Raw genomic sequence first — 55145 nt, 5'->3', positions numbered from 1 at the left:
TAGATTTTGTTTTCGAATTATGCATGGCACCCAACAAATTTATAGCAATGAGAAAAATAACCTTTTCAAAAAGAATTCGTAGAAACTATCATACGAAGGTTAATAACCTTTTGCTGATGGTTACTTTTTAATGAAAAAAAATAATGCCATAATGCATATTCATAACCTCCCTTCTGCATATTTACGATATAAATTGTCTGGTTTATGGTGTTATAGAGCTCGTATTTCATTTGTTTTGAAGAAAACTTCATGATAAAAAAGCTTCAGGAGAATTGTCTATACCTCTCTTTCTCTCCCATTTTACAAAAGCAATTAGTCCTAATAATACAAATGGGTATATAAGCGTTGCTCTATTGGATTCTCGATGCTCAATTATCATAATACGATCTAATTTCTCGCATTTTTATAAGATTACCCTTGTTATCCTCGTTTAAAACAGCTTAGACTAAGATGATCATAATTACATAAACACAAACAGAAAAAAGGGAGTGAATTATGTTTAATAAACGGAAATTTTATATTAATGGTCTATGGGATGATCCAAGCACTCCTCACGATTTTGACGTCATTAATCCATCAACAGAAGAGGCTTGTGCTGTCATTAGCCTTGGAAGTACAAAAGATGCCGATAAAGCAATTAACGCGGCTAAAGAGGCATTTCAAAAATGGAAAACAACGTCACCAAGTGAGCGTCTTGGGTTCGTTGAAAAAATTCTAAATATCTATGAAAAACGTTCTAAAGACATGGCAAAAACCATTTCAATGGAAATGGGAGCACCGATTGATATGGCGCTTAATGCCCAAACTGCAACTGGCAGTTCCCATATTCGCAATTTTATCGAAGCTTATAAAGAGTTTTCATTCCAAGAAACTTTAATAAAGGGAAATGAGCAAGCAATTCTTCACTACGACCCTATCGGCGTGGTAGGATTAATTACGCCATGGAATTGGCCTATGAATCAAGTAACTCTTAAAGTTATCCCTGCTCTCTTGGCTGGCTGTACCATGGTGTTAAAGCCCTCTGAAATTGCGCCTCTTTCTGCTATGCTTTTTGCTGAATTTTTAGATGAAGCTGCTCTTCCTGCCGGTGTTTTTAATTTAATCAATGGCGATGGTGCAACTGTCGGTTCTTACCTATCAGCACACCCAGATCTAGAAATGATTAGCTTTACTGGTTCAACTAGAGCAGGAAAAGATATTTCTAAAAATGCTAGCGCTACTTTAAAAAGAGTCTGTCTGGAACTTGGGGGAAAAGGAGCGAATATTATCTTTGCTGATGCCGACTCAGATGCTATTCAACGTGGGGCACGACATTGCTTTTATAATAGTGGACAAAGTTGTAATGCACCGACTCGTATGCTTGTGGAACAGAGCATCTATGACAAAGCCGTAAAAATAGCCAAAGATATTGCAGAAACAACAAAAGTAGGACCAAACTGCCAAGAAGGAAATCATATTGGGCCCGTCGTTTCAAAAAAACAATATGATAAAATTCAAGATCTTATCCAATCGGGAATTGATGAAGGCGCAACTCTTGTTGCAGGTGGAACTGGTTTACCAAGAGGAATTGAACGCGGTTATTATGTCCGTCCAACAGTCTTTGCTGATGTAAAACCTCATATGCGTATTTTCAAAGAAGAAATCTTTGGTCCAGTTCTCTCGATTCTTGCTTTTAATACAGAAGAAGAAGCTGTCGCTTTAACGAATGACACTGAGTATGGTCTTACAAACTATATTCAATCACAAGATCGCAACAAATGTCGTCGTATTGCGGCACAAGTACGCTCGGGTATGGTAGAAGTTAACGGACATGGATTACCCAGTGGAAGCTATTTTGGAGGTGTAAAATTTTCTGGACGAGCCCGTGAAGGGGGACATTGGGGAATTAAAGAATTTCTCGATAGTAAAGCAATTTCGTACTGGTAAAATCTTATTAAAAACCTAATGGAATCGTATGGTAATACAAAAAATAACGGATGAAGGTGCTCTTGGGCAACGTCTTGATCAGTGGCTAGCAAAACAATATCATAATGTGTTCTCACGTTCACGTTTGCAAACCCTCATCCGTGAAGGCTATCTTAAAATTGATGGTCAATTCATAAAGGAACCAAACACAAAATTAAGACCTAAGCAAATAATTGAATTGGCAATGCCTAACCTTCGTGATGCAGAACCTAGTGCTGAAGCTATTGCATTGGACATCCTTTTTGAAGATGATCATATCATTGTTATTAACAAACCAGCGGGTCTTGTTGTTCACCCTGGAAATGGCAACTGGACCGGTACGTTGGTGAATGCCCTTATTTATCACTGCGGTAATAGTTTATCTGGTATAGGTGGTGTTAAACGCCCTGGCATTGTCCATCGTCTCGATAAAAATACAAGTGGTGTTATGATTGTTGCAAAAAATGATCTGGCTCATAAAAGGCTCAGTGCTCAATTTTCTGATCATGGACGTACCTGTGCATTAGACAGACGCTATCATGCCCTGATTTGGGGGACACCTCACCGCAATGTTTGGACAATTGATGCATCACTTGGCCGTTCACCCCATAACCGAACAAAGCAAGCTGTTATCCATAACCAAAGCCCTTATGCCCGTCATGCTGTTACACATTTTTCTTTGCTAGAAAAATATGGCTCTCATGCAGACTCAACATCTTTTGCTAGCCTTCTGGAATGTCGCTTGGAAACTGGGCGCACCCATCAAATCCGTGTTCATATGGCTCATATTGGGCATCCACTCATAGGCGATACAGTTTATGGAAACGCTTTTAAAACAAAGTCAAATACACTCAATCCCACTATTAAAAATGCAATCGATCATTTCAATCGACAGGCACTCCATGCCGCAAGTCTCACTTTTGAACACCCTTCTACTGGTAAAGTTATGTCGTTTTCCGTATCACTACCTCAAGATATGGCTAAACTTATTAAGCATTTTAAAAAAATGAATTGAAACTTTTCTCCTTCTCAAGATTTCACAATAAAATATCTTTTTTTGAACAAAATTGAAAAATATGCTAAAGTGAATGTACACGGATATTATTATCTGAAACATAGAATTTGCCTTATCAGGGAATTCAGACAAAAGGAGGGTGCTATTATGGCCCATATGAATTTGTTATCAGTAACCACAGGCGATGGTGGATTAAACCGTTATTTGGAAGAAGTACGTCGTTTTCCAATGCTTGATCCAAAAGAAGAGTATATGTTAGCTCAACGTTACCGTGAGCATAATGATTTAAAAGCGGCGCATAGGCTAGTAACCAGTCATTTGCGTCTCGTAGCTAAAATTGCAATGGGGTATCGCGGCTATGGACTTCCCATTGGGGAAGTCATTTCAGAAGGCAATGTTGGACTTATGCAGGCTGTTAAGCGTTTTGAGCCAGAGCGTGGTTTTCGTCTTGCAACCTACGCAATATGGTGGATTAAAGCGTCAATCCAAGAGTATGTATTGCGGTCTTGGAGTTTGGTGAAGATGGGGACAACAGCTAATCAGAAGCGCTTGTTTTTTAACCTTCGTAAATTAAAAAGTAAACTTCAAGCACTTGATAGCGGTGATCTCAATACAGAACAAGTAAAAGAAATTGCAATCCAGTTGAATGTCTCAGAGGATGAAGTTGTATCAATGAATCGCCGACTTGGTGGCGACACTTCACTCAACGCACCCCTTCGTACAAAAGAAGGAGAAAACAGCGAGTTACAAGATTGGTTGGTGGATGAATCTAACGATCAAGAACAAGTTTTAATTGAAAAAAGTGAATTGGAGAATCGTCGTTCCATGCTTATAAATGCTATGGACAATCTCAATGAACGCGAAAAACGTATATTCAAAGCGCGTCGTTTAAACGATACACCATTAACTTTAGAAGAACTCTCTGGTGAATTTAACATTAGTCGAGAACGAGTAAGACAAATTGAAATGCGTGCATTTGAAAAAGTGCAAAATTCTATTAGAGATTCTGCTTTATCTCAAAGTCAAGTATAAGACTCTAGAATTTAGGTATGAAGCCAATTATTTGCGCATTTTTAAAGTAGAAATGAGAAAAGCATATATTGGCTTTTTCCTTGTAAATTAGCCTGTAGAATCCGTTGAGTTATGATGTATGGTTTTGTTGAGCATGTTTGATATAACTAATAAAAACCGATATCGAAAAATAACCTTTTATTTTATTTGCATCTATGTTTTATTTTTCTGACCAAGAACTGTTAACTTATCTTGTTGTGCAAGCCATTGTCCAATAACTTTATTGAAAATAGACTCACCCGTTGGTCCTTTTGCAAAGGTTAATTCATTTGTACGTCCGTTTTTATCCGTTAACACCAAACGCATCCAATCTAATTCTCGCATCAATTGTAAATTTCGGTCAAGAAATGGATGATTACCACTCAATGCAACAAGAAAAAAATCATCGTTAATTTTTGTAGAAATAGTTCTTATTAAAGTCTGCCCAATAGATTGTTCACTGGCTTTAAAGGTTAATGCTTGAACACTGCTTATAGCTTTACCTGAGAATTTATCAGAAAGAATAAAAATAAGGTCCATAATATATGCAGCAGGAAATGACCGATCGGTATTGCGACGTAAAATTAACCGTAATGATAACCCTTCATCGGGAATTGTTATATCACCTTGTATGGCTGTTTCTTCTGGCCCCCCCTTCACATAAGACTCCTTTATAAGCGTCCAGCGAACACTTCCAGTTGCTATCTTTTCTGCATCATAATTTGTACGTGCTTGATAAAAAACAGCTTCACCTAATTTATCAAGCGATTGCAAATTGCTGGAAACAACTGTTGAGACTCCTTCTTCATTCGAAGAATCTGTCGCTTGTTTTAAAGCAACATCAATTTCACTCCCATCCTCTAATAAACGTTGTGTTAACTTTCTCTTAACCGAAAGTACCTTTGGTACTTCGTGAGAAACTTGAAGATTTTCTCCTAACACCTGATGATCACTTGATACAAATACACGACCACCAATAAAAAAAATACCAATAGTTAAAACAGCAAAACTAACAACAGAAACAGCACTTATCACAATACGCCTTTGCACTAATGATTTATCAGCACGACGTAAAGCCTGAGAAAAAATATGCGAAACAATATGCGGATTATCTTCTTGCGACGAAGAAACCTTTAACGCACAGCTATTAATATGCTGAGAAAACACATCAGCCTCTATATTAACAGGCTCTGCATCTGGTACATCTGATACCCAAGACTCATCAAATAACTTGCTATCCTTTGGACGTGTAACAAAATCCTGCTTTCTTTTTATGTCTACTACTGAGGAATCATTATTCTTTGGTAATATAGTTTTTTTTGTATATTTCTTATCTTCATTTACATTTGTGGGATTCCACCCAATAACTGAAGAAAGCAACTTCTTTTCAACTGCTAAATATTCTTCTTCAACAGTTGCAATAGCAGCATGAAGAATCTTTCTTTGTTCATCTGCTATTGCTTGTGGTATTTTTGCTGTTACAAATTGATATTCTAGTGTTTCAGTAGCCCGTTTATAAATCCGCTTACGCAGTTGTGGTGTAACATTATTTTGTGCATTAATTGCCTTTTTTAAGATTTCAACGAAATCTACCATTTCCTCTATAATCTCTCTTAAACTAAGCAAAGAAATCCTAGCACTCAGGCCAAAACAGCTTTATTTTAGGTTCATAAATTTATTGTCATTTATATTGGTACAACTATCGTCATAGTGTAAAATGAATATGAAAAATAAACAATGTTATTTTACACCTTTCTTTCACGCGCTCTTAAAAACTCTTTTTGTTAAAAGATATAGACATGAACAAAAGATCTATATGGAAACCTAAAAATAATAATCAATTTGCAAAGGGATCTGTAATAAGAATAGTATCTTCGCGTTCCGGACTCGTAGATAATAAAGCCACTTTTGTGTTAATCAGTCCTTCAATATAGCGTATATATTTAACAGCCTGCATTGGTAAATCTTCCCACCTCAATACATGGGCTGTTTTTTCCTTCCAACCCTCTAATGTTTCATAAATAGGCTTCACACGGGCTTGGGCTCCCATAGAAGAAGGTAAATAATCAATTCTTCTACCATCAAGCTCATAACCAATACAAACTTTTATTTCATCCAAACCATCCAAAACATCAAGTTTTGTCAATGCTATACCTTGAACACCGCAAACTACTACCATCTGACGGACTAAGACAGAATCAAACCAACCACATCGACGCTTTCGACCCGTTACAACACCAAATTCATGCCCACGTATTCCCAGAAATTCACCAATATCATTTATCTGCTCTGTCGGAAACGGCCCTTCTCCAACACGTGTGGTATAAGCTTTTGCAATACCCAAAACATAATGAATTGCGCCAGGTCCCATCCCTGACCCTGTACATGCCTGCCCAGCAACTGTATTGGATGATGTCACATAAGGATAAGTTCCAAAATCATTATCGAGTAAAGCACCTTGCGCCCCTTCAAAAAGAATGTGTTTTCCCCTCCGATAACCTTCATCTAAAAGACGCCACGTACAATCCATAAAGGGCAAAATTTTATCCGCGACTTGCATTAATTCATCATAAAGTGCTTGAGAATCAATCTCTGCAACACCCATCCCACGACGCAAAGCATTATGATGTCTCAAAAGCCGCTCAATCTTAGCCATAAGCGTATCTTTTTCTGCTAAATCCATCACTCGGATAGCACGGCGCCCCACCTTATCTTCATAAGCCGGCCCGATACCACGCTTTGTTGTTCCAATCTTTAAATCCGATAAACCACTTTCTCGAATCGCATCAAGATCACGATGCAAAGAAAGAATCAAGGGAGCATTTTCAGCAATCCGTAAAATTTCTGGTGTAATTTTTACACCCTGATCACATAATTTTTTTAATTCTGCAACAAAATGATGAGGATCAACAACAACACCATTGCCAATAATTGATAGCTTTCCACGTACTAAACCAGACGGTAGAAGTGATAATTTATAACTAACTCCATCAATAACCAATGTATGGCCAGCATTATGCCCCCCCTGATATCTCACCACGATATCTGCGCGCTCAGACAACCAATCTACAATTTTACCTTTGCCTTCATCACCCCATTGTGTACCGACAACAACTACATTGGCCATAACTTTCTCCGTCGTGTTTGGTCAAAAAAACCAGCATTCAAAAACAAATACTTCTTTATAACGAAACCTTAGAGCAAGTGCGACTCCTCATTTCAGATTTTTCTCAATTTTCAAATTTATGATAATAAAGACAAGTAAATACCAAAATATTTTAAATCTGTCATTTTTGCTACAATAAAGTAAAAAAATTAGAGATTTTAATTTGTGCGGACCCAACACCTGACAGAGCATTCATTCCCTGTCTTAATCTTTTACAATTCATGTAATATTTAGAAGATGTTTGTCTGATACAAGAATACGAAAGATCATCATAATCTCTCGTATCCTTTTTTGTTTAAAAACGCGTTGTGAAAATTGCCAGTAATTTAAAGCTGTGCTTTTTCAACTTGGAACGCCCATTCAAGCCATTGTGTTAAAATTTCAAGATCGGAAGCCTCAATTGTTATACCTGCCCAAATTCGAAGTCCAGGAGGAGCATCGCGATACGAACCGATATCATAAGCAACCCCTTCCTCATCAAGACGTTTTACAACCGCTTTTATAAAAGATACTCGCTTTTCCGTATCCAAAGCAGTAATCACTGGATCCACAATATCTAAACAAATAGCGGTGTTAGAACGCACTTCAGGATCTTTTGCCAAATATTCTAACCATGGTGTTTTGCGAACAAAAGCATCAAGTACAGAAAAGTTTTTCTCAACCCGTGCTCTTAATGCCGCTGCACCTCCTAGAGACTTTGCCCACTTCAACCCATCAAGAAAATCTTCAACACAAAGCATAGAAGGTGTATTGATTATCTTTCCTTTAAAAATATCTTCGTTCAACTTTCCATTTTTTGTCATACAGAAAAGTTGAGGCATAGGCCAAGCTGGAACATGATTCTCAAGCCTCTCAACAGCACGAGGACTTAAAATCACCATACCATGTGTTGCTTCACCTCCCAAAACTTTTTGCCACGAAAAAGTAACAACATCTAATTTTGAAAAATCAAGATATTGTGCAAAAGCTGCAGATGTTGCATCACAAATGGTCAATCCTGCCCGCTTATCCGGGATAAAATCCGCATTAGGAATACGCACACCAGAAGTTGTCCCATTCCATGTAAAAACAACATCACGATCAAAATCAAGTTGTGTTAAATCTGGTATTTCACCATAAGGGGCTTCAAAACGGCGCACATCAGAAAGCTTTAATTGCTCAACAACATCTTTATTCCACCCAAATCCAAAACTTTCCCACGCCGCCATATCAATGCCCCGCTCACCTAATAAAGACCATAGAGAAGCCTCAACAGCACCGGTATCTGAACCTGGCATAATGCCTATGCGATGATCGGAAGGAACTTCAAGAATCTCACGAGTTAAATTAACAACTTCAGCAAGTTTTAATTCTGCTTCTCTAGATCTATGTGAACGCCCAACTAATGCATTTTTAAGAACATCAAGAGTCCAACCAGGTCGTTTGCTACAAGGACCTGAAGAAAAATTAGTATTATTGGGACGACTGCTTGGTTTTTGTGATATTATCATTATTTCTCCCCTTTTAGATGTTTTTGCTTCCTTTATAAAGAAAAACAAATTATTATAAAGACTAATCAAGCGTCTTTTTAGAAAAAAGTCAAAAATATGTTCTATTATTTCGTAAACTTAAAATTCACAGAAACTTTATAAAAAAATCTTTCTTAATTATACCTCTCAATTGATTCTTTTAATTTTTTTTCGTTTTATCACCACGATAAGATAGCATTCTAATAACAATACACTAACGTGTCCAATATACCTATCAAATTTATTTTATGATAAAGATTCATTGATAACTCTCTAGAATAGGGAGATAAACTTATTAAAAAATCAATTATTTTTCTTTTGATGACTGGACAGAGAAAATTTTAATGTTATAACCGCAAGCGCTTTATATTTTTTATAAAGCATGCCCAGATAGCTCAGTTGGTAGAGCAGCGGACTGAAAATCCGCGTGTCCGTGGTTCGAATCCGCGTCTGGGCACCACTTTTTGTGTTTAATATATTGAAATATATACCATTTTCAGACCACCTTTTAGACCACCTTCTACAGTTTATATAATTCTACCTAATTTGTTCTTATTTGCTCCTTATTTTTCTTTGGAGTGAAGGCTAAGATCTCTTTTTTTCTCCACCTTACGGCTCTCCCTAGCTTATATGGCTCCGGAAATAACCCCTTGAAGCACCCAATTGCGAATCGTGGTTGTCGATACACTAAAAAGCTGTGCACACTCACGTGTCGTTACATATCTATCTCCATATCATCAAATATCATCTCATTACCTTTCTCTTTTTTATGTTAATTAAATGGGTGGGGGGCTGGAAGGCATGTGAAGCACTCCAACTTTTAAAAATATGCAAGTTTATTTTTTAGATGTGTTCAATTTCATATTTCCAATCAGGCAATTGAGTAAGAGCTAATGCGAGTTGTCCTCTATGGCACATGCATACATTGGCTTCAAAACAGGTGATTGCAACGCGCTTTTTGTTTAAAAATATTTGATATAATTTGTTTATTGCACAAGAATTATTCTTGAGAGTTGTATCTTGATAATCTTCAAAAAGGCGGTCATAATCTTTTTGTGTTTTCAAATTTCTTCGTTTTTCAGAAGCAATTCCAAGTTCAGGCATATGCATATATTCAATATCAATATTGCTTACAGCTTTCTCTAATTGTCTTTTTGAAAATCCGTGTTTTCTACTTATTGGATTTTTACGAACATCACATAAAGTTTTGATATTGTTTTCTATGAGACTCTTAAGATAATTCTCAAGGGACTTCCCTTCATAGCCAATGGTAAAAAAACAAAATTCCTCATCTTTAGCAGGCTGTATGATAATATGTTTGATGTTACACACGTTTAATTTCCTTAGTAAATGGGTGGGGGTGCTTAGGAAAGAGGAGAAGGAGAGAGCACCCCCATAGGTTTAAGCGGCTTTTCTCAAAATCTTTTGCATCTCTTATTCTATTTCCCCTAAAAAGATTTCGACCGCTTTATTGATCTCTTCAATGTGTTTCTCATCACGATTGATGCGTTTGATTTTCATTCTCAAACCAGTAGATTTGCCTACAAAGTTTGGATTATAGCTAATGAAATGACACCATTTGCGTCCTGTACATGCCCATTTGGAATTGCATCTGCGCGAGATATTCAGGCTTGATTTCGTCATACATAAAAAAACGAAGATGGGTTGTTGATTGTGGACATTTGACTTCGATTAAACCGTCCTCTCCAATGAACCCATCAGGACTTGCACCAGCCATTGCCATTTTGGGGTGTGGGATAAACCCGCATCTTGTGACTTCTGTGTCATAAATGAATTCATATTCTCTCAAAGCATTCTCTTCATGTTCAATGCCCCATTGCATAGCAGGTGTTGTATAAGATTGGCTTATTTCCCCTGTTAAACGTTCTGTCATGAGTTTCATTTTGTAATCTTCATATTTGCTTGTAGGCAAACCTTTTGCTGTCTTACTGAGTACGTTGTAAACATTAGATGCCGTGACTTTTCCTAGCCGCGCTTGAAACCATTCTGCTGTTCGTTGCTCCATCTCACACCCGCCGTTTGTTGTTCTTTATTTATTTGCGAGCGTTGCTTTTTTTCAAAGAAAACAAAGCGGTTTAGGCTTGTTTATAAGACATATCTGTGAATTTTTTTACTCCTATGAAAGAGAGAAGTTTGCTTTCTTCAGACTGTGTCTGTTCCATTAATTCTCTGATCTCATTCATTATTAAGCGATTAAGAAGCATGCCTAAGAGATATCTACGTGCGTAGGTGAGAGTAGAACCAACCGATTGTATGTTGTTTTTGCTCCCTGTAGCGTCAAAAGGAAATGTTCCTTCTGTTGAGATTTTATTCCCAGACGGATGTGTCAAAGTCATTTCTATAATTATATTGTCTGAACTCTGTTCTTTGATACGAGAAAACAAAGCAAAACGGTGTTTTGCAAGAGGCTTCTTTACAGCATCAATGTACTGGTCAAGGGGTGCATATTGGCTGTTTGTATGGGTGTTTGTAGAGTTTTTTTGTATTTTTTGATATTCTATTTGCATATTCGAAAGATCAGTGGCAAATCTTTCGTAGTTTTGTCGTTCTATTTCTTTTTCTCGTAAGGCAATGAGACGCTCGAGACGGTCCATATCGATATCATTTTCTAAGGCTCTGTTTAAAATGCGTTCCATAGCAGTTTGTTCGACGGCTAAGTGATGTGTTTTTTCAACTTCTGTTAGGTTAGTGTTTTGTTCACTCATCTTGATTTCCTCCATTGGAGCGCAATTCACCCGTGGCGTGAATCACGCTGGTGTTAAAAGGCTGGTTGGTTGTTAAATTTTTATGTCTTGAGGAATTCTCGTGTTTCCGCGAATATTAGCTAATCCACGAATTTTGGCATTTCTAAAAATCTTGACTGCGTCATAAATGCGAGCACTATCATAAACTTTTTCATCTCCAAAAATCTCAACATTTCCATAATTAACATCATTTCCATACGTGAAATTGGAGCATGATATAATGACATCACCATAAACTTTAGCATTGTTATAAATGAGAGCAGGACCACAAATTATTGCGTTCCCATATACACGAGCATTGTCGTAAATGTTGGCACTATTCTTTATTCGTGCATTCTCAAAAACTGCTGCGTCACCATAAATGAGTACGTCATTGTAAACTTCTGCATCACCGTAAACACGAGATTTGTCGCGAACAACAGCATCACCAAAAACATGTGCACTACCAGAAACTTCGGCATTACCAAAAACAACAGCACGACTGTAAACTTGTGCATCAGAATAAACTGAAGCATTTCCACTAATACAGGCGCCATCAAATATCTTGGCATTATGAAAAATGGTAGCGCTTTCAAGCACCTTGGCATCATCATACACCCAGCAATTGCCATCATGACCTAAGTTATATTCCTTTTCAATAAAGCCACCAAGATCTCCTTTTTTGACGTCTCCAAAACTTCTTAATGCTTTAATTCGGTGAAAGGTTTTGCCATCAACCTCTGTTGTTTCATCAGTCAATTCGTATTTTTTTCCATGGTTTATTGCCTCTACCTTAAGATAGCATCACTTCCATAAAATGCTGTTTTGCCAGCTACTATGGCATTACCACCAACTTTTGCGTTATTATAAACTTTGGCATCATCATAAACCTTAGCATTTTCATAAACTTTGGCATTTTCATAAACCCATGCCTCAGCACCAACCCAGCAATTGTCATCATGGCTAAGATTTCTTTCACTCTCTACCCAGCCACCAAGATCACCTTTTTTAACATCTCCAAAGTCTTTTAATGCACGGATACGGTAAAGCGTTATTCTATCAACTTTAATTGTTTCATCAGTAAGTTCATATTTTTTTTCCATTATTGCGTCCCTCAATTAATGCATGCTTTGTCCTTTAAGCTCTTGAGACAGCACACCAATGCCTTTTACTGTGATTTTTGCTGAAGGAATGACTTTTTCTGTTCCATTTGCGGTTTGAAGTGTGATGGTTGGACAATCCATGAGTTGCTTTTGGATTTTGTCTTGATAAGGAAGCAAATTTTCACCTGCTGCACGCCGGTAAACCCAACCTTTTTTCTGTAAGAAGAGAATGAACTGTTTTGGTTGCATCTCGAGTATTTTAGCGGCTTCTGTAAGACCAAAGAGTCCATTATGACGCTGTAAGCTTTCAAGAGCAGCTGCTTGTGGTTTAAGGGTACTCACTTCACTTTTTAAAGTCTCTAATTGTGTGACGCTTTCTAAAAGCAGTTTTTTACAAAGAGAGGGTCTTCTAACGCGTTTGCAAAGTCTAAAGGTTTCTTTGCACGCCGTTCACATTCAATAAAATATTGACGGGCTTGTTTACCTTTTTCATTACGCTCCACCATGGAAAGTTCTTTTGCCATTTCCAAAGTGAGATGGTAATTAATTGCGATAACAGCTCTAGATTTTGCGCTCGCCAAATTTGGTGACCGCAAATCTTGTGTTTTTATAAAATCTTGTCCTTCTATAAAATTGTATCTGGTAATACGGTCCTTAATCCAATTGGAAAAGTCACGTTTTGCCTCTAAGAATGCATGCAGATCACGTGCATTTACTGTCTGAACAATTTCCTTATCAATGGCTTGTTTTTTAATCTCTATGAGAGTATTCATGATGAACTCCTAAAGTTTTGCATCATCACTGTCTTAATTAACAAAAACACAAGGTTTGATATAATATTCTGCCATAGTTTCTATGACGTTCTGCTTGAGCAATTTTCCTTGCTGCGTGAATTTTGAAATAATGATTATCGGTTTTATCTGTTTCTATTTCAGATTTTGGACAAATCTTCTGTCTGTTCCATTCTTGTTTTGTAAAAACAACGGTATAATAAAACTCTTCAATATCAACACTCCGTTTTGCCATTGATCATCAACAATTTGTTAAAGCCTTTACATTAGTAGAAGAAAGCAAACAGTATAAAACACTCATTGAAGAAGCAAAACAGGTTTTAACAAAATCTGTCGTAAAAGCTGCTTAGATTTAAGTAAGAACATCCCCTTCCCCATCTTCAAAGGTGGGGAAGACGTTTCAAGCCGCGTTTTTGATTGTAATAACGACTTGCTTACCAAGAACACTTAGTGCTTGCTCTAGTGTTTGAAGCTTAGTTGGATAATTTGGATCAAGAATGCGTCTTGCTTCTGTTTCTTTTTTACCCAAACGATTAGCCAATTCTGTTTTTGTGATATTCGCTTCATTAAAAGCTTCTACCACTGCAAGTTTAAGAGCATTCCACGCATCTACCGTAACCTCTACAAGGTCTTTATACTGTTGTGGCATTGGTAAAGGCAGACCACGTATAGGATAGCTCCGTAATGCCAACCCTAAAGCTTCAACAGCATTCTCTAATGCCTCAGTTCTATTTTCTCCAGCTGTTATTGCTTCTGGTACATCTGGAAAGGTTACAATAAAACCACCATCTGGATCAGATTCCAGTTTTGCTTGATAAGTATATTCCATGTTTAGGTTTCCTCGCCATGATCAAAATGTTTTTGAAACGAAAAATTAAAGCCGTTGCAGAGAGTAACTCATACCCCCAACTGCTTTTTTATTATTTTCATGTAGAGTGGGGTCAATTCACCAGATTTTATAACGGTTGTCTTGTCTCCAAAAGTTACTAAATAATGTGACCCTTTGCCTGCATCAGGAGCTTCACTGTAATGAATGCCTCTTTTTCTAGCTTCTTTACACAATTCCCTAAGCAGTGCTTCTCTTTTCATTTAGCCTCCCCCTTCTTCAATAAAATGAATATCGCACAAAAAGGTTCGATATTCAACAATAAATCGAACAAAAAAGTTTGATACAGACTCTTAATGAAAGGATATTTATTGAAAAGTTAAGAGCAGAAATAAGAAAGCCGTGCCATTTGTGTGACATGTCTTTTTTCTTAAATAATTTGTCAAATAATATTATAATGTAATACATTAAAAACTGTTATTAATAAATTATAATGTAATGCTTTAAAAAACTGTTATTAATAAACTGAAACAATTCAAAGGCGAGTTGTATTTGCTTGATGCCAAAAAAGATCAATCGGCATCCCCTACCCCTTCACCTATTACTTCTCAAAGTTATGCTGTTGCTTCAGGGGCTGCTGATCATAGCATATCTCTTAATGATGCTATTCCATTTTGATTGAAAAAATATGACAAAAAGAAAAAAACGTGCAAAACGCGGACGTCCTCGGATTAAGGATGTATCAGAGAACCAAATGGACGCATTTCACGAGCAAAAACACCGCATGAAGCCATGGATAAATTGGCAATTGAAATGCGTGCCAAACGCTTCTGTTTGACCATAGAAGAGGCTAAAAATCCGCTTTCCGGTACCTATATCGGGCGGCTTTATTTGCAAGGCAAAATCAATCAAGACCAATATGATGCTGCACAAAAATATCTTGAAGTGAAAAACAATTACCTATGTGCAAAAGGATTGCCTAATGCTGTTTATGATGACTTTACTCCTTCATCAAATGAGGAGGCACAAAAACGGTGGATTGAAAGAGCAACTCATTGTTATGAAGTGACGAAAGAGGCTATCAAAGAAACACAACACCTCTATAGACAGTATAATCTTTATGCTGCATTACAATATCTTGTTATAGAAGATCAATCGCTAACACATCTTGTTAGTTCTTTGCGTATTGTTCTTAATGTGCTTCATAAGCACTTTAGCCGTTAAAAAAGAATTGACATCAGATGAAAAATCACTAAAATGTGTATATATTTACACATTATGAGTTTAGGGAATGGAACAAGATAGCCGAAAAATCATTGCAAAATTAAAGCGTGATGGCTTTGAACTTGTCAAAGTAAAAGGCTCTCATCATAAATTAAAAAAAGATGGTAAGGTTGTTATTGTTCCACATCTTAAAAAAAATCTTCCGATTGGTACAGCACGTTCTATCGCACAACAAGCAGGTTGGTTAAAAAAAGGAGAAGAAAAATGAAAAGATTTTTTGCCCTTGTTCATAAAGATGAAGATTCTGCTTTTGGTGTTCAGTTTCCTGATTTTGAGGGGCTTTTTTCTGCTGCTGATGAGGAAGAAAATTTAATCGCAAACGCAACAGAAGCACTTCAACTTTATTGTGAAGATATAGATATAGTGCCTATTCCTTCAAAATTTGAGGAAGTCATACAACGGGAATCTGTCAAAATAGCTTTGTCAGAAGGAGCTTTTTTAATACAAGTCCCCTTTATTGAAAATGATGCAGAAGTGGTACGTACGAATATATCTATTGAAAGAGGACTCTTACGTGCAATTGATGATTGTGCACAAGAAAGAGGTTTAACAAGATCTGCTTTTTTGGCAACAGCAGCGCGTCACGAGCTTAATATTTAGATTTTCTTCTTTTTTAGCTGTGTCAATACGTACCTTTTTGTTTCTAAAAACACCATATTTAGGTAAAAAAATAAAAAAAATACAAGATCATGATTTTTTTGTTGACATGATGTAAAAAATCGTATTTAATGATGGCACTGCACTGGTCGTATTGTGCCTAAAATTCAAAAATATCCCCTAAAAATTCAGTAAAATGTGAACTTGAAACGTGGCTAGAAAGCCCTGTTTTCTGGGGAATTCTGACTAATCTATTTTGCAAATAGCAAAAGCTATTAAATGACATTTATTGACTAATGATGTCATTAATTATGACTCAAAAGGAGCAATGATGAAAGTAATCATCACTAAGCCAATGTGTGTTGTTGGAGACAATAAAAGCACTGTTCGCTTTGAACCATCAACACCCAATAATCCATTTGTTGAAGTTTCTAATCAAGTCTACGCCCGACTGAAACGAGCAAACGCTGCAAAACCTTTTGTTGACGTCAAGACAACAGCAAAACCTGACAAGGCAATTGAACAAATTAAGCAGATAGAACAAGAAGCCGTACAAACATCGTCTGAACCAATGACAGAGAAAACCTCACTCGAACAGCCAAAGGCATCTAAAGCTTCCAAATCACCTACCCCCAAAAAGGCTTAGAAGTTGAAGTTAATCATCCACCAAAAATGGTATCTTCAACAGGTAAAGGATACCTTCACCAGTCTTCAAGCACCACGCCTTAATTGGGCTTTGCGTAATGCTCTAAACACCTCTGCAAAACAAGTCGAACGCTTTGCAGAAAAACAAATTGCTGATGTTACATCAGCCAAATCAAAGCGTGTCAAAAAAGGCGTTTATATTAAAGGAAAGGCTACAGCAAAGCTTCTCGAGACAGATATCATTGGTTCTGGAACACCGATACCTCTTAAATTTTTTCAAGCAAAAGAAACAAAACGCGGCGTAACATACAAAATGTTCGGAAAAAAAGAAATCTTACCCCATGCTTTTATCAAAGGTGGGAGTTTTCCAAAGCGTGTTGAATTAAAAAAGCTAAATGGTAATGTGTTTCAAAGAGCGGATGGAGATCAATTCCCTATTGCAAAACAAGAAGGACCCTCAATTGCTGGGGTGATGTCCAAGCCAGAAATTGCAAGTGCTATCGCACAATATGCCAATGAACGATTAACCAAAAATATACAGTACCAACTTGCTCGTCAAGAATATGCAGCCAATAAGAAAGCTAAATAATGTTCTTAAGCTATATCAACACACTACTCACTTTAATTGTAATTTTTAAAGCAGATTATCACTTGCGCTTTGTTTTTTTCCAGAAAAAATACAATAAAATCAATGCAAAAGGTACTTCCCAGCGGGTTGGGTCTGTTGCGGGGCAGGCTAGCGCGAACTATCGCTAGCGACAGAATTTTCAAATTGACTGTACATTGTACACTTAACTCATTGATAAATAACAATTTCAATATGTACACTGTACAGTATGTGAAACGTTTTCTTAGCAAAAAGTAATTTTTGTTACTTGACAATTCTATAGTAATAGGTATTTTCGAATCAGGTGCCTCAAAAACACCTTAAACGAACAGCGGATAGATTGCCGACACAATTTTTCTTCCGCACATTAAAGGCTTTGACTCATTGTATGTTACACGCATATAATGGCATTGTCGGGTGTAGTTGCGCTATACAATACCCTTATGGGAAAAGCATAACGGCGGACTTGCTACCGTGTTTCTTAACACCCGACACTCTTGTAGAGTGTTATTAAGAAACATCTAAGTAGCAAGGAGTTCTTTATGAACAGTCTTATAGAAATTAAAGAACAGGTTTATTGATCAGGAAACTGTTCAAACTGTTAACGCTCGTGATTTGCATGCGTTTTTAGAAATAAGTAAAGATTTCTCTACTTGGATTAAATATCGCATCAACAAATATAATTTATTAGAAAATCAGGATTATTTAGTTTTCACCAATTTTGGGGAAAACCTCCAAGGTGGTCGTCCCTCTAAAGATTATCATCTAACTTTAAGTGTAGCAAAAGAGCTTTCTATGCTTGAGAACAATAAGAAAGGTAGAGAAGCGCGTTTATACTTCATTGAATGCGAAAAGCTTGCAAAACAAGCAGCTACCCCACAGATAGCAGCACCACAAGTTGATTATTCCAAACCGGAAGCATTGCTTGGTGTTTTGAATCACTTACAAAGCCAAATAGAGCAGAAAGATCATGTTATTTCTGAATTAGCACCAAAAGCAAAAGCTTTGGATGGCTTAAAGCGTTCTGATGGTTTGTTCGGTTTGATAGAAGCAGCAAAAATGCTTGAAGTACGACCTAAGGACTTAACTGATTACTTGCGTAAACATGATTGGGTCTATCGACGGGCTCCAGGGGCGCCACTGTTACCTTATCAGGACAAGATCAAGAAAGGCTTTATGGATTGCCCTGCTATCACCATTCAAAGACTGGATGGTACAGAGAAGGTACTACCTTCAACGAAAATCACATCCAGAGGATTAGCATGTTTGAGAGAAAAAATCTTTGGGGGTGTGCAATGAAGGTAGATACCAACTTCTTATGCAATTTATGGATGGCGTTGTATCAGTTTTCTAGACATGAAAATATGAGCAACAAAGATTGTACCGCTCTGGTTGACACTATGAGTGTAGTGGAAAAAGCTTTGATTTTAAAACTTCAAGATGATCGGTTGATGCCAAGTATTCTTAAAATCTTAACAGTTCTTACAGATTTTGGAGATTCAGAATTACCGCATAGCATGGATTCTTTGTTGCGAGCTTACGAACCAAATTTGGAGAGCCCTCTTGTGAAAGCGGCTTAGATTTAAAAATATGCCCCTTCCCCCCCTTCAAAAGTGGGGAAGTGGTAGTATACTCAATCATTCGCATATAAATCATCAAATAGTTCATCTACAGAATTAAATTTTTTTAAGCTACCTTTATCTATTTTGGCAAATTCACCTGCTTTTTCAGTTTGTAATACACTAACGTCATAAGCAGCTTGCATGTTGAGCCAAAACTCAGCTGTAGTATCAAAAAAGTAAGCTAATCTGAGAGCCGTATCAGGAGTTATTGGACTGTTTTCTGCAACAATACGTTCTATTCTCGTGCGTGGAACATTTAATGCTTTTGCAATGGCATAAGCAGAGAGAGCATATTCTTTTAAATATTCCTCTCGTAAAATTTCTCCAGGATGAATAGCAATATAATTTTTCATCTCAACCTCTTATAAATCAATGATAATCCACTATTTCAACTTTATAGGCACCATTAAAACACTACTCAAAACAAATACCAAAATAACTTTTAATGCTACCTTGGCTTTTTTACAGCTCTTTGATTTAACAACCACTTGCTTTTTTTAAGACTTCACCCATACGTGTTCGCCAGTCTTTTCCTTGTTTTTTAAAAGAAGCAATAACGTTTGGGTCAAGGCGTAGAGTAACCGCTTGTTTGGGAGATTCAACTGGTGGACGCCCACGTTTACGGCGTTCTTCTGTTACATATTTAAAAAAGGAGGGTGGTAAAACATCTTTAGCTGGCTTTAAGCCTGCAAGTTCTTCATCTGTTAGTGGTGGAGAATCCACAGCGTCCCAATCTTCTTTTGTATAGCCACATCCTGTTTCAAAGGTTTTTTTGATAGTCATTGAAAACCTCTCTTTCTTTTTTATTCGCTTGACGAAAACTGATAATGGATATCGCTTCATTGCCAAGCTTTGCAAAAACAACAACTGTTGTACCATCAGCAAAATGTCCAATAGCCTTCATGCGGTTTGAATGGGTTGCATCAATAAAAGCATGTTCCCAGTCAAAGTAAATAACATCAGCAAAATCAAGCTTATGTTTAACAATGTTTACAGCTCTTTTTGGTTCATCCCACACTATCTTCATATATTTTATGTACACGAAAAATATAATCGCATCAATAATTAAAGTGTACAATAATTCATATACCTACTTCAAAATGGAGCAACTATGAATAAGAAGCATCGGGAGGGGATATCGCTTCGTGCCTTTGCCAAAAAGATGGGTGTTTCACATAATGCGGTGGTTTCTCGGATAAAGACAGGTAAATTTGATGCAGCTCTTTTTGAAGATGGTTCTGTCAATGAAACTCTAGCAACAGCTATCTGGAATGAGAATCAAATAAAGCGCCCTGCTTCCCTTTTAGCGCCTGATGGAAAGGTGCGGACAAAGATCAAACAAGCCTCCACAGATGGAGCCAATGAATACAAGATAAAACTGGAGCGAATGCAAGTTGCGCTAGCAAAAGAAAAGATTGCTCTGGAAAAGTTACGCGAAACAACCGTTGACCGTGAAGAAGTAAAGAGAGCAGCTCGTGAGTTTGGAAGAGCACACCGTGATGCTATGTTGAATTTTCCTCATCGTTTTGGTGCAAGCATTGCTGCACAAGTTGGATGTGATGCAGCTAGCCTTATCGGTGCTATCGATTATTACATGAGAACCGCTTTGCTTGAGGCGGTTAATATTCCAGTGCCTTTTCATGATCCTCATTCTCCAGAGTTAGAGAACTTGCAAGAAACGAATAATGGATGACAATGCAGTCGAAGAATTCTTTGCCAATGCCAATGACGCACGACAACCAGACCCACCGTACACGGTTTCGCAATGGGCGGATAAGAATAGGTACCTTAGCACCGTAGCAAGTGCTGAACCTGGGCTTTGGAGAACAAAACGCACCCCCTATTTGCGCGAAATCATGGATAATCTTTCCTCTCACAAACCTATTGAAACAACAATTGTCATGAAAGGGGCGCAGGTTGGTATGTCTGAAGCAGGACTGAACTTTTGTGGTTATGCCATTCATTATAGTCCGGGACCTGCCCTTTATGTGATGCCGACAGTTGAGACAGCGAAGAAATTATCAAAAACCCGTCTTGACCCAATGATTATGGCAAGCCCTGCTTTAAGCGAACGCATTGCCCCAGCACGGGCACGCGACAGTGGTAATACAATGTTTTCGAAAGAGTTTGATGGTGGTGCATTGATGCTGACAGGAGCAAACAGTGCAGCTGGTCTGCGTTCTATGCCTATTCGTTATCTGATTTTGGATGAGGTGGATGCTTATCCTCTCAGTGTGGATAACGAAGGTGATCCGGTGATGATTGCCGAAAAGCGGACCTCAACCTTTGTGCAGAGAAAGATTTTTAAATTGTCTACACCAACCCACCGTGACACAAGCCGTATCGCCAAAGATTTCGTGCTAGGAGACCAGCGATATTACAATGTCCCTTGTGATGCATGTGGTGTTCTACAGCCCATTGTTTGGTCACAAATTAAGTGGCCAAAAGGTGCCCCCGAAAAAGCTGTTTTTGTTTGTGCGCATTGTGGTCATGAACATGCCGAGCACAGAAAAACAGATCTTATGAGTGAGGAAAGAGGTGCGTGCTGGGTGCCTACGAGTGAATCAAGTAGACCGAATTTGCGTTCTTACCATATTTCGGCACTCTATTCACCTTGGCTTACTTGGGGGGAATGCGCAAGAGAGTTTTTAGATGCCAAGGATGATCCAGCGCTTTTGCAGCCTTTTGTCAACACAGTGCTTGGAGAGCCGTGGGAAGACAGAACAGGTGAAGTTGTTGACCCTGATAGCCTCTATGCAAAACGTGAAGATTATCCCCTTGCACCAGAACAAGCCGTGTTGTTAACAGCGGGCATTGATGTGCAAAATGACCGCTTAGAACTTGAAGTGGTGGGATGGGGACGCAGTGAAGAAAGCTGGCATATTGATTATCACGTCATTCCTGGTGATCCCTCTTCTTTTGAAGTATGGGACCAATTGGATGAATATCTTACAAGACGCTGGCCACATCTAGGTTACAAAGACGGCATCAAGATAACGGCGGCTTGTATTGATACCGGTGGTGGACACACACAGGCGGTTTATAATTATGTGCGCCCGCGTGAGGGACGACGTATCTGGGGGATTAAGGGGCAAGCGGGATGGCGTCCAGTATGGCCGCGCCGCCCAAGCAGAAACAACAAAGGACAGATCAATCTCTATATTGTTGGTGTTGATGCAGCAAAAGATATTATCACGGCACGGTTTAAAAAATCTGGTCCTGAAGCATCGGGGGCTGGTGCAACACACTTTCACAAAAACCTTGATCGAGAATATTTTGACCAGCTAACCGCTGAAAGAAAAGTCATCAAATATTTTAAAGGCTTTAAGCGCATTGAATGGCAAAAAAGCGAAAAGGCAAGAAATGAAGCCTTGGACTGTAGGGTCTATGCTTATGCTGCTTTACAAGGTCTGATTTCGGCAGGAATAAACCTTAATCGAGAAGTCGATATCTTAGAAGAGCGTTTGGAAAAATTTAAAATTGAGGGCTCTTTAGAGCAGCCAACATCAGAACATGTGCCCTCTCCTTCTCCAAGAAGATCTCAGATAGCACAACCTCAAAGGAAACAATCCAGAACGGTGATGAATCCTTATATGCAAGGGGATTGGAGGTAATTTATGGGTACAGACTTGAACCAAGTAAACAGCAAAACTGACAGACTGGAAAGTTTAAAAAGGCGGCGTGAACAAATTGAAGAGGCTCTTTATTCGGGAGCACAATCGGTGCGCCATGGCGATAAGCAAGTCAGCAACCGTTCTGTTGAGGAACTGCGCAGAGCGCTTGAGATGCTGAACACACAAATAGCGGACCTTGAAGGACGCAAGCGTTCACGCGTTTTCTATTTTAATATATCACGAGGCTATTAATGGCTGGCTTTATCAATAAACTCACAGGCTTTTTTACAATTTCTCGTCAACACAATCCCCATTTTGAAGCGGCAAGCAAAAGCCGCCGTATGGGTGGTTTTGACCCCGCCAAAAAACATATCAATAAAGCCATTGAGGAATGCGGTGATACCATTGTTGCCCGTTCAAGATGGCTTTATGACAATGAAGCTCTTTATGGGTCTGCAACGGAGGAATGGGTCTCTGCGGCTGTCAGTGATGGGATTAAACCTTATCCTCGTATTGAAGGTTTTCAAGAAGAAAAGAAAAAGCTTTTAGACTTATGGTGGCAATGGGTTGATGAAGCCGATTATGATGAAGATACCAGCTTTTATGGACTTCAAGCAACCATTGCACGAGAGGTCTTTTTAACCGGAGAGTGCTTTGTAAGATTGCATTATGTTGATCTCTACGGGCGCTCTGGTGTGCCTCTTCAATTGCAAGTTTATCCCACCGAAATGTTGGACCTTTCCTACAATGGACCGGCTGAGATTGAAGGCAATTACATTCGTATGGGGATTGAATTTAACGCCAGTGGTAAGCGTGTTGCTTATCATTTCTGGGAACATCACCCCTATGATGATTGCCCTGCAAACAGTGCATTTAAGAGCCAAGAGCGCGTGCGTGTTCCTGCTGAAATGGTCCTTCATATCAAAGAGCGCCGTATTGCCGGACAATTGCGCGGTTCTCCCAAAATAACGCGCTGTATGACAAAAATCTTTCAACTCGAATCCTATGATGACGCAGAACTCGATAGAAAAAGGACGGCGGCTCTTTTCGCGGCGTTTGTCAAGGACAATTCACCAAACGTCGAAAAATTATCCGATAATCGTGATAAAAACAACGTTGAAGAAGAATACAAAGCGCCTGTCATTGCGCCCGGTGCATCTCTTTATTTAGGAGAGAATAAAGAGGTTACATTCTCAAATCCTGTTGAGGTTGGTGGTTCTTATGAAGCTTTTCAATTTCGCAATATCTTGAAAATTTGTGCAGCACTTAATATGCCTTATGCCGTTGTGACTGGAGACGTTACGCGCGGGAATTTTTCAAATGTGCGCACCTCCATCATTCAGTTTAGACGTCATGTTAAACAATGGCGTGAACATATCATTGCCTTTCAGTTTAATCGCATTATATGGGAGCGTTTTGTTGAAATGGCAGTGCTTGTCAAATGCGTCAATTTGCCAGGGTGGGAAGAAAATCCCTTGCCATGGCTTCAATGTGAAAGCTTTGCGCCCCCACTTGAAATGATTGATCCAAACAAGGATATCTCAGCGGAAAAAGAAGAAATCCGTGCAGGCTTGAAAACACGACGCATGGCACTTGCCGAGCGCGGCTTTGATATCGACAGCATTCATGCCGAAATGCAAGAAGAACACACAGATGCTCGTGCGCGCGGCTTATCTTTTGACACCGATATGGCGGCACCGGCTGGTAGCAATCAAGTAATTGATACCGCAATTTCAGACCCTTCTGAGACTTATGAAAGCAACCAAGGCAGTGAGGCACATGCAAATGGTGAATAATCTTGATATGCCGTTTTTGGCATCACGGCTTTTTGGTGTTCCCCTCATGCTTGCCTCCACAAAGCTTGATATCATTTTGAATGCTCTTGCACCACGGCTTTTTGCAGGAGAAAAGTTTCCCCTTAAGGCTTTTGCGCAAGGGGATACGGAAGCTTTAAGACCCCCTGAAACTTATGTAGTACAAAACAATATTGCTATACTACCAGTTCATGGCACGCTTGTGCGCCGTGGTGCATGGCTTGGGGCTCTCTCAGGATTAACCTCTTATGAAGGTTTAAGGGCTTCTTTTCGTGAAGCCATTGCACAACCTGATGTTCGCGCTGTTTTACTGGATATTGACAGCGGCGGTGGAGAAGCCGGCGGTGTGTTTGATTTAGTTGAAGAGTTTCAAACACTCTCAAAACAATACGACAAGCCCATTTGGGCGCATGCTAATGAATTTGCCTGTTCTGCAGCTTATGCCATTGCCTGTTCTGCTTCTCAAATATGGGTTGCTCGTACAGGGGTTGTGGGCTCGATTGGGGTTGTTTGCGCCCATCTTGACCAATCCCGTGCAGATGAAAAACACGGGCATAAATGGACCTTTGTCTTTGAAGGTGATCACAAAGTTCATGGCAATCCTCACGAGCCCTTGGCTGATACAGCACAGATAAAAATGCAAGCAGATTGCGCCCTGCTCTACGAGATGTTTGTCGATTTGGTGGCGCAAAACAGACGCTTAAATGCTGATGCAATTCGTGACACGAAGGCAGAAACTTTTATAGGCAGCCAAGCTATCAAACTTGGATTAGCAGATGCGCAAGGGACCCTTGCGCAAGCTTTGGAATCCTTAACGGATTCCATATCACAAAACCCAACAGCAACAACAAAAGAAGGACAAAACACATGGCACGTACACAATACCGCGCTGAAGAAGATGATGATGAAAAAATTGTCGACATCATCAATGACGAGGAAGAGGACGAAGACGATAGTGACGTCGACAAAAACGCCGAAATCTTTGACGAAGAAGAAGACGAAGAGGACGAAGACAATGAGGACCATGAAAACAAGCGCGAAGATATGAAAGCCGTGCTTGAAAAAGAAAGAAAGCGCGCCAAAGCACTGACCAACCTTGAAAGGCAAGCAAAGCACTTAGGCGTTTCTTTTGACGCAGCAAAAGCTATTCAAAACGGTATGAGTCTCGAGAAAGCACGCCAGTGTGTGTTGACGGCTGCTAGCTCTCAAAGCGCGTCTTTAAAAGTCTCGCCTTATGCTCCTCATAGTGATGGGACGAGCAAGGCAAAGATTCACGCAAAATGGGAAGCAGCTTGGAGGGCAGTGAAATGACGAATATTATTTATGACGACGTACGCAATGGGGCTTATCTTGGACCCTATGACCCTGATATGTCAAACGAGGAAGTGGTTTTTGCATCAGGAGCATTCATTGAAGCGGGAACTGTCATGGGGAAAATTACAGCATCAGAAAAATACATCCCCCTTAATCCAGCAGCATCAGATGGCAGTCAAACACCGGCAGGGATTTCTTTTGCCACTGTTGACGCAACAGGCGCCGATCAACGCGCTGTGATTACAGCACGCTTATGCACAGTGAAAGCTTCTGAACTGCTATGGCCAGATGCCATCACAGATGAGCAAAAGAACGCGGCCATTCAGTCTTTAGAAGACAATAACCAAAATTATGTTACAATGCGATAGGAGATTATACGTATGGATATGAATTTTTTTAAACATGATGCTTTCTCAAGCATCACAATGATGAAAGCCATTGAAAACTATGAGTTTAAACCTGGTATTATCGGTTCTCTCGATCTTTTTGAAGAAATCGAGACGAGTACAGAAATCGTTGGCATTAAAAGGAGTGACATATCACTTATTCAAACCAGTGAACGCGGTATGTCTTTTGCAAATGATGACAAAACTGATTGCCCTCAATTTTATCAAACAACACGGATTGCCAAAAGTGATACCGTAAAATCAGAGGAAATCCAGAACCGGCGTGAATTTGGCACAAAAAATCAACTCGAGACAGCAATGAAATATATTGCCAGAAAACAAAAGAAACTGATTTCTGAAATCGAATTGACATGGGAAAATATGCAGCTTGGCGCTGTTCAAGGCGTTGTCCTTGATGCCGATGGCTCTGTCATTGTTGACTGGTACAAGGAATGGGAAATTACACCACCAAAGCCCATTGACTTTAAACTGAATGTTGAGACAACCAATGTTGCTGACAATGTTGATCAAGTCATTATGAGGATGATTGAAGCTTCAAACGGGGCGTTTTCTGATCGTTCACGCATTATTGGGCTTTGTGGGAATGAATTCTTTTCCAAATTGAAAAACCATAAAACAATTCGTGAAACCTATTTAAACACAGCTTTAGCACAGACCCTCAATAGCGCCGGAGGTGTTGCAACACCAAGTGCAATTGGTTCTGGAAGTTTTGGCAGTTTTGACTTTGCAGGTGTCACTTTCATTAATTACCGGAGTATTCACAACTATAATGTGAGTGCGAAGGCTGGAACAAAGCGCGCCATAGGAATTAAGCCTGATGAATGTCAATTCTTTCCTGTTGATGCGCCTGGTGTATTCCTGAAAGCTTTTGCACCAGCAGAAACCGAGAATTTTTCTCATACGATTGGAAAACCTCTCTACACCATTCTTATTCCAGATCCTGATTACAATACATGGGCCGAACTTGTGGTGTACAGCTATCCGCTTTACATCTGTACACGCCCTGAAATGCTGTTTAAAGCCGTGATTGGAGCGAAATAACATGCGATGGCACGGGCTGCTAAATCAAATGGTTAAAGATGTACGCAATACCTTTGGGCAGCCCATCATCTACACGCGAAAGGACAATCAACAATCGTTTCAGATCACAGCGATTTACACCATTAAACATTCAGAATCGGAGGCCGGTGGCAGAATCCCTACCACAATTGCAAGAAAAGAACTTGATCTTTGTATCAATGATATCGGCGGCTTACCACCAAACCCTCAAGATAATGTTGTAATCATTTCCCCTGAAGACAGCAAAGCCCCTCTTCTCAAGAGCACTTCGTGATCACAGATGTCCAAGCCTCTGAATCCGGTATGTATAAGCTTATCTTGCGAGAGATAAAGTAAGGGAGGTTTATATGGTATACCTTTAAAATCAATAAGCTTTTCCAAGAGCTCTAACCACTGCTGCAAATCTTGGACTTGGAATCGTACTAAATTGGTAATTCCATGGTGCCCCGGTACGGTGACTGATGCGACATCGTTGGTATGTTATAGCTACTGATGCAATTCGTGTCCAAGTAGTCCTTTCATTATCTTCAGGGCTTTCAAATACAATAGCTTGATTTGTTACTAAAAGACGTCCTAAAATTGGAGTCTTTTCGCCAATATCGAAGGTAACGTGCTCTTGAACTCCCAATAGTTTTTCATTACGCGCTAAACGATAATCATATTCACTTGCGTCAAGTTCTTGAAACATTTTACATGCTTCCTCAAAATTAGAGGGAGGAATATCTGATTGCCACAGAGCAACTTCTTCTTCAAAGCGTTTTTCCTTTTTACTTGCAATATAGGCAGAGATAATCAAAGGTAAAACGATAAGTATTGGCACTAATAACCATAGTGTAATACTTATTATTACGACAATACCTCCAATCAGTAAAGCACAAAGAAGAAAGATCTGTACCCTCTTTTCTAACCGTTTTTTTTCAAGTTCCGGCGACATTTTATTAACAACTGATAAATCAGAGGAAGGATGGATATGGGGAGGAGGCATTAAAACCTGCTCTGAAACTTTTTCTTCAGAAAGTTTTTTGCGTTTATCTTGCCAATGAACAAAAATAGACAATGCAATAAATACAAAGAAAATTAACCAAAACCAGCTCCAAAAGCCTAGCCCATCATTTTCGTCTGATTTTTTGTCTTGAACATGGATACTGTGCTTATCAGTATTCTCAGGTAGTGCCCGTGTTACGCTTTCATTTTGAGTCACAACATTTATTAATAAAGTCGAAGATGAGGAAAAAATTTCATTATTGTACGCAACTTGATCTGGATCGATTTTGTGAAAAAAAAAAGCACCTAATATTGCAGAGCTGAGAAATAATAAAACTCCAATGCCAAGGGTTTTCAATCCATTTTTACGCCATTTTTTTATACACACTAAAACAAGTCCGACAACCATTACCGGTAACGACAATAAACATACGATCACCGCAATTGTATCAAGTATGTCGAGCATTATTTTCCCCTCCACTATAAATAAAAAAGAAAGCTAATAGATCTGAAGTGAGTCGATAAATAAAGTAAAGATACGCTTATTTATTTTTAAAAAAAAGTGATATTACTGTTTGACATTGTGACAGGAGTATGAATAATCGAATCAGGTGCCTAAGAAACACCTTAAAACAACTAGCGGATTGGTTGCCGAAATAATTAGTCTTCCGCACATTGTAAAGACTTTGACTCATTATATGCTACATGCATATAATGATCGTGTCGGGTGTGGTTATGCCATAAAATACCTTCACGGGGAAAGCGTAACGACGGGCTAGTTGCCGTGTTTCTTAGCGCCCGGCGCTCTTTTAGAGTGTCATTAAGAAACCTCTAACAACTAGGAGTTCATTATGAACACACTTATAGAAATATCAGAACAGGTTATTGATCAGGAAACTGTTCAAACTGTTAATGCGCGTGAGTTGCACGCATTTTTGGAAATTACATCAAAGTTTGCAGACTGGATTAAAAATCGCATTAAAGAATGTAAATTTCTGGAAAATATAAACTTTATAACGCTTTCTAAAAATTTAGAAAACGGTGGAAAGGTAAAAGAATGCCACATTACATTAGACATGGCTAAACATCTTTCGATGATAGAGCGTAATGATAAAGGGCATGAAGCACGTCAATACTTTATCAAATGTGAACGACTTTTGAAACAAGTCACAACACTATAAATAGATTACTCAAGTCCTCAAGCAATGATAGGTTTCTTGAATCATCTACAAAGCCAAATCGAGCAGAAAGATCATACTATTGCTGAATTGACACCAAAAGCAAAAGCTTTGGATGGCTTAAAACGCTCTGATGGTTTGTTTGGTTTGATAGAAGCAGCAAAGATGCTTGAAGTACGACCTAAGGATTTAATAGATTACTTGCGTAAACATGATTGGGTGTATCGACGTGCTCCAGGGGCGCCTCTGTTACCTTATCAGGATAAGATCAAGAAAGGATTCATGGATTGTCCCGCTATTACCATCCAAAGACTGGATGGTACAGAAAAGATGCTGCCTTCAACAAAAATCACATCCAGAGGATTGGCATGTTTAAGAGAACAAATCCATGGAGGTGTGCAATGAATAGCAGTGTCGATTTTTTGTGCGATTTATGGATGGCATTGTTTAAGCTTTCCAATCATCAAAGCGTTGGAGATGAGGACTGCAATGCTATAGTTGAGGTAATGGAATCGGTCGTAGATGCTCTGGTTTTAAAGCTTCAAGATGACGTGCCCAATATTACAAAAATCTTAGCAATTTTGACAGATTTTGGAGCTTCAGAACTTCCACATCGTATGGATTCTTTGTTGCGAGCCTATGCTCCTACTTTGGAGTGCCCTGTTGTAAAAGCTGCTTAACTTTAAAAACATAATTTTATCTCCCCGTTCTCAAAAATGGGGAGGTGGTTAAGAGGCTTCTTTAGGTAAAAATTCGAAATGAACAGGCTTAAAACCCGTTAAGTCATAATCTGTAAGATCAGCAGTATCAACAAAGTTTTCTGCTTCTTTATCCGTCTTAAAAACGGGCATTTGTTTTAATTTAGAGGTTTTCATAAGAATTAATTTTCTTTTAGTACGTATAGACTTTTAAAAGATTCAAAGTTTAGAAGAAATGTATCTGTTTAAACTCACACCATTTTCAGCGGCTTGTATTGCGAGTTTTCTATGGAGCTCTGGTGGTATTCTTAATTGAAACTTACCACTGTATTTACCATGTGACAAAGGTACAGGAACTTCTTCTCCATTATGTTGCATGTCCTCAACAACTTCTGAAACAAGGTCCATAATGCCTTTTAAAGCTTTCTCTGCTTGAGAATCTAACCATGAAAGGGATGGGAATTCTGCACACAATCCGACATATTCCTCATCTTCTTGCGACCACAAAACACGATATGTATAATGATTATTGTTCATGTTTCATCCTTTCTATCGCTTGTAAGACTTGTTTGACTTGATAAGCTTTTGCTTTGTTACCAGAATCTTTTTGAATATTCACACGGGGGTCACCAAGCCACGGGGTTTTAAAAACAAAGTGGCTTGTACCATTGTTCCGCGGTTCTCCAAAAAAATGTACACACACAGCCAACAAATCTGAAAACTTAATGTTCTTTGGTGATGCTTTCATCAAGCTGATTGTTTTTTCAACTTTATTACTCATAACCAATAATAGTATCATTATTAATCCTAGTCAATCATTTTATACACTTAATTGGACAGGAGCCCCCATGCATCCGAGAGAGACGATAAGAGAAACATTTGTTACGTTGATCAAAGCAGCAAAGACGGCAGCTGGTGACAATGTTTTCAATATGCGTGATTTCAACTTTTCCGTTGAGAAAATGCCTGCAATTAATATCTCAACACAAAGCGAAACAATTGAAGATGGCTACGATTATGGAGTAAGGCGGCGCGTTTTAACGCTAGATGTTGAATGTTATGCGACATGTGAAGATGGAGCGCGTTTTGTTGACCAATTAGCATGGGAAGTTGAGGAGGTTTTCTACGCTAATCCTAATCTCAACAACACAGTTGAGACATGCCGCCTGCAAAATATTGCTTTTGCCTTTGGCGATAATGGCGCCCTAGCACTCCATGGTGCAATTTTAACCTTTGAAGTCATTTATGTGACAAATATCCCCAACATAGATGAAGAAGAAGGCGGTGTAACAGCAAGAATCGTTGAACCTTTCTTAAGCTTTGAACCAGAAACAGGCGTGGGAAACGAGGACAAATACCATAAAATTGAAGGTGGACATGTTAGAGCGGCGCGATAAAGAAATCACAGATCTAAAGAGACGTGTGGCCAATATGGTTGTGGTGGGTAAAATTAGCCATGTCGACCATAAAAATGCACGCTATCGGGTAAAAAGTGGCAATCTTGTCAGTGACTGGATTCCAGACACCCAAGCCCGCGCCGGTAAAACACGCTCTTATGAAGGGCGTGATATTGGAGAGCAAGTGATTGTTATCGCGTCATCTGGAGATTTATCACAAGGGGTGATTGTTGGTTCACTTCATACCGATGCTAATCAAGCCGCCGATAAGGGCAGCATTCACCGAACGATATACCCTGATGGAACCAGCCTTGAATATGATGATGAACAAAACACTTATGGAATTCACATCAAATCCGGTGGAAAATTTATCCTGACAATCGCTGATGGTGTGTCACTAAAAGGTGATGGTGGCAAGCTAGAGCTTACAGCACCGGAAGGTATAAAGATTGTTTCAGAAAGCGATATAAATTTAAACGCAAAAGGCGGCATCTCTTTGAAGGCTGGTGATGGCATTTCACTGAATTCGAATGATAGTCTCTCTCTTCATTCTGGGAGTAATGTTTCCATTCACTCAAGTGGATTAAGACATAACGGCACCAATGTAGGAGCAACACATGTTCATGGCGGTGTTTTCCCTGGTGGCTCGATGACAGGAGGTCCCAATTGAACAGTGGAATGGACCGTACAACAGGAAAGCCATTAACCGGAATTGATCATTTGCGCCAATCAATCCTTGACATTTTGTCAACGCGGATTGGTTCGCGTGTCATGCGGCGTGATTATGGTTCACGCGTTGCAGAACTCATTGATGCTCCAGTGAATAATGCTTTTGCTGTTGCTCTTTATGCCGCTGTTGCTGAGGCTTTAGACAAGTGGGAACCGCGTTTTAAACTGAAAAAAATTGATTTTAAAATGGTTGAGGCTGGACAAGTTTCTTTGTCCTTTGAAGGCATTTATTTGCCATCAGGCAAGCCCATTACCATGGAAGGATTACTGATAAAATGAATGGAGTGCTTGCAAAACCGGAAATCATCACAGAACTTTCTTTTGAGGAAATACGCGCTGCTGCTCTTGCCCATTTAAAAGAGCTTTTGCCTGAATATACCATTCTTGAAAGTGATCCGGCTGTAAAAGTCATTGAGGCTTTTAGCTATCGAGAGTTGCTTTTAAGACAGCGTATTAACGAAGCGGCACGCAACAACATTCTTGATTTTGCAACCGGTGAATCTCTTGACGCTTTGGGAAACTGGCATGGTCTTGCCCGCATGGAGGGTGAAAGTGACGAGAGATATCGTGAACGCATAGAGCTTCATGCCCGTGGTGGCAATGGTAGCGGGACAGAGCCCTATTACAAGCTTATAGCCTTAACAGCCGATAGTCGTGTTAAGGATGCGATTGTTTATCGGAAAGGCAAAGACCCAACCATCTATGTTGCTCTTTTTGGCAACAATGAAGAAGGAACGGCCTCTGAAGATCTCATACAAACAGTTTCAGAAGCTCTTCACAGAAAAAATATCATCATGACCAATGATACAATCATTGTTCACGCTGCTGTTAAAAAAGTGCTGGATTTAGAAGCAGATGTTTGGCTGTTACCAGAAACATCTTTGAAAATTCTCACAACAATGGAAACAAATTTAAGAGCAGCATGGCAACAAGAACAAGCCATTGGTCGTGAATTAAGTTTGTCGTGGTGGATTTCAAAACTCATGATTGCTGGTGTCCAAAAAGTGATCGCCATTACCCCAACAAGGGACAGTACGGTTTGTGATGAAGAAGTTTTATCGATTGGAAAAATCACCTTAAACTTTAAAGGGCGTGCGCGCTAATGGTTGGTTCCCTTCTTCCCACAAACGCAACAGAATTTGAAAAGCGCCTTGCCGATGCTTGCGATTTTCATCAAGATATTGATGGTTCTGTTTTGGGGATTTCACGCGCAAAACTAATCACACGCCCTCCCCGCTTCTTGCCATGGTTGATTGAAGAATACGGGCTTGGAGAGCTTACGCCTTATGTTCCAAACCTCTATGATTTAATTGATCAGGGTCTTGCATGGCAGAGGATACGTGGCTCTGTAGCCGCCGTCGATATGGGGCTTGAATGGCTTGGACTTTCTGCACAATTCACGCCCGCATGGCCAGAGCGTGCTTGGTGGAATTCCTTTCAACTTGAATTTGATCAGTTGCCTGAACAAACACAGCTTGAAGCCATTGAAGCCATCACTGACCTTTCCAAAAGTTTGCGCTCTGATTTTCGCCGTGGGACCTATGGTTATGATGTGCAAGCCTTGGAAGGCAATATGTCACGCCTTGATGACAGCATGTTGGAGTATGAAAGCGGTGTTCGCTTAACAGCTGGGAATACTTTGTTTTCCTTTGGGCGCACAACAGAGATAGAGTGCGTTCTCACAAAAGAAGAAGGCAAACTCATTGGCAATTGGATAGATGATGGGGATGAAGAATTAAGCTGGGACCAAATCGATTACCCATGGGACATGGCAAATTTTCCGTGGTGTTCGGTCAAAAAACATGAACGCGATATATTGATGGCAGAATGGTTTCATGGTCGCACGCTTTATCTCGTGTTAAGAGACAGCCAAGATGGCGTGATTGGGTATCGCAGATGCTCTGCTGTAGCGCCTGTCGAACAGGCTTTGGAGGGTGTGTACAGCCATTGTGGTAACAGATTTAACCCTTCCACAACAGGCACTCTGTTGTTTCTTGCTGCCCGTACAGATTTTCATGATGTTGACGGGAAACAAGCAGCCTTTGTTTCCATTCTCGTTCACGGCATTCCAAAACAAGATATCCCTCTTGATATCCCTTTGGGCAAGCTTTGGTGTGACGCCAATGAACTAAATGGTGGTGTGGAGATACTCAAAACGCCCATTAATATTCCTTTGCGTGCCGATGTTCGCGAACAATTCAAGATTTTATTGAGGTTTTAACATGAAGCATGAAAGTGGTTTACCCTTTGCAATTGACAGATCTCGCGGCAAAGAGGAACAACAAAGCGTTGTCTTCTATGGCATGCGTCCCTTTATTCAAGCGGGTGAACTGAATGAGGTTCAAACCATTATAAGGGGACGGCATGACCGCTTGGGGCGCCTTGTTGCACAAGAAGGAGACCGCGTTGAACGCGCCGATGCTTTTGTCAACAAAGAGACGAAGACCGTCACATTAACGGATGGCAAGATTTATATCGCAGGTGATATTTTCCCCGTTGCACCCGCTGTACTCAACAATGTTTCCATGATTGGGCGCTTGGAAATTGGTGTGAAGCTGCAAAAAAAATGGGTAACCCATGAGGATGATCCAGAGCTGTTGGGGCAAGTCCCTGGCACCTTGGCAGAAGGAGAGCCTGGTGCTGCACGCGAAACAGCAAAGCTTGTTTGGGCCCTGAAAGAGGATGCGCAAAGTGGCACTTTCTTTCCCGTTTATATTTTACAAGATGGTGTTCTGATTGATCAAAAATCCCCCTCACTGCTTGAACCCGCCATGCAAGCCATTGCGACTTATGACAGAGCCCATGGACATTATATCGTGAGGGGCTGCCGTGTGAGCGCATTGGGAGCCAATAACGGTTGCCAAGTGTTTAGCATTCAAGAAGGGGAAGCCAATATCAATGGCTTTAAACGTAAGCGCTTAGCCGCCTTGCGCCATGAAGAGCGCGAGGATTTTGCTAGCGGTTTGGTGCCTAGCGAAACACATATTTTTGCGCCTCCAAAAGGGAAAACAAGTTTTACCTTTAAACCCTATTATTTTCCTATTGCCGATATTCAGTCTCTTTTGTTGACAAAAGAGAAAACCGTTAATGTCACCCGTGGTGCGGTTGCTTCTGGGCGTGATGGTGTTCCTGATAAAAGCATCACCGCGTTTATCAAAGTTGTTCAAGGAAGCAAGGAATTTAAAGAAGGTACAGATTTTAAAAAAACCGGAGACACCATTGATTGGGCGCCCGTAGGAGACGAACCTTTAGCAGGGAGCAGCTATAAGGTGACTTACCGTTACCGCGCAAAAATCACAGCTGATAAAGTAACAGCGCAGGAAATCACTGTCTCAGGTGGGGCGCAAGGTGGTGATATTATCGTCAGTTACACTTATAAATTGCCCCGCATTGACCGTATAGGACTGAACACAGGAGGCAATGTGGTTTACATCAAAGGTATCTCAGCAGATCACCCCATGGCACCCAGTGTCCCTGATGATGTGTTGTCCCTTGCAACGATCACCAACAATTGGCTTGAAACACCACTTGTGGTCAATGATGGCACACGTGTTGCCCCCTATGATGAGATGTGGCGCTATTTTCAACGGGTGCTCTCCCTTGACCGTCTCATGCAATTAGAGCGCATTAAAAGCAATGTGGACTCTAAAGAACCTGTTGCCAAAAAAGGTATGTTTGCTGATCCCTTTCTTGATGATAGTTACAGAGATGAAGGCTTTCAACAAACCGGCGCAGTTGGCAATGGCATTTTGCAACTTGCCATTGACCCAACATTCTACACTGCTCCTTTAAAAGCGCCTGTTACGCTTGACTGGACAAATGAAGTGATCATTGCGCAAGAGTTGACAACGGCTTGCGAAAAAATCAATCCTTATCAAAATTTTGCACCCCTGCCTGGTACAGTAACCCTTACCCCCGCGACAGACTTTTGGCATGAACAGCGCACCGATTGGCTCTCTGGTGTCACCAATCAGATTATCATGGGCAGGAACCGTGGCAGAACTATCCGTAACACAGAAGTGCATGATGACTTGGTCAATGAGACTCAAGAGCAAATCGATTTCTTAAGACAAATTACCCTTCACTTTAAAATTGAAGGTTTTGGCAGTAGCGAAATCTCGGAAAGTCTTACCTTTGATGGTGTGAATATCTTGCCAAAGAACCAGCTTGTTGCCGATAGACAAGGCACCGTTGAGGGCACTTTTAAGATTCCACAAAACATCACTGCTGGCACAAAAAATGTTGTGGCACGGGGGAAAGGTGGAACCATTGCAACGGGGCTTTTTACTGGTCAAGGTGTGATTGATGTGAAAGTGATGCGGCGCACCACCACGGTGAAGATATGGACGCAATTTGACCCACAAGCGCAAGTTTTTACCCCCGATGAAACACGGCAAATCACAGGAATTGACTTTCATCTTTGCAAAATCGGTAATCAAAACCATGATCTGGTGATTGATTTGGTAACCACAGAAAATGGCTATCCGACCGCCGATATTCAAGCACAAAGCTTTTATTCCATGAAGGGCGCAAAGGGAGGTTGGGCAGAAGCACGCTATGATGTACCACTCCTTGTCCCCGATGACCGCTTAACGGCTTTTGTCATTAAAACCGATGATGCTGATCATTCTGTCTCACTGGCAAAGCTTGGGGATTTTGATGCAGAACACCAGAGATACGTCTCAAGCCACCCTTACGTGACCGGTCCACGCTTTTCTTCTGTCAATGCGCAGAGCTGGACAGCGCACCAAGATGAGGCCTTAGCCTTTCGAGTGTTAGCCGCACGTTATACACAAACAGAAAAAACCATTGATCTTGGCACTTATGATCTTGTTGATTGTTCTGATTTGCAAGTGCGTGCAGCGATTGAATTGCCTTCAAGCGATTGTTCTGTCATCTTTGAGATTGAACGAAACAATGGCACAATTTATCAACTGCTTCCCTTTCAATTACTCAGTCTTACTGAATATATCAGTGAAAAGATAAAACTTCGTGCCATTCTCAAAGGGACAGAGAAGCTCTCACCTGTTTTGTTTGCACCTGTGCAATTGATTGCGGGAAAGATTCATAAGGAAGCTACTTATGTTACCCGTGCTTTTGCCTTTGGGGAAAAGGCAAGGTTAACGAGTTATATCAAAACCTTTTTACCAGGTGGCGCAACCTTCTCACTCGAGATGCAGCTGGATGATGGTGCTTTTGTTCCTCTCACATTAGACGAAACAGAACAACTCGCTGAACCACTTTGGACAGAACGCAAATTTGTGAGTGGTGACAAAGGCGCCAAACAAGCACGCTTGAAATTGACCCTTACCGGTGGACCGGCGGCGCGCTCCATGGTGAGTGATTTTGGCGCCGGCATATTATGAGGGAAAATGAGAGATGACAAAAACCAAAAAACTCGACATGGAATTGCCTAAAGAAGGACGCTTTATCAGTTCTGAATTTCCAATCTTGCGCGATAATCTCAATAAACTTGATCAAGCTCTTATAACGGTTGAGGAAAAGGTAGAGGGAAAAGCACCTTCAAAACACATGCATACAATAAGTGATGTTGCAGATCTTGAAGCAGCCCTTAAGTCCAAAATGGCAGCCGATAAAACCTTCACTTTTGCCGATTTAAGCGATATCGAGGGCGCTAAGGACGCCGCCAACAATTATGTTCTCTATAAATCAAGCAATAATAACTTCACCTTTGGCAGTGCTATCTCCCTATTAGGCGCACACCAACATAAAACCGAAGATATTGTGGGGCTTGATGATTTTAGAGCTAAGATCAATGAAGATCTCACAAGCTATGGTCGTTTAGCCAGCCCCAATGAATGGCAAAGTTATAACAAATTTACCAGTAAAGTCACTATGGGTGGTGATTTGGAACTGTTAGGTAATTCGTCGTTTAATCTTATCCATAACAACAAAGTCGTTAGCAGTCTAAGCACAAGTGGCAGCATGTTGAAAGGACCGCTTAAAGTCGATGGTGATATTGTTTATACCAAATCACAAGTGGATGCAGCTATACTGGCACAAATAAAGAATCTTAAAAAAGATTTGACTGATAAAATCACCAATTGGCCGGCCCTTGCTGATGCTGAATTGCTCTATACACAGGATGGGAAAATTCAGTGGCCCGTCTGGGTCACTGATAAAACTAAAGTTGAGATCCAAGCTTGGGGTGGTGGGGGTAGTGGTGGTAGAGCGTTTGGGATAGGATTAGGAGAGGAGGAGGAGGTGGTGGTGGTTGTTCCGTCTGGTATGGCTATAAAGTCAGTTTAAACGGTCACGAGGATATCATCATTGGTAAAGGAGGGGCTTCTATTGCAAAGAATTTTGTAAGCGGTAAGCCTGGAGGAACAACAGTTGTTGGAAAGAATTTTATTACCGCTACAGGAGGAAAAGGTGGTGGGGGAGCTGACGCCCGTATCTCTCACTCGATTACTGGGAGTACGACTTCCTTCTATTCAGGCTCTGGTGGTGCTGGAGGCGTGGGAGGAAATTTTGGTTTAGCAACAAACGAACATCCAGGACTTGCTAAAGGTGGAAATGGTTGTGCTGGAACGAGTGGAAACAATGGAAAAACAAGCGGTAATGGCGGTGATGCTGGGGGTGATACATCAAGGGGGGGCTCTGGAGGAACGGGACAAGGCTCATATAGTTCAGGAAAAGCGGGGCGTGGCTTTGGGGGTGGTGGAGCAGGTTCTCATGGGACTGATTGTTCAAGTGGTGCTGGGGCTGATGGTGCTGTTTTTATAAGATTATGGAAAGAATGAATACAAAACCAAAGAGAGCGCAAGTCAAATGGATAGCTGTTCTATAAGCAGGCTTTATATGTTTTTAAAGTCTTTTTATCGCTCTTTCAAAGCTCTTTTAAAGGGCTTTTTTTGACTGACAGTGTCAGGCTTATGGAGCATGGTGATGCTTGTTATTGTCTCTCCATTGATTTGGAGAGCAAAATGGCAATAGAATTTAATCATGGTATTCGCATTGTAGAGGCTGGTGAGGATTCCCGTCCTTTAGCAACATTTGATCAAACCGCCATTGGGGCGGTTGTTACAGCCCCTGATGCGGATGCAGAGATCTATCCCCTCAACGAGCCTGTTCTTCTCTTTACGCATGAGGTGGAGAAATAGGATAATGTTCTGTTTCATAAGCTTCAATTAACAAAACAAGAGTTTTCATTCTATCAAATTCTGGAGTATTCTCTTTAGGTTGATTGTCAAACATTGCAGACACAATTTCTAAAGCTTCTTGATAATCTCTTTCAGTGCGAAGTGGTTTGATATTCATTTCTTATAGTTCTACAGTATTCCATTAACAATATTTAACTGTAACATTTTTGTTGACAATTGTCACTTAATACATTACATTTTACTTAAAATAAAGTTGTTGAGTTTGCTATGATCAAAACATTTAAAAATAAAGACCTACAATCTCTCTGGGAAACAGGAAAAAGTAAGATTGATAGCAGGCTTCAACAGCGTATTATTCGCCGTCTTGATACTCTTGACGCAGCTTCTCAAGTTAGTGATATCAATGTACCAGGTTATAATTTTCATATGCTTAAAGGCTTTACTCCAACTCGCTACACAATTCATATCAACGGTCCTTGGTGTATCACTTTTGAATTTAAAGACAGACACGTTTACCATGTTGATCTAGAGCAATACCATTGAAGGTTTTAAGATTAATTGTAAAGGAAACTATCCATGACTACACGCAATCCTAATCGTTGTCCTTCTCATCCAGGAGAAATTTTAGCCGAATCCTTAGAACATTTAAATGTAAGCAAAACCGAAATTGCTCGGATTCTTCAAATATCACGCCAGCACTTGCACGGCATCCTTAAAGGAGAACGTCCAGTCACAGCCGTAACAGCGGCTCGCATTGGTAAATTGTTAGGAAATGGACCAGCTCTCTGGCTACAGCTTCAAGCCAATTATGATACATGGCATGCCTTAAGAGACATTGATGTCTCTTCTATTCCAACACTAGAAGTTAATAAAAAAGTGGATATACAAATGGAACAGAGCCATTAACCACCTCCCCGCCTAAAAGACGAGGAGATAAATCGTGTCTTTAACTTAAGCTACTTTTGCAACAGGGCACTCCAAAGTAGGAGCATAGGCTCGCAACAAAGACTCTATAATCGGAGGTGGCCTTAAAGTTCCAAAATTTGTAATCATTGCTAGAATCCTGAGTGCATTTGGCGATTCATCTTGAAGTTTTAAAATCAAAGCTTTTTCTATTGCATCCATGGTTTCAATCAGAGCATTAAAAGCTTTATCTTCAACATCATCACGATCAGAAAATTGAAACAATGCCACCCACAAATCACATAAAAAGTCTATACTGGTATTCATTTATAAAAACATTACATTGCCACTTGACAATGTAGCGACAATATGAATAATCGAATCAGGTGCCTAACAAACACCTTAGAACCATAAGCGGATTGGTTGCCGAAATAATCAGTCTTCTATACATTAAAGACTTTGACTCATTATATGCTACATGCGTATAATAATATCTGTCGGGTGTGGTTACGCTATACAATACCCTTGCGGGGAAAGTGTAACGACGGACTTATGGCCGTGTTTGTTAGCGCCCGGCACTCTTTTTGAGTGTCATTAACAAACGTCTAACCATAAGGAATTCATTATGAATACTCTTATAGAAATTAGAGAACAGGTTATTGATCAGGAAACTGTTCAAACTGTTAACGCTCGTGATTTGCATGCGTTTTTAGAAGTAGGTAAAGATTTCTCTACTTGGATTAAATATCGCATCAACAAATATAATTTATTAGAAAATCAGGATTATTTAGTTTTCACCAACTTTGGGGAAAACCTCCAAGGAGGTCGTCCCTCTAAAGATTATCATCTAACTTTAAGCGTAGCTAAAGAACTTTCTATGCTTGAGAATAATAAGAAAGGTAGAGAAGCGCGTTTATACTTTATCAAATGTGAACGGCTTTTGAAACAAGTAGCAACCCCACAGATAGCAACACCACAAGTTGACTACTCTAAACCCGAAGCCTTACTTGGTGTCTTAAATCACTTACAAAGCCAAATAGAGCAGAAAGATCATGTTATTGCTGAATTAGCACCAAAAGCAGAAGCACTTGATGGTTTAAAACGCTCTGATGGTTTGTTTGGTTTGATAGAAGCAGCAAAAATGCTTGAAGTACGACCAAAAGATTTAACGGATTACTTGCGAAAACATGATTGGGTGTATCGACGTGCTCCAGGAGCGCCTCTGTTACCTTATCAAGATAAAATAAAGAAAGGCTTTATGGATTGCCCTGCTATTACTATTCAAAGACCGGACGGAACAGAAAAGGTGCTGCCTTCAACAAAAATTACCTCCAGAGGTTTGGCATGTTTAAGAGAACAAATCCATGGAGGTGTACAATGAATAGCAGTGCCGACTTTTTATGTGATTTGTGGATAGCATTATCTCAATTTTCTAGACATGAAAATATGAGTGACAAAGATTGTACCGCTCTGGTTGACACTATGAGTGTCATAGAAAAAGCTTTGATTTTAAAACTTCAAGATGAGGTGCCTAATATACTTAAAATCTTAACAGTTCTAACAGATTTTGGAGATTCAGAACTACCACATAGCATGAATCCGTTATTGCAAGCTTATGCTCCTACTTTGGAGAGCCCTATTAAAAAGGTTGCTTAAGTATCTCCCTTCCCCATCTTTAAAGGTGGGGAGTGGACACTAAAGTTACACGTGTGAAACTGGTCGTTCAAGAGGCTGTACAGCCAAACGAAACCCCATGGTACGCAATAAAGCATTCAAGCTGCGGAACTCTGGATTACCTTTTTCTGAAAGTGTACGGTAAAGTTGTGTTGGATTCAGGTTGGCTGCTTTGGCTACAGCTTGAACACCACCATAAGCTTTGGCCATTTGGCGTAGAGTTACAAGCAGTTCACCCTGATCACCATCTGCTAGGATTGCATCAAGGGTAGCCGCTGCCAACTCAGGGTCATCACGGAATATTTCTGCCATTGCATCATCATGGTTACGGTCTTTCATTTTTGCACTCCTTTAATCTTCACGGTTTTGCCAATCACGCCAGCAAGCACATGCACGAGTGATATCAGTCTCTTGTGTTTTTTTGCTGCCACCGCATAATAGCAACAATACGGTCTTTCCAGATTGGACATAATAAACTCGGTAGCCAGGACCAACATTAATACGCAATTCATGAACACCCTCACGAAGCGGCTTGAAATCGCCAAAGTTTCCCTGCTCTAAACGATTAAGGCGGCGAATAATTGCAGTTTTAGCCTGCATATCACGGAGCTTTCGCAGCCAATCAGCTATCAAGTCTTTGCCATCAGAAGTAAGGTAGTGACGTATTTCAAACATGACGTATATTCGTTTATAAACGAATATTTGTCAAGAGGGAGAAGGTCAAGATGCTTCTTCTAAAGCCGCTTGTTCCTTACAATTATTTTGGATAGGCGCTAAACTAATCTGCAAATTTAAAGCACTCAAAACACTGAGAAAAGTAGAAAGTCGTGGGTCACCTTTATCACTTAAAGAACGATAAAGAGATTCGCGATTTAAACCTGTCTCTTGGGAAACAGCTGTCATTCCCTGTTTACGTGCAATGATACCTAATACATGTGCAATATAACCACTATTTTTAGTTTCTAAAGCATCATCTAATAAAATCTTAAAGTCTTCAGGCGTGTTAAAATATTCACTTACATCAAATTTAGTAATTTCCATGTTTTATTTCCTTTACTAATTGAAGGGCTTTTTCGATATCCTTTTGTTGTGTAGATTTATCACCAGCATTCAGTAATAAGATAATCTCTTGCCCTTGTTTTACAAAATAAATCCTATAGCCTGGTCCATAATTTATCTTTAATTCACCAATACCACGAAAATATTTCACGTCTCCTAGAAGCCCATATTCAAGGCGGAAAATACGTGCAGCAACCTTCTTTTGCGCTTGTTTGTCTTTTAATGAGTCTAACCACTCTGTAAAATATAGTGTTTTTTTAACAATAAACATCTGTAGTTTATATGCTACAAAGTTGATAATGTCAAATACATTATTTTGTTCCAATGAAAAAGCTACATAAGTTTTAACAAGCTATCTTTTCGAATGGGAAAGATGTCAATTTTTTAATCCAGCTCTGCTTTTTGCGGGGCTTTTTTTATGGAGCAACATATGCGAAAAATATCATCAGAAGGACTAGCACTTATCAAACAATGGGAAGGTTTGCGTTTGAACGCCTACAAAGATGCCATTGGGGTGTGGACAATAGGCTATGGACATACAAACAGTGCTGGAAAACCTTTTGTTCACAAAGGCATGACAATCACTGAAAAGCAAGCAGAAGAACTTCTTTGCCAAGATTTAAGACAATTTGAAAATGCCGTTGAACGCGCTGTTACAGTTTCATTAACGGATGAACAATTCGCGGCGTTAGTATCTTTTTGCTATAATGTAGGAACAGGAGCCTTTTGTAATTCGACACTGTTAAAAAAGCTTAATCAAGGTGAATATGAAGCTGTCCCTGCAGAGCTACAGAAATGGACCAAAGCAGGCGGGAGGCGTTTGCAAGGTCTAGCACACCGACGTGCGGCAGAAACAGGCTTATGGGCAAAAGGGGCTTATGTTTCCTCCAATTATCAAACAGTCGAAACGCAAGCACCAACGGGGGTTTTCAAAGCAGAAGCCCTTGCACCGATTATTGGCTCTTTTTCAGGTCTTGGTGGTTTGTTAGCAGGAAATGGACCAATCCAATGGGCATTGGCGACTATTATGCTTTTAGCCGCATGTGCTGGTATTTTCTTTGTTGCTAAACGCTTTCAGGAGCATCGTCTATGATCTTATGGGTGAAAAGAAATCTGATGATAACAGGTGCGGCTTTAGCCGCTTTTTTTATTGCATTAGCAAGAGCATTTACTCTTGGTAAAAAGAGTGAACAGCAAAAGCAAACAGAAAAAGCTTTAAAAGCAGCCACAACACGTCTGGAGGTGGAAAGTGAAGTTAATCAAAAAAGTGATGCTGATGTGCAGGCTGCTCTCTCTGACTGGTTGCGCGACAAATAAATATGTTTCTTCTTGTGTTGGCTGGTTGCCAATTTATTTAGACAAGAAAGATCTGAACGCCATCAGTTCCAATTTAGCAAGAGAGATCTTAAAGCATAACAAGCAGGGTCAACGCTTGTGTGGGTGGAAACATGGCTAGAAAAAAACACAAGACGATATAGAGCTTACAGAAGCAGAAAAAGAAATCCTTCAAGAAATCATCATGACCTATAAAAGTGTAAAAGTGATGTCGCGTTATACGAAATGGATTGTACTCATTATACTCTTATTAGCACTTGATTTTTCACGTATTATGGATGCATTAGTAAGTATTTTTACACAAAAACCAAATATCCGACTCTAAACATACTCTGAGACGCGCGAAACTCTTTAGAAAATGGATCCTTAATTTTGCTCGTCTCATGGAGGCTATCAATAATAGCTTTACACATTTAAAACAGTGGATTTCAAAGAATTAAAAATTTGTTCTATAATAATAACAAATTGTTAATATACGTGCGTTTAATAGGTATATTTCGTAATATTATCGGCTAAAAAGGTGGGAATAATTATGGAAAACGTCGCAGTTCAAAAACAAGAAAAGAATAAAACTGAAAAGTTTTCTATGAAAGAAAATCTTGCTGGAAGAGTTCGTCGTTTTCCTAAACCGTCCACTGAAATGGAAGCTTTGCAGCCTGTTTTTGAAGCGGTAAGCAACGCTATTCACGCGCTTGAAGATTCTAAGCAAGAAGATTACAAAAGCGCGGGTAACATAGATATAGAAATCAAAGATATAGATAAAAATGAAACACTTGAAGTTATAGTTAAAGACAATGGTGTAGGATTGGATGATGAGCACTTTCAAGCTTTTTGCACTGTAGATACTAATTTTAAATTAGAAAAAGAAGGAAAAGGAGTTGGGCGGCTGCTATGGTTGGATGCCTTTAAGAAAATACGAGTTAAAAGTATATTCCTTGAAGAAGATCAGCTTTACCAGAGAAGCTTTACATTTTGTTTGGAAGAGGAAAATCAGATTCTTGATCATTCAAAAATACCTCTTATTAATCAAGAAGTAACCGGAACAGAAATTATTTTTACCGGTTTAAGAGATGTAGCGTACCAAAAACATTTTCCACGCGAAACTGAAGCAATTATCGATCATATTGGGGCACATTTTTTTTCAGATTTAATTTTAGAACAACTTCCTCAAATAACTTTTCGTGATGATCAGATGTCTGTCAATTTAGCGCAGAAAGTTAAAAAATATTTAGTAGAAAATAGGGGAGAGATTACACTTGAAACCGCAGATTTTGGTTTATTAAAAATTCGTAATTTTATTTGTATGGCGGATGCTAACCTTAACTTTAAAGGGAAGAACCACTATCTACATCTTTTCGCACATGATCGTACTGTGACTACTGAAAGCATCGATAACCTTATTGGTTTCGGAAAATTTGGAGACCAAGGGCTAGTGTATCATGGTTGCATAAGTGGTCAGTATTTAGATGATAGAGTTAATCAAGAAAGAACGCATTTTTCTTTTAAGAATAAAATATTGAAAAATATTTTACGTTCCGTTGCTAACAATATTGTAGATAGCGTTCTTGCTCCAGAAAATGAAGAATACGAAGAAAAACGTTTAAATAAATTAAAAGAATTTTGTAGAACACATCCTTCCTATTGTTTTGATAGTTATGAAAAACTATTAGAAAAACTTCCTAAATCTGCAAAGGATACAGAAGACTTTGTTAAGACACTGGCTATTCATAAGCTTCGAAGAGAAAAAAAGCAAAATTTGAGAATTGAAAACATATACCGTGAAATTACTAAAGGGAATACTAATACATACAGCTTTTCCCAAAAAATTTCTGAACTTGCAAAAGAAGTTAAAGATGAAGAAACAAGACAGTTAGCAGAGTATGTTATACGTCGTAAAGTTATACTTGATATTTTAGGAGAATTAATAATAGAGGTTAAGAAAAATGTTAATGGTCAAGAAGTCCCGCATCTAGAGAAAACATTGCATGAACTTATTTGTCCAATGCGTGTTCGGGGCGATGATCCTGAATCTCAGGAAAATTTAACGCATGATTTATGGATTATTGATGAGCGATTAACATTTACAAAATACTTCGCTTCGGATGTGTCTATCAAAAAAATCGCGAAGAATAGTACAAAAAGAATTCGTCCTGATTTATTATGTTATGATAAATTGCATGCTCTAGGACTTGAAGGTCGTCTTGATGCAGATCTGGACAAGTTAATGTTGGTGGAGTTTAAAAGACCAGGTCAGAAAACATATAAAACGGGTTACACCCCCATGGAACAAATAAACATATACCTTAATGAACTTAAAGGAAAAAGTATAAAGACATTTGATAATAAGAAAATAAAGATTTCAGAGCAGTGTGTTTTTTATTGTTATATTATTGCCGATATAGAAGGTGAACTTAAAACGCAAACGTCGACATGGCAGAAAACAGCTAATGGGCGAGGGAGAACTACTCTTCTACAAGGTGATTTTCGAGGATCCGTTGAAATAATAGAATGGAATGATTTATTGCAGGATGCAAAATTAAGGAATGAAGCATTTATTTCTAGATTAAAGGTTTAATTTTTAGATGCGATAGACAATATCTTCGCACATTTAAAACAGTGGCTAACCAAAAACTGAAAGCTTTATCCCCTCCCCGTTTTTGAAACGGGGAGATGAATCGTGTTTTAAACTAAGCGGCTTTCATAACAGATTTTTCTAAAACCTGTTTTGCTTCTTTAATGAGAGCTTTGTATTTTCTGTTCTCTTCATCTACTCTGAAGGCATCAAGAAGACGCATATGAATAGGACCTAAAAGATATAAAACTTTTTCGCCAGCGTTCATACCTTCCCAATAGCTTGGCAAATCAAAGCGTGTATCATTATCATAATCAACAGCTTGGTTTCTCAGTTTCTTTTCACACTCAATAAAATAACGGCGTGCTTGACGTCCTTTCTCGTTACGTTCAACCATGGAAAGTTCTTTCGCCATGTCTAAGGTGAGGTGATATTCTTTGCTGATAACATTTTTACGTTTCCCAATTTTGGGAAGCGTTAAAATATAGTCTTTTCCCTCTTCAAATTCATACTGATTAATGCGGTTCGTAATCCAAGTAGCAAAACGTTTTCCTATTGCCAAAAACGTATGCAATTCACGTGCATTGACCGTTTGAACAATTTCCTGATCAATTGTTAGTTCTTTAATTTCTATGAGAGTGTTCATAATGAACTCCTAGTTGTTAGAGGTTTCTTAATGACACTCTAAAAGAGTGCCGGGCTCTAAGAAACACGGCAACTAGCCCGTCGTTATGCTTTCCCCCGAAAGGGTATTATATGGCATAACCACACCCGACAATATCCATTATATGCATGTAGCATACAATGAGTCAAAGCTTTTAAATTGCGGAAAACGAGTTATTTCGGCAACCAATCCGCTAGTTGTTTTAAGGTGTTTCTTAGGCACCTGATTCGAAAATACACATTACATAAATAATGTCAAGCCTTTCCTGATATAAAAGACGCCCACTGCTCTAAAAGAACATGTCGCTGTTCTAAAAAATCCGTTCGCATATAAGCTTTTGTCACTGAACTCCCAACGGAATGCGCAAGAACAGTTTCGGCAATCTCAAACGGTGTTGACGTTGTCTCTGCTATCCAATCCCGTAAGCTTGAACGAAAACCATGGGGACGATAAGTCAAACCACAAACTGTCATATATTTTGCCATGGTGGCATCAGAAATGGGGTTGCCTCTAAGACCAGCAAATAAAAAACCATTCTTTTCAAAGGGGAGAGTTTTTTCAATAACTCTCAAAGCTTCATGACTTAATGGCACGCGAAAATCTGAAACTTTTCCCACAATACCCTTCATATTTTCTTTTGGTATTGTCCATATATTTTTATCTATTTGTTCAAGACGCAAATATCGCAATGGATATGATCGTGCTCCCGTCAAAATAAGGAGCTTTAGTGCTAAATTGGAAAGGATCTTATCATCCAAGCTCTGAAAAAAACCGGCACTTCTTGCCATGGCATAGCAGGAATACTTGTTGATGTCGCACGTGGTTTTCCTAAAAGCGCGCGTGCCTTCATACAAGCCTGTAGATCAACATCTAAACCAAGAGCCGCTGCATATTTCAAACAAATATTGATACGGTTAAGTGCTTTTCGCGCTGTGTCTGCTTTTTCATGCCAAAGGGATGCGAGAACATTGCGAATGATATTGACTGTTAATTTTTCTATAGGTAAATTACCTATGTGTGGAATCACGTGCAACTCTAGTGGAGAAAACCAGCGGCCGTTTTTACCTTCATTTTTCAACTCTGCTTTTTTGCTTTCAAAAGCTGCCTGCGCAATTTCTTTAAACATATTGCTTTGCTGTTTTAAGACGGTCTGTTCTCGAAAGACAATAGGATCATTGCCTTCTTTGAGAATATCACTATAGTATCTTGCAAGCTCGCGCGCCTCTTTTAAAGAGAGTTTCGTAACAGGACCAAGCCCCATTTCACGGCGCTTATTGTGGTGCGTATAGCGAAAAAACCAAGAGCGGATATTGTCTTTTCGAACATTTAACCCTAGCCCTGCCCCGTCACAATATTTTCCTTGTGGAGAGGACTTTACAAGTAATGCTGATAACCGATGAATAGCCCTCACTTAACGTCCCCTCTCGTCCACCTTTTCAAGCATTGCTCGTCCACCTTTTTTGGTCCACCTTTTAGACCAACTTTAATTTCTGATTTGAGATTTTTTCTTTAATTCTTAATTCTTTTATTGGAACATAAAAGATTATAGACATCAATATGCTCTTACACATCTTGATACAAATTGATTCTTGTTGCTAAGCCCCTGCTTGCAGCGTCTGAGCACCACACTCTATCTTTACTACATGCAACTTATTTTTTTTATTGATTTTTTAAAGATGGGGGAATGTTTTTTTAACATTCCTCTACAACAGTAGCATTTTTCTTTCTTTTCGCTTCATGCATTGCTTCTAATATTTCTTTGAATTTTTCTAAATCATTATCCTTTTGTGAAAAGAGATCTAAAAGTCTAACAAACGTGCCAACAGCTTCACGACTTAACGGATCGGAGCTCTTGATCGTAAAACTTTTGCGACAAGCATCCGACTCTCTTCTCAAAATTTCTGCTGCCTCTTGATCTAAAGAGTGAGTTCAATGATCTTTTCTTCCATTCCTACTGGTACAAGCTTTTTTCCAATCTTTGTACCCACAAAGTCATATTTATGATTTTCCAAGTTTACGTAATCCTGCTTTCCATCACTTAAGATATATAACGTATCTGCCATGTTTTGAGTATTATAAGCTGGTCCAAAGAAATTAATCGTTGTTTCCTTTGCTATACCATGAACACCATGCTTTTCTAAATCATGCGATCCATTGCCCGCTGTCATACTGCCGCGGCTATGCGCATCAACATGCAATCCTATATTGCCAAGGCTATACAACAGATTCTGGTACTTCTTCGTCGAATTGGTCAGAGCACCCAACTTACCTTCTAGAAAATACTGATACCCTGCAATGAACCCCTCTACCAAGAGCGAATCGCTATGGGGAAACATCAGAAAATAGTGTGGATCATTCTTGTTATCAGCCAACTGAACCGCATTATGGGCTGCTTCATCTGGTGTTGTAAAAATACCATTGAGAAAAACATGAACCTTGCCATCAGAACCTTTTTGTAAATTCTGTTGTTCTTCAGGCGTTAAATAATGATATTGCGGCTGTGGATTTCCATGACTGTCTTTTATATATTTCCCATTTTCATCTTTTGCATAGATCACATTGCCATTTTCATCGTGATCCACGGTAGCCAGATAATGCTTTTTGATAAACATGTTTATAAAGCTCTGTTCAAAGGTATTAAATCCTTCATCCGATAAATCATTGATCATATCCACGCGATTATGCACTGCTCCCTCAAGCGGTGCGACATCTAGCTGTCCTACTGCCTGGTGGGCTGTAGCGGTGTTGCGGTTGAGAGAGCCAATGATTTGTCCAGCGTCTTGCCCCATCGCCCTCTGTCCAGTTGTATCGGTTAGGATGATACTCCCATCACTGATAGCAGATTTGGTTTCCCCTTCTGCTCCATCCTTGGCTTTTCCATGACTTAAAGCATTTTTAGCAATATTTTTTATCATATCATTCCCAGAAAGGCTAACCCCTTGACTGCTGGCTTTAGCATGCGTACTGTTGGTGATATCACTGGTGCTAATGCTTCCTGTGGTCAGGCTGTTTTTTCCTGCCGGCGCGGTGCTTTCAATAATACCTCCGGCCAGAGTTGTTTTGTCTTTAACGTTGATCTTAAAGCCGCCATCACCCGCTTTAATGCCTGATTGTTCCACAACACTGTGATAATCGCTAGAGGATTTATCCTTGTTCAAGGATATATTGGTTGTGGCTGCATCATCCTTTTTTCCACCATTAAAGCCAATGGAAAGAGAATTTTGTTTGCTAGAACTTTGTCCCGTATCACTCTGGCTTTTTATGGTCAAGCTTCCTCCCACATCCACTTTGACTTGATTTCCAGAAACCACAGCGCCTGCCAATGTGGTGTTTCCTCCACTGTTGGTATGAACCGTTCCGGTGCCTATAATATGGCTGTTTTTGTGATGCACTTCCTCACTGGAACCCTTGCCTTTACCAAAGGAAGCATTCCCCATCCACCCTGTACCACCGGTACCATAACTATACCCAACATTCATTGAAGCGTTTTCACTGCTGTTTTGAGTGCTTTGCGTGTTTTGCGCACTTTCAAAGGTGATATGTTGTCTTGCATCCAAGGTGATATTCCCGCTCTGCTCATCATTTGCATAGACTGGATTGGTACCAGCGATAATATCAGCGCCAATACTATGGATGCTGCCTTTGTGGGCATGCATGTCTTCTGGCGTTCAATAGGAAGACTGAGGGAACAATCGCGCCATTCCAAGCGAAGGCAAGGATGGCGGATTGTTGATCATCACAAACAGTAAGACTTAAGGCTGGCATTTGCGAGTATTTTTATACTTTTTACAAAACGGGCTGTTCAAGCGCTTCTTGACACTGCGCCTCGGGATCACAGCGCCCGGACGACATATGGGCAAATTTTCGGCTCTAAAAGTATAACACCAGCCACCCTCATGTTCATTTTCATAATGGAAACCTGATTGAACCATACACGCATGAATTGTTGCCCATGCATTGATACTAAGCTTTCTGCTTTCTGGATCGGTATAATAAGGTGTTGGCATTCCACATTCTAACAAGGCTTTTCCTACCTCTGTAAAATCTGCTCCTGGTTTCTTCCACGCTGCCACCTCTCCTAGAGGAGGTTTGTTAAATTGACATCCGACTATACTGAACAAAGTTACAGCACCTAATAGCTTTAAAGTTTGTTTCATTTTTTACTCCGTGATTTACTTAAAGGAAATTGTTCACGATGAGATAAACCATAATCATATCTACATTGTGGACTCGCATTTCCAAGACAGGTGTGGGAGCTTATGGGATTTGTAGCCACTTTCCACCATTCTTTCCACCAGTTACTGCCAGCAGGGAGTGTCTCGTAGGTATAATCATTGCCACCAATAACTCTGCTTACAAAGTCATATCTATGCCCATCAAAGCCTATCGTGGTTTGTTTGCCATCACTCACATAACCTAACAGACCGGATGCAACTAAAACATTAAAGGCGGGTCCATAGAAATTGATATTCGTGTTGTCGGCTATACCGTGCACACCTTCTTGTTTGAAAGAATTCAGCATATTCCCCAATGTCATCGTCCCACGGCTATGGCCGTAAAGTTCTAACCCTGTAATACCATGGCTATACACCAAATCTTTTGCTTCTTGTGTGGAATTGGTCAAACCCCAAAAGTTATTTTCCATAAACTTCTGATAACCCGCGACCAGTAGTTCTGAGATAGCAGAATCGGCTTTGGGGAACACAACAAAATAAAGCGGTTCATTTTTATCCTTCGCATGTTGCTCTGCATAAACAGCCGCCTCATAGGGGGGTGTAAAAATGCCATTGAGGGACACATGCACCTTGCCATCAGAGCCGGCTTGCAAATGCTGCTTTTCCTCATCCGTTAAATAATGAAAGTGAGGAAACAATCCCGCCATTCCAAGCGAAGGCAAGGATGGCGGATTGTTGATCAGCACAAACAGTAAAACTTAAGGTTTGCATTCAGGTGCGTTTTTATATTTTTTACAAAAAGGGCTGTTCAAGCGCTTCTTGACACTGCGCCTCGGGATCACAGCACCCGGACGACATATGGGCAAATTTTCGGCTCTAAAAGTATAACACCATCCCCCCTCCCTTTCTTTATAGCGGAAACCTGATTGAACCATACAAGCATGAATTGTTGCCCATGCATTGTTGCTTAAATTTCTGCTTTCTGGATCCTTATCATAAGGGGTTGGCATTCCACATTCTAACAAGGCTTTGCCTACCTCAGTGAAGTCTGCTCCAGACTTTTCCCACATCGCCAAAGATGATGTGGGAGTTTTATTAAACTGACATCCAGCTATATTCAGCAAAGTTACAACACCTAATAGTTTTAAAATTTGTTTCATTTTTTACTCCTTAAAGGGAATTGTACTAGATTGGATGAGCCATAAACATATCGACATGCTGAGCTCGCATTTCCAAGGCAAGTATGAGGATTTATGGGATCTGAGAACATTTTCCATGTTTCTTTCCACCAGTTACTACCAGCAGGGAGTGTCTCATAGGTATAATCATTGCCACCAATAACTCTGCTTACAAAGTCATATCTATGCCCATCAAAGCCTATCGTGGTTTGTTTGCCATCACTCACATAACCTAACAGACCGGATGCAACTAAAACATTAAAGGCGGGTCCATAGAAATTGATATTCGTGTTGTCGGCTATACCGTGAACACCTTCTTGTTTGAAAGAATTCAGCATATTCCCCAATGTCATCGTCCCACGGCTATGGCCGTAAAGTTCTAACCCTGTAATACCATGGCTATACACCAAATCTTTTGCTTCTTGTGTGGAATTGGTCAAACCCCAAAAGTTATTTTCCATAAACTTCTGATAACCCGCGACCAGTAGTTCTGAGATAGCAGAATCGGCTTTGGGGAACACAACAAAATAAAGCGGTTCATTTTTATCCTTCGCATGTTGCTCTGCATAAACAGCCGCCTCATAGGGGGGTGTAAAAATGCCATTGAGGGACACATGCACCTTGCCATCAGAGCCGGCTTGCAAATGCTGCTTTTCCTCATCCGTTAAATAATGAAACTTAGGGATAGGTTGTCCACGAGCGTCTCTTATAGGTACTCCATTTGCATCTATTTCATAGAGTATATTACCCTTTTCATCACGGTCGACCACAGCGATGGGGTGCTCTTTGATAAACATGGTTTTATAGGATTCATCGCTGTATTTAAACCCTTCTTCTAAGAGTTGGGTTGCCATTTCACGGTTTTCATGGACGATTTGCTCCAGCTTGCCTACATCAAGCGGTTGTACACCCTGATGGGCGGTGGCGGTATCACGATTAAGAGAGGCTATGGCTTGCTCGACATCTTGCCCTGTCAATACCTTCTGCCCTGCTTCATCGGTCAAGACGATGGTGCCATCGCTAATGGCAGATTTTGTGTATCCTTCCTCTGAATCTTTAGCTTTTGAATGATCTAAGACATTTTTAGCGATGTTTTTCCCGACACCATATTTGCCTTGATACATCGGACCACCCGCAGAAAGGCTTAAACCTTGGCTGCTGGCTTTAGCATGCGCACTGTTGTTGATGTCACTGGTGCTAATGCTTCCTGTGGTCAGGCTGTTTTTTCCTGCCGGCGCGGTACTTTCAATAATACCTCCGGCCAGGGTTGTTTTGTCTTTAACGTTGATCTTAAAGCCGCCATCACCCGCTTTAATGCCTGATTGTTCCACAACACTGTGATAATCGCTAGAGGATTTATCCTTGTTCAAGGAAATATTGGTTGTGGCTGCATCATCCTTTTTTCCACCATTAAAGCCAATGGAAAGAGAATTTTGTTTGCTAGAACTTTGTCCCGTATCACTCTGGCTTTTTATGGTCAAGCTTCCTCCCACATCCACTTTGACCTGATTTCCAGAAACCACAGCGCCTGCCAATGTGGTGTTTCCTCCACTGTTGGTATGAACCGTTCCGGTGCCTATAATATGGCTGTTTTTGTGATGCACTTCCTCACTGGAACCCTTGCCTTTACCAAAGGAAGCATTCCCCATCCACCCTGTACCACCGGTACCATAACTATACCCAACATTCATTGAAGCGTTTTCACTGCTGTTTTGAGTGCTTTGCGTGTTTTGCGCACTTTCAAAGGTGATATGTTGTCTTGCATCCAAGGTGATATTCCCGCTCTGTTCATCGTTGATCAAAGGATTTGTGCTGGCAATAATATCAGTTCCAACACCATGAATGCTGCCTTTGTGGGCATGCATGTCTTCTGGCGTTCAATAGTGATACAAAGAGAACAATCGCGCCATTCCAAGCGAAGGCAAGGATGGCGGATTGTTGATCATCACAAACAGCAAGACTTAAGGCTGGCATTTGCGACTATTTTTATACTTTTTACAAAACGGGCTGTTCAAGCGCTTCGTGACACTACGCTGTGGGATGACAGCACCTGGACGACAAATGGGAAGGTTTTCGGCTTTATGATTTACACACCAAGTCCCCCCCCCCACTTTATCACGGAAACCTGATTGGAGCATACAAGCTTCTATGGTTGCTATTGCATTGTAGCTAAGCTTTCTGCTTTCTGGATCCTTATCATAAGGGGTTGGCATGCCACATTCTAACAAGGCTTTTCCTATCTCAGTAAAATCAGTAACACCATTTTTCTCCCACGTAGCCATCTCTCCTGGAGGAGGTTTATCGATATTACATCCAGTTATAATTAACAAAGTTACAGTGCTTAATAATTTTAGAGTTTGTTTCA

General features: G+C 39.9%; 59 protein-coding genes, 1 tRNA gene and 16 pseudogenes (3 of these 76 running past the window's edge). 39 read left to right on the top strand and 37 right to left on the bottom strand.

All coding sequences use genetic code 11. The features are described 5' to 3' along the window. On the bottom strand, positions 1 to 25 hold the start of the coding sequence (locus QHG57_RS03870) for a DNA translocase FtsK (RefSeq protein WP_330169510.1). The gene continues 2567 nt to the left of window position 1, outside the view; 25 of the gene's 2592 nt are visible here — the first part of the coding sequence; the start codon lies at positions 23 to 25; its stop codon lies off the left edge, out of view. Positions 26 to 495: 470 nt separating this feature from the next. Between QHG57_RS03870 and QHG57_RS03865 the strand changes: the two genes are divergently transcribed. From QHG57_RS03865 to rpoH, 3 genes are all read left to right on the top strand, one after another. After that, the gene (locus tag QHG57_RS03865) at positions 496 to 1926 is read left to right on the top strand and encodes an aldehyde dehydrogenase family protein (RefSeq protein ID WP_330168732.1); all 1431 of its coding nucleotides are present in this window, start codon (positions 496 to 498) and stop codon (positions 1924 to 1926) included. Positions 1927 to 1954: 28 nt separating this feature from the next. Then, on the top strand, positions 1955 to 2959 hold the full coding sequence (locus tag QHG57_RS03860) for an RluA family pseudouridine synthase (protein WP_330168731.1): 1005 nt from the start codon (positions 1955 to 1957) through the stop codon (positions 2957 to 2959). Between the two features lie 147 nt (positions 2960 to 3106). Beyond that, the gene (gene rpoH / locus QHG57_RS03855; RefSeq protein WP_330168730.1) at positions 3107 to 3991 is read left to right on the top strand and encodes an RNA polymerase sigma factor RpoH; all 885 of its coding nucleotides are present in this window, start codon (positions 3107 to 3109) and stop codon (positions 3989 to 3991) included. A gap of 192 nt (positions 3992 to 4183) precedes the next feature. Here rpoH and QHG57_RS03850 read toward each other — a convergent pair whose 3' ends face one another. The 3 genes from QHG57_RS03850 to QHG57_RS03840 all read right to left on the bottom strand — a co-directional run bounded on the left by QHG57_RS03850 (position 4184) and on the right by QHG57_RS03840 (position 8665). Beyond that, complete coding sequence (locus QHG57_RS03850) at positions 4184 to 5605, bottom strand: hypothetical protein (RefSeq protein WP_330168729.1); 1422 nt, start codon at positions 5603 to 5605, stop codon at positions 4184 to 4186. Positions 5606 to 5846: 241 nt separating this feature from the next. Beyond that, a complete protein-coding gene (locus QHG57_RS03845; RefSeq protein WP_330168728.1) occupies positions 5847 to 7136 on the bottom strand; it encodes an adenylosuccinate synthase in 1290 nt (429 codons plus the stop codon). 365 nt (positions 7137 to 7501) lie between these two features. Continuing rightward, positions 7502 to 8665, bottom strand: coding sequence for a phosphoserine transaminase (locus QHG57_RS03840; RefSeq protein ID WP_330168727.1), 1164 nt, complete (start codon positions 8663 to 8665; stop codon positions 7502 to 7504). Between the two features lie 402 nt (positions 8666 to 9067). Here QHG57_RS03840 and QHG57_RS03835 point away from each other — a divergent pair. Beyond that, positions 9068 to 9143 (top strand) — tRNA-Phe (locus QHG57_RS03835). Positions 9144 to 9224: 81 nt separating this feature from the next. Here QHG57_RS03835 and QHG57_RS03830 read toward each other — a convergent pair. The 10 genes and pseudogenes from QHG57_RS03830 to QHG57_RS03780 all read right to left on the bottom strand — a co-directional run bounded on the left by QHG57_RS03830 (position 9225) and on the right by QHG57_RS03780 (position 14410). Continuing rightward, positions 9225 to 9431: pseudogene (locus QHG57_RS03830) on the bottom strand (helix-turn-helix transcriptional regulator). Positions 9432 to 9526: 95 nt separating this feature from the next. Then, positions 9527 to 10015, bottom strand: a complete 489-nt coding sequence (locus tag QHG57_RS03825) for a DUF488 domain-containing protein (protein ID WP_330168881.1) — start codon at positions 10013 to 10015, stop codon at positions 9527 to 9529. A gap of 102 nt (positions 10016 to 10117) precedes the next feature. Further along, positions 10118 to 10709: pseudogene (locus QHG57_RS03820) on the bottom strand (lambda exonuclease family protein). Beyond that, positions 10670 to 11409, bottom strand: a pseudogene (locus tag QHG57_RS03815) (ERF family protein). The pseudogenes QHG57_RS03820 and QHG57_RS03815 overlap by 40 nt, the downstream one beginning before the upstream one ends. A gap of 72 nt (positions 11410 to 11481) precedes the next feature. Next, positions 11482 to 12186, bottom strand: coding sequence for an LbetaH domain-containing protein (locus QHG57_RS03810; RefSeq protein ID WP_330169508.1), 705 nt, complete (start codon positions 12184 to 12186; stop codon positions 11482 to 11484). Positions 12187 to 12215: 29 nt separating this feature from the next. Further along, positions 12216 to 12530 (bottom strand): hypothetical protein, encoded by a 315-nt coding sequence (locus QHG57_RS03805; RefSeq protein WP_330169507.1) that lies wholly within the window; start codon positions 12528 to 12530, stop codon positions 12216 to 12218. A gap of 15 nt (positions 12531 to 12545) precedes the next feature. After that, positions 12546 to 13303, bottom strand: a pseudogene (locus QHG57_RS03800) (antA/AntB antirepressor family protein). Between the two features lie 37 nt (positions 13304 to 13340). Beyond that, positions 13341 to 13511 (bottom strand): annotated as a pseudogene (locus QHG57_RS03795) (antA/AntB antirepressor family protein); the annotation flags it as partial. A gap of 210 nt (positions 13512 to 13721) precedes the next feature. After that, positions 13722 to 14150, bottom strand: a complete 429-nt coding sequence (locus QHG57_RS03785; protein ID WP_330169506.1) for a type II toxin-antitoxin system HicB family antitoxin — start codon at positions 14148 to 14150, stop codon at positions 13722 to 13724. 68 nt (positions 14151 to 14218) lie between these two features. Beyond that, positions 14219 to 14410 (bottom strand): hypothetical protein, encoded by a 192-nt coding sequence (locus tag QHG57_RS03780; protein ID WP_330169505.1) that lies wholly within the window; start codon positions 14408 to 14410, stop codon positions 14219 to 14221. 262 nt (positions 14411 to 14672) lie between these two features. Between QHG57_RS03780 and QHG57_RS03775 the strand changes: the two are divergent. The 8 genes and pseudogenes from QHG57_RS03775 to QHG57_RS03740 form a co-directional block, all read left to right on the top strand. Next, positions 14673 to 14825, top strand: a pseudogene (locus QHG57_RS03775) (single-stranded DNA-binding protein); the annotation flags it as partial. Between the two features lie 114 nt (positions 14826 to 14939). Next, positions 14940 to 15371 (top strand): hypothetical protein, encoded by a 432-nt coding sequence (locus QHG57_RS03770; RefSeq protein WP_419196689.1) that lies wholly within the window; start codon positions 14940 to 14942, stop codon positions 15369 to 15371. A gap of 67 nt (positions 15372 to 15438) precedes the next feature. Beyond that, positions 15439 to 15639 carry a type II toxin-antitoxin system HicA family toxin gene (locus QHG57_RS03765; protein WP_330168551.1) on the top strand — a complete coding sequence of 67 codons (201 nt, stop codon included), beginning with the start codon at positions 15439 to 15441 and terminating at the stop codon, positions 15637 to 15639. Beyond that, positions 15636 to 16031, top strand: a complete 396-nt coding sequence (locus tag QHG57_RS03760; protein ID WP_012754737.1) for a type II toxin-antitoxin system HicB family antitoxin — start codon at positions 15636 to 15638, stop codon at positions 16029 to 16031. Before QHG57_RS03765 ends, QHG57_RS03760 begins: the two co-directional genes overlap by 4 nt. Before the next feature lie 328 nt (positions 16032 to 16359). Continuing rightward, positions 16360 to 16674 (top strand): hypothetical protein, encoded by a 315-nt coding sequence (locus tag QHG57_RS03755; protein WP_317994007.1) that lies wholly within the window; start codon positions 16360 to 16362, stop codon positions 16672 to 16674. Between the two features lie 3 nt (positions 16675 to 16677). Further along, a complete protein-coding gene (locus QHG57_RS03750; RefSeq protein ID WP_330169504.1) occupies positions 16678 to 17262 on the top strand; it encodes a hypothetical protein in 585 nt (194 codons plus the stop codon). Positions 17263 to 17822: 560 nt separating this feature from the next. Next, a pseudogene (locus QHG57_RS03745) lies at positions 17823 to 18579 on the top strand (antA/AntB antirepressor family protein). Continuing rightward, positions 18576 to 18860: a hypothetical protein gene (locus QHG57_RS03740; protein ID WP_330167796.1), complete on the top strand. Its 285-nt coding sequence runs from the start codon at positions 18576 to 18578 to the stop codon at positions 18858 to 18860. Before QHG57_RS03745 ends, QHG57_RS03740 begins: the two are co-directional and overlap by 4 nt. 53 nt (positions 18861 to 18913) lie before the next feature. Here the strand turns inward: QHG57_RS03740 and QHG57_RS03735 are convergent, their stop codons facing one another. The 3 genes from QHG57_RS03735 to QHG57_RS03725 form a co-directional block, all read right to left on the bottom strand. Then, complete coding sequence (locus QHG57_RS03735) at positions 18914 to 19255, bottom strand: HigA family addiction module antitoxin (RefSeq protein ID WP_330169503.1); 342 nt, start codon at positions 19253 to 19255, stop codon at positions 18914 to 18916. A gap of 124 nt (positions 19256 to 19379) precedes the next feature. Further along, a complete protein-coding gene (locus tag QHG57_RS03730; RefSeq protein ID WP_330169502.1) occupies positions 19380 to 19685 on the bottom strand; it encodes a BrnA antitoxin family protein in 306 nt (101 codons plus the stop codon). Further along, positions 19663 to 19929 carry a BrnT family toxin gene (locus tag QHG57_RS03725; protein WP_330169501.1) on the bottom strand — a complete coding sequence of 89 codons (267 nt, stop codon included), beginning with the start codon at positions 19927 to 19929 and terminating at the stop codon, positions 19663 to 19665. Before QHG57_RS03725 ends, QHG57_RS03730 begins: the two co-directional genes overlap by 23 nt. An 84-nt stretch (positions 19930 to 20013) precedes the next feature. On the opposite strand from QHG57_RS03725, the gene QHG57_RS03720 reads away from it, so the two are divergent. From QHG57_RS03720 to QHG57_RS03680, 9 genes and pseudogenes are all read left to right on the top strand, one after another. Next, positions 20014 to 20595: a hypothetical protein gene (locus tag QHG57_RS03720; RefSeq protein ID WP_330169500.1), complete on the top strand. Its 582-nt coding sequence runs from the start codon at positions 20014 to 20016 to the stop codon at positions 20593 to 20595. Continuing rightward, positions 20588 to 22516: a phage terminase large subunit family protein gene (locus QHG57_RS03715; protein WP_330169499.1), complete on the top strand. Its 1929-nt coding sequence runs from the start codon at positions 20588 to 20590 to the stop codon at positions 22514 to 22516. The genes QHG57_RS03720 and QHG57_RS03715 overlap by 8 nt, the downstream gene beginning before the upstream one ends. Positions 22517 to 22519: 3 nt before the next feature. Continuing rightward, on the top strand, positions 22520 to 22768 hold the full coding sequence (locus tag QHG57_RS03710; protein ID WP_317992681.1) for a phage head-tail joining protein: 249 nt from the start codon (positions 22520 to 22522) through the stop codon (positions 22766 to 22768). After that, complete coding sequence (locus QHG57_RS03705) at positions 22768 to 24312, top strand: phage portal protein (RefSeq protein ID WP_330169498.1); 1545 nt, start codon at positions 22768 to 22770, stop codon at positions 24310 to 24312. Before QHG57_RS03710 ends, QHG57_RS03705 begins: the two co-directional genes overlap by 1 nt. Further along, a complete protein-coding gene (locus tag QHG57_RS03700; protein ID WP_330169497.1) occupies positions 24302 to 25378 on the top strand; it encodes a S49 family peptidase in 1077 nt (358 codons plus the stop codon). The genes QHG57_RS03705 and QHG57_RS03700 overlap by 11 nt, the downstream gene beginning before the upstream one ends. Beyond that, the gene (locus tag QHG57_RS03695; RefSeq protein WP_330169496.1) at positions 25375 to 25641 is read left to right on the top strand and encodes a hypothetical protein; all 267 of its coding nucleotides are present in this window, start codon (positions 25375 to 25377) and stop codon (positions 25639 to 25641) included. Before QHG57_RS03700 ends, QHG57_RS03695 begins: the two co-directional genes overlap by 4 nt. Beyond that, the gene (locus QHG57_RS03690) at positions 25638 to 26012 is read left to right on the top strand and encodes a head decoration protein (RefSeq protein ID WP_330169495.1); all 375 of its coding nucleotides are present in this window, start codon (positions 25638 to 25640) and stop codon (positions 26010 to 26012) included. The genes QHG57_RS03695 and QHG57_RS03690 overlap by 4 nt, the downstream gene beginning before the upstream one ends. A gap of 12 nt (positions 26013 to 26024) precedes the next feature. Further along, positions 26025 to 27092, top strand: a complete 1068-nt coding sequence (locus QHG57_RS03685; protein ID WP_330169494.1) for a major capsid protein — start codon at positions 26025 to 26027, stop codon at positions 27090 to 27092. Position 27093: 1 nt separating this feature from the next. After that, positions 27094 to 27446: pseudogene (locus QHG57_RS03680) on the top strand (head-tail joining protein). Between the two features lie 28 nt (positions 27447 to 27474). On the opposite strand, the gene QHG57_RS03675 reads toward QHG57_RS03680, so the two are convergent. Then, positions 27475 to 28560, bottom strand: a complete 1086-nt coding sequence (locus QHG57_RS03675; protein WP_330169493.1) for a hypothetical protein — start codon at positions 28558 to 28560, stop codon at positions 27475 to 27477. A gap of 385 nt (positions 28561 to 28945) precedes the next feature. Between QHG57_RS03675 and QHG57_RS03670 the strand changes: the two are divergent. Together QHG57_RS03670 and QHG57_RS03665 are read left to right on the top strand one after the other, a co-directional pair. Further along, positions 28946 to 29677: pseudogene (locus tag QHG57_RS03670) on the top strand (antA/AntB antirepressor family protein). Further along, positions 29674 to 29952, top strand: coding sequence for a hypothetical protein (locus tag QHG57_RS03665; RefSeq protein WP_330169492.1), 279 nt, complete (start codon positions 29674 to 29676; stop codon positions 29950 to 29952). The pseudogene QHG57_RS03670 and the gene QHG57_RS03665 overlap by 4 nt, the downstream one beginning before the upstream one ends. A gap of 48 nt (positions 29953 to 30000) precedes the next feature. Here the strand turns inward: QHG57_RS03665 and QHG57_RS03660 are convergent, their stop codons facing one another. Genes QHG57_RS03660 through QHG57_RS03650 form a run of 3 tightly spaced genes read right to left on the bottom strand, consistent with a single transcriptional unit; the run spans position 30001 to position 30769 of the window. Then, positions 30001 to 30147: a CopG family antitoxin gene (locus tag QHG57_RS03660; protein ID WP_330169491.1), complete on the bottom strand. Its 147-nt coding sequence runs from the start codon at positions 30145 to 30147 to the stop codon at positions 30001 to 30003. 42 nt (positions 30148 to 30189) lie between these two features. Then, positions 30190 to 30507 (bottom strand): type II toxin-antitoxin system HicB family antitoxin, encoded by a 318-nt coding sequence (locus QHG57_RS03655; protein WP_330168544.1) that lies wholly within the window; start codon positions 30505 to 30507, stop codon positions 30190 to 30192. Then, positions 30497 to 30769 (bottom strand): toxin HicA, encoded by a 273-nt coding sequence (locus QHG57_RS03650; protein WP_317993613.1) that lies wholly within the window; start codon positions 30767 to 30769, stop codon positions 30497 to 30499. Before QHG57_RS03650 ends, QHG57_RS03655 begins: the two co-directional genes overlap by 11 nt. A gap of 49 nt (positions 30770 to 30818) precedes the next feature. Between QHG57_RS03650 and QHG57_RS03645 the strand changes: the two genes are divergently transcribed. The 8 genes and pseudogenes from QHG57_RS03645 to QHG57_RS03605 form a co-directional block, all read left to right on the top strand. Continuing rightward, on the top strand, positions 30819 to 31367 hold the full coding sequence (locus QHG57_RS03645) for a hypothetical protein (protein ID WP_330169490.1): 549 nt from the start codon (positions 30819 to 30821) through the stop codon (positions 31365 to 31367). Continuing rightward, the gene (locus tag QHG57_RS03640; protein ID WP_330169489.1) at positions 31348 to 32037 is read left to right on the top strand and encodes a phage baseplate assembly protein V; all 690 of its coding nucleotides are present in this window, start codon (positions 31348 to 31350) and stop codon (positions 32035 to 32037) included. Before QHG57_RS03645 ends, QHG57_RS03640 begins: the two co-directional genes overlap by 20 nt. Further along, entirely contained in the window at positions 32034 to 32375 is a 342-nt protein-coding gene (locus tag QHG57_RS03635) for a GPW/gp25 family protein (RefSeq protein ID WP_330168542.1), read from the top strand. Before QHG57_RS03640 ends, QHG57_RS03635 begins: the two co-directional genes overlap by 4 nt. Beyond that, a complete protein-coding gene (locus tag QHG57_RS03630; protein ID WP_330168541.1) occupies positions 32372 to 33199 on the top strand; it encodes a baseplate J/gp47 family protein in 828 nt (275 codons plus the stop codon). Before QHG57_RS03635 ends, QHG57_RS03630 begins: the two co-directional genes overlap by 4 nt. Further along, positions 33199 to 34317: a phage tail protein gene (locus QHG57_RS03625; RefSeq protein ID WP_330169488.1), complete on the top strand. Its 1119-nt coding sequence runs from the start codon at positions 33199 to 33201 to the stop codon at positions 34315 to 34317. The genes QHG57_RS03630 and QHG57_RS03625 overlap by 1 nt, the downstream gene beginning before the upstream one ends. Before the next feature lies 1 nt (position 34318). Beyond that, a complete protein-coding gene (locus tag QHG57_RS03620) occupies positions 34319 to 37462 on the top strand; it encodes a DUF4815 domain-containing protein (RefSeq protein ID WP_330169487.1) in 3144 nt (1047 codons plus the stop codon). A 13-nt stretch (positions 37463 to 37475) separates the two neighbouring features. Further along, positions 37476 to 38860, top strand: a pseudogene (locus tag QHG57_RS09755) (Bgr_08870 family protein). Positions 38861 to 39043: 183 nt separating this feature from the next. Further along, a pseudogene (locus QHG57_RS03605) lies at positions 39044 to 39217 on the top strand (phage tail protein); the annotation flags it as partial. On the opposite strand, the gene QHG57_RS03600 reads toward QHG57_RS03605, so the two are convergent. Further along, a complete protein-coding gene (locus QHG57_RS03600; protein WP_330169484.1) occupies positions 39198 to 39377 on the bottom strand; it encodes a hypothetical protein in 180 nt (59 codons plus the stop codon). The pseudogene QHG57_RS03605 and the gene QHG57_RS03600 sit on opposite strands and share 20 nt — an antisense overlap. Before the next feature lie 110 nt (positions 39378 to 39487). On the opposite strand from QHG57_RS03600, the gene QHG57_RS03595 reads away from it, so the two are divergent. Further along, entirely contained in the window at positions 39488 to 39763 is a 276-nt protein-coding gene (locus tag QHG57_RS03595) for a type II toxin-antitoxin system RelE/ParE family toxin (RefSeq protein ID WP_208435033.1), read from the top strand. 33 nt (positions 39764 to 39796) lie between these two features. Further along, the gene (locus QHG57_RS03590; protein WP_330169483.1) at positions 39797 to 40126 is read left to right on the top strand and encodes a HigA family addiction module antitoxin; all 330 of its coding nucleotides are present in this window, start codon (positions 39797 to 39799) and stop codon (positions 40124 to 40126) included. 45 nt (positions 40127 to 40171) lie between these two features. On the opposite strand, the gene QHG57_RS03585 is transcribed toward QHG57_RS03590, so the two are convergent. Next, positions 40172 to 40450, bottom strand: a complete 279-nt coding sequence (locus QHG57_RS03585; protein ID WP_330169482.1) for a hypothetical protein — start codon at positions 40448 to 40450, stop codon at positions 40172 to 40174. A gap of 298 nt (positions 40451 to 40748) precedes the next feature. Between QHG57_RS03585 and QHG57_RS03580 the strand changes: the two genes are divergently transcribed. Together QHG57_RS03580 and QHG57_RS03575 are read left to right on the top strand one after the other, a co-directional pair. Further along, positions 40749 to 41504: an antA/AntB antirepressor family protein gene (locus QHG57_RS03580; RefSeq protein WP_330169481.1), complete on the top strand. Its 756-nt coding sequence runs from the start codon at positions 40749 to 40751 to the stop codon at positions 41502 to 41504. Then, entirely contained in the window at positions 41501 to 41779 is a 279-nt protein-coding gene (locus QHG57_RS03575; protein WP_330169480.1) for a hypothetical protein, read from the top strand. Before QHG57_RS03580 ends, QHG57_RS03575 begins: the two co-directional genes overlap by 4 nt. A gap of 45 nt (positions 41780 to 41824) precedes the next feature. On the opposite strand, the gene QHG57_RS03570 is transcribed toward QHG57_RS03575, so the two are convergent. From QHG57_RS03570 to QHG57_RS03555, 4 genes are read right to left on the bottom strand one after another with little or no spacing between them, the layout of a single operon-like run. Further along, on the bottom strand, positions 41825 to 42136 hold the full coding sequence (locus QHG57_RS03570; protein WP_330168525.1) for a helix-turn-helix domain-containing transcriptional regulator: 312 nt from the start codon (positions 42134 to 42136) through the stop codon (positions 41825 to 41827). A gap of 12 nt (positions 42137 to 42148) precedes the next feature. Further along, positions 42149 to 42472, bottom strand: a complete 324-nt coding sequence (locus tag QHG57_RS03565; RefSeq protein ID WP_015857128.1) for a type II toxin-antitoxin system RelE/ParE family toxin — start codon at positions 42470 to 42472, stop codon at positions 42149 to 42151. Between the two features lie 45 nt (positions 42473 to 42517). Beyond that, entirely contained in the window at positions 42518 to 42838 is a 321-nt protein-coding gene (locus QHG57_RS03560) for an addiction module antidote protein (protein ID WP_317993626.1), read from the bottom strand. Beyond that, positions 42825 to 43127, bottom strand: a complete 303-nt coding sequence (locus tag QHG57_RS03555) for a type II toxin-antitoxin system RelE/ParE family toxin (RefSeq protein WP_330169574.1) — start codon at positions 43125 to 43127, stop codon at positions 42825 to 42827. The genes QHG57_RS03560 and QHG57_RS03555 overlap by 14 nt, the downstream gene beginning before the upstream one ends. 159 nt (positions 43128 to 43286) lie before the next feature. Between QHG57_RS03555 and bgtA the strand changes: the two genes are divergently transcribed. The 4 genes from bgtA to QHG57_RS03530 all read left to right on the top strand — a co-directional run bounded on the left by bgtA (position 43287) and on the right by QHG57_RS03530 (position 46766). After that, the gene (bgtA, locus tag QHG57_RS03550; protein ID WP_330168524.1) at positions 43287 to 43949 is read left to right on the top strand and encodes a gene transfer agent endolysin BgtA; all 663 of its coding nucleotides are present in this window, start codon (positions 43287 to 43289) and stop codon (positions 43947 to 43949) included. Next, positions 43946 to 44173: a hypothetical protein gene (locus tag QHG57_RS03545; RefSeq protein WP_330169479.1), complete on the top strand. Its 228-nt coding sequence runs from the start codon at positions 43946 to 43948 to the stop codon at positions 44171 to 44173. The genes bgtA and QHG57_RS03545 overlap by 4 nt, the downstream gene beginning before the upstream one ends. A 157-nt stretch (positions 44174 to 44330) precedes the next feature. Further along, the gene (locus QHG57_RS03535) at positions 44331 to 44516 is read left to right on the top strand and encodes a hypothetical protein (protein ID WP_330169573.1); all 186 of its coding nucleotides are present in this window, start codon (positions 44331 to 44333) and stop codon (positions 44514 to 44516) included. A gap of 207 nt (positions 44517 to 44723) precedes the next feature. Then, positions 44724 to 46766, top strand: a complete 2043-nt coding sequence (locus QHG57_RS03530) for an ATP-binding protein (RefSeq protein ID WP_330169477.1) — start codon at positions 44724 to 44726, stop codon at positions 46764 to 46766. A 112-nt stretch (positions 46767 to 46878) separates the two neighbouring features. On the opposite strand, the gene QHG57_RS03525 is transcribed toward QHG57_RS03530, so the two are convergent. Next, on the bottom strand, positions 46879 to 47409 hold the full coding sequence (locus tag QHG57_RS03525; protein WP_330169476.1) for an antA/AntB antirepressor family protein: 531 nt from the start codon (positions 47407 to 47409) through the stop codon (positions 46879 to 46881). Positions 47410 to 47681: 272 nt separating this feature from the next. Next, a pseudogene (locus QHG57_RS03520) lies at positions 47682 to 48838 on the bottom strand (tyrosine-type recombinase/integrase). Positions 48839 to 49119: 281 nt separating this feature from the next. Next, positions 49120 to 49415, bottom strand: a pseudogene (locus QHG57_RS03515) (XRE family transcriptional regulator). Continuing rightward, positions 49398 to 51086: pseudogene (locus tag QHG57_RS03510) on the bottom strand (hemagglutinin repeat-containing protein); the annotation flags it as partial. The pseudogenes QHG57_RS03515 and QHG57_RS03510, both read right to left, overlap by 18 nt. Before the next feature lie 93 nt (positions 51087 to 51179). Further along, positions 51180 to 51584, bottom strand: coding sequence for a hypothetical protein (locus QHG57_RS03505; protein WP_330169474.1), 405 nt, complete (start codon positions 51582 to 51584; stop codon positions 51180 to 51182). Next, the gene (locus QHG57_RS03500) at positions 51581 to 52348 is read right to left on the bottom strand and encodes a filamentous hemagglutinin (protein WP_330169473.1); all 768 of its coding nucleotides are present in this window, start codon (positions 52346 to 52348) and stop codon (positions 51581 to 51583) included. Before QHG57_RS03500 ends, QHG57_RS03505 begins: the two co-directional genes overlap by 4 nt. Before the next feature lie 12 nt (positions 52349 to 52360). Continuing rightward, positions 52361 to 52762, bottom strand: coding sequence for a hypothetical protein (locus QHG57_RS03495; RefSeq protein WP_330169472.1), 402 nt, complete (start codon positions 52760 to 52762; stop codon positions 52361 to 52363). Continuing rightward, positions 52759 to 54648: pseudogene (locus QHG57_RS03490) on the bottom strand (hemagglutinin repeat-containing protein); the annotation flags it as partial. The gene QHG57_RS03495 and the pseudogene QHG57_RS03490, both read right to left, overlap by 4 nt. A 93-nt stretch (positions 54649 to 54741) precedes the next feature. Beyond that, positions 54742 to 55145: the 3' portion of a hypothetical protein gene (locus QHG57_RS03485; protein ID WP_330169471.1), read on the bottom strand. Its footprint extends 1 nt past the window's final position; 404 of the gene's 405 nt are visible here — the last part of the coding sequence; the start codon is cut by the window's right edge — 2 of its three bases fall inside, at positions 55144 to 55145; the stop codon is at positions 54742 to 54744. Next, positions 55143 to 55145, bottom strand: a pseudogene (locus QHG57_RS03480) (hemagglutinin repeat-containing protein); its annotated part runs 1896 nt beyond the window's last position; the annotation flags it as partial. The pseudogene QHG57_RS03480 and the gene QHG57_RS03485, both read right to left, overlap by 4 nt.

It is taken from the genome of Bartonella grahamii subsp. shimonis (assembly GCF_036327415.1).
Classification (GTDB): domain Bacteria; phylum Pseudomonadota; class Alphaproteobacteria; order Rhizobiales; family Rhizobiaceae; genus Bartonella; species Bartonella shimonis.
This window is presented reverse-complemented; position numbering and strand designations above follow the sequence as displayed.

What these genes read in the sequence shown, in the direction of transcription:
- QHG57_RS03645 (WP_330169490.1), top strand. Translation starts at nt 30,819, where the DNA reads ATGCATCCGAGAGAGACGATAAGAGAAACATTTGTTACGTTGATCAAA.
- QHG57_RS03625 (WP_330169488.1), top strand. Translation starts at nt 33,199, where the DNA reads ATGGTTGGTTCCCTTCTTCCCACAAACGCAACAGAATTTGAAAAGCGC.
- QHG57_RS03740 (WP_330167796.1), top strand. Translation starts at nt 18,576, where the DNA reads ATGAAGGTAGATACCAACTTCTTATGCAATTTATGGATGGCGTTGTAT.
- QHG57_RS03845 (WP_330168728.1), bottom strand. Translation starts at nt 7,136, where the DNA reads ATGGCCAATGTAGTTGTTGTCGGTACACAATGGGGTGATGAAGGCAAA.
- QHG57_RS03555 (WP_330169574.1), bottom strand. Translation starts at nt 43,127, where the DNA reads ATGTTTATTGTTAAAAAAACACTATATTTTACAGAGTGGTTAGACTCA.
- QHG57_RS03865 (WP_330168732.1), top strand. Translation starts at nt 496, where the DNA reads ATGTTTAATAAACGGAAATTTTATATTAATGGTCTATGGGATGATCCA.
- QHG57_RS03650 (WP_317993613.1), bottom strand. Translation starts at nt 30,769, where the DNA reads ATGATACTATTATTGGTTATGAGTAATAAAGTTGAAAAAACAATCAGC.
- QHG57_RS03720 (WP_330169500.1), top strand. Translation starts at nt 20,014, where the DNA reads ATGAATAAGAAGCATCGGGAGGGGATATCGCTTCGTGCCTTTGCCAAA.
- QHG57_RS03770 (WP_419196689.1), top strand. Translation starts at nt 14,940, where the DNA reads ATGGATAAATTGGCAATTGAAATGCGTGCCAAACGCTTCTGTTTGACC.
- QHG57_RS03660 (WP_330169491.1), bottom strand. Translation starts at nt 30,147, where the DNA reads ATGAAAACCTCTAAATTAAAACAAATGCCCGTTTTTAAGACGGATAAA.
- QHG57_RS03600 (WP_330169484.1), bottom strand. Translation starts at nt 39,377, where the DNA reads ATGAATATCAAACCACTTCGCACTGAAAGAGATTATCAAGAAGCTTTA.
- QHG57_RS03565 (WP_015857128.1), bottom strand. Translation starts at nt 42,472, where the DNA reads ATGTTTGAAATACGTCACTACCTTACTTCTGATGGCAAAGACTTGATA.
- QHG57_RS03780 (WP_330169505.1), bottom strand. Translation starts at nt 14,410, where the DNA reads ATGAAAAGAGAAGCACTGCTTAGGGAATTGTGTAAAGAAGCTAGAAAA.
- QHG57_RS03545 (WP_330169479.1), top strand. Translation starts at nt 43,946, where the DNA reads ATGATCTTATGGGTGAAAAGAAATCTGATGATAACAGGTGCGGCTTTA.
- QHG57_RS03730 (WP_330169502.1), bottom strand. Translation starts at nt 19,685, where the DNA reads ATGACTATCAAAAAAACCTTTGAAACAGGATGTGGCTATACAAAAGAA.
- QHG57_RS03655 (WP_330168544.1), bottom strand. Translation starts at nt 30,507, where the DNA reads ATGAACAATAATCATTATACATATCGTGTTTTGTGGTCGCAAGAAGAT.
- QHG57_RS03665 (WP_330169492.1), top strand. Translation starts at nt 29,674, where the DNA reads ATGAATAGCAGTGTCGATTTTTTGTGCGATTTATGGATGGCATTGTTT.
- QHG57_RS03640 (WP_330169489.1), top strand. Translation starts at nt 31,348, where the DNA reads ATGTTAGAGCGGCGCGATAAAGAAATCACAGATCTAAAGAGACGTGTG.
- QHG57_RS03630 (WP_330168541.1), top strand. Translation starts at nt 32,372, where the DNA reads ATGAATGGAGTGCTTGCAAAACCGGAAATCATCACAGAACTTTCTTTT.
- QHG57_RS03570 (WP_330168525.1), bottom strand. Translation starts at nt 42,136, where the DNA reads ATGAAAGACCGTAACCATGATGATGCAATGGCAGAAATATTCCGTGAT.
- QHG57_RS03595 (WP_208435033.1), top strand. Translation starts at nt 39,488, where the DNA reads ATGATCAAAACATTTAAAAATAAAGACCTACAATCTCTCTGGGAAACA.
- QHG57_RS03850 (WP_330168729.1), bottom strand. Translation starts at nt 5,605, where the DNA reads ATGGTAGATTTCGTTGAAATCTTAAAAAAGGCAATTAATGCACAAAAT.
- QHG57_RS03765 (WP_330168551.1), top strand. Translation starts at nt 15,439, where the DNA reads ATGGAACAAGATAGCCGAAAAATCATTGCAAAATTAAAGCGTGATGGC.
- QHG57_RS03580 (WP_330169481.1), top strand. Translation starts at nt 40,749, where the DNA reads ATGAATACTCTTATAGAAATTAGAGAACAGGTTATTGATCAGGAAACT.
- QHG57_RS03505 (WP_330169474.1), bottom strand. Translation starts at nt 51,584, where the DNA reads ATGAAACAAACTTTAAAGCTATTAGGTGCTGTAACTTTGTTCAGTATA.
- QHG57_RS03530 (WP_330169477.1), top strand. Translation starts at nt 44,724, where the DNA reads ATGGAAAACGTCGCAGTTCAAAAACAAGAAAAGAATAAAACTGAAAAG.
- QHG57_RS03755 (WP_317994007.1), top strand. Translation starts at nt 16,360, where the DNA reads ATGAAAGTAATCATCACTAAGCCAATGTGTGTTGTTGGAGACAATAAA.
- QHG57_RS03760 (WP_012754737.1), top strand. Translation starts at nt 15,636, where the DNA reads ATGAAAAGATTTTTTGCCCTTGTTCATAAAGATGAAGATTCTGCTTTT.
- QHG57_RS03675 (WP_330169493.1), bottom strand. Translation starts at nt 28,560, where the DNA reads ATGCTCGACATACTTGATACAATTGCGGTGATCGTATGTTTATTGTCG.
- QHG57_RS03705 (WP_330169498.1), top strand. Translation starts at nt 22,768, where the DNA reads ATGGCTGGCTTTATCAATAAACTCACAGGCTTTTTTACAATTTCTCGT.
- QHG57_RS03495 (WP_330169472.1), bottom strand. Translation starts at nt 52,762, where the DNA reads ATGAAACAAATTTTAAAACTATTAGGTGTTGTAACTTTGCTGAATATA.
- QHG57_RS03560 (WP_317993626.1), bottom strand. Translation starts at nt 42,838, where the DNA reads ATGGAAATTACTAAATTTGATGTAAGTGAATATTTTAACACGCCTGAA.
- QHG57_RS03725 (WP_330169501.1), bottom strand. Translation starts at nt 19,929, where the DNA reads ATGAAGATAGTGTGGGATGAACCAAAAAGAGCTGTAAACATTGTTAAA.
- QHG57_RS03805 (WP_330169507.1), bottom strand. Translation starts at nt 12,530, where the DNA reads ATGGAAAAAAAATATGAACTTACTGATGAAACAATTAAAGTTGATAGA.
- QHG57_RS03735 (WP_330169503.1), bottom strand. Translation starts at nt 19,255, where the DNA reads ATGAAAAATTATATTGCTATTCATCCTGGAGAAATTTTACGAGAGGAA.
- QHG57_RS03715 (WP_330169499.1), top strand. Translation starts at nt 20,588, where the DNA reads ATGGATGACAATGCAGTCGAAGAATTCTTTGCCAATGCCAATGACGCA.
- QHG57_RS03685 (WP_330169494.1), top strand. Translation starts at nt 26,025, where the DNA reads ATGGATATGAATTTTTTTAAACATGATGCTTTCTCAAGCATCACAATG.
- QHG57_RS03575 (WP_330169480.1), top strand. Translation starts at nt 41,501, where the DNA reads ATGAATAGCAGTGCCGACTTTTTATGTGATTTGTGGATAGCATTATCT.
- QHG57_RS03860 (WP_330168731.1), top strand. Translation starts at nt 1,955, where the DNA reads ATGGTAATACAAAAAATAACGGATGAAGGTGCTCTTGGGCAACGTCTT.
- QHG57_RS03525 (WP_330169476.1), bottom strand. Translation starts at nt 47,409, where the DNA reads ATGAACACTCTCATAGAAATTAAAGAACTAACAATTGATCAGGAAATT.
- bgtA (WP_330168524.1), top strand. Translation starts at nt 43,287, where the DNA reads ATGCGAAAAATATCATCAGAAGGACTAGCACTTATCAAACAATGGGAA.
- QHG57_RS03785 (WP_330169506.1), bottom strand. Translation starts at nt 14,150, where the DNA reads ATGGAATATACTTATCAAGCAAAACTGGAATCTGATCCAGATGGTGGT.
- QHG57_RS03590 (WP_330169483.1), top strand. Translation starts at nt 39,797, where the DNA reads ATGACTACACGCAATCCTAATCGTTGTCCTTCTCATCCAGGAGAAATT.
- QHG57_RS03585 (WP_330169482.1), bottom strand. Translation starts at nt 40,450, where the DNA reads ATGAATACCAGTATAGACTTTTTATGTGATTTGTGGGTGGCATTGTTT.
- QHG57_RS03840 (WP_330168727.1), bottom strand. Translation starts at nt 8,665, where the DNA reads ATGATAATATCACAAAAACCAAGCAGTCGTCCCAATAATACTAATTTT.
- QHG57_RS03690 (WP_330169495.1), top strand. Translation starts at nt 25,638, where the DNA reads ATGACGAATATTATTTATGACGACGTACGCAATGGGGCTTATCTTGGA.
- rpoH (WP_330168730.1), top strand. Translation starts at nt 3,107, where the DNA reads ATGGCCCATATGAATTTGTTATCAGTAACCACAGGCGATGGTGGATTA.
- QHG57_RS03710 (WP_317992681.1), top strand. Translation starts at nt 22,520, where the DNA reads ATGGGTACAGACTTGAACCAAGTAAACAGCAAAACTGACAGACTGGAA.
- QHG57_RS03620 (WP_330169487.1), top strand. Translation starts at nt 34,319, where the DNA reads ATGAAGCATGAAAGTGGTTTACCCTTTGCAATTGACAGATCTCGCGGC.
- QHG57_RS03695 (WP_330169496.1), top strand. Translation starts at nt 25,375, where the DNA reads ATGAAAGCCGTGCTTGAAAAAGAAAGAAAGCGCGCCAAAGCACTGACC.
- QHG57_RS03700 (WP_330169497.1), top strand. Translation starts at nt 24,302, where the DNA reads ATGGTGAATAATCTTGATATGCCGTTTTTGGCATCACGGCTTTTTGGT.